This is a genomic window from Pseudoflavonifractor sp. BSD2780061688st1 E11 (assembly GCF_005844125.1).
GTDB classification, from domain to species: domain Bacteria; phylum Bacillota; class Clostridia; order Lachnospirales; family Lachnospiraceae; genus Sellimonas; species Sellimonas catena.
The window spans coordinates 8,159-65,829 of record NZ_SPHM01000017.1 but is presented as its reverse complement, the minus strand read 5'-3'; the positions used below and the strand labels follow the sequence as shown (position 1 = coordinate 65,829).

General features: G+C 47.4%; 54 protein-coding genes, 3 pseudogenes and 1 other annotated feature. Of the genes and pseudogenes, 9 read left to right on the top strand and 48 right to left on the bottom strand.

The window, feature by feature from the left end; translation table 11 throughout:
- Positions 1-184: 184 nt before the first annotated feature.
- On the top strand, positions 185-1,063 hold the full coding sequence (locus FGQ85_RS09540; RefSeq protein WP_138373327.1) for a YitT family protein: 879 nt from the start codon (positions 185-187) through the stop codon (positions 1,061-1,063).
- Positions 1,064-1,127: 64 nt separating this feature from the next.
- Here FGQ85_RS09540 and FGQ85_RS09535 read toward each other — a convergent pair whose 3' ends face one another.
- Together FGQ85_RS09535 and ald are read right to left on the bottom strand one after the other, a co-directional pair.
- Complete coding sequence (locus FGQ85_RS09535) at positions 1,128-1,514, bottom strand: hypothetical protein (RefSeq protein WP_138373326.1); 387 nt, start codon at positions 1,512-1,514, stop codon at positions 1,128-1,130.
- 136 nt (positions 1,515-1,650) lie between these two features.
- Positions 1,651-2,763 (bottom strand): alanine dehydrogenase, encoded by a 1,113-nt coding sequence (gene ald / locus FGQ85_RS09530; protein ID WP_087167702.1) that lies wholly within the window; start codon positions 2,761-2,763, stop codon positions 1,651-1,653.
- Between the two features lie 214 nt (positions 2,764-2,977).
- Here ald and FGQ85_RS09525 point away from each other — a divergent pair, with 214 nt between their 5' ends.
- A complete protein-coding gene (locus tag FGQ85_RS09525) occupies positions 2,978-3,841 on the top strand; it encodes a MurR/RpiR family transcriptional regulator (protein WP_087167703.1) in 864 nt (287 codons plus the stop codon).
- A gap of 20 nt (positions 3,842-3,861) precedes the next feature.
- Here the strand turns inward: FGQ85_RS09525 and FGQ85_RS09520 are convergent, their stop codons facing one another.
- The 3 genes from FGQ85_RS09520 to FGQ85_RS09510 form a co-directional block, all read right to left on the bottom strand.
- On the bottom strand, positions 3,862-5,991 hold the full coding sequence (locus FGQ85_RS09520) for a DNA topoisomerase III (RefSeq protein ID WP_087167704.1): 2,130 nt from the start codon (positions 5,989-5,991) through the stop codon (positions 3,862-3,864).
- A 9-nt stretch (positions 5,992-6,000) separates the two neighbouring features.
- Positions 6,001-6,696 (bottom strand): GTP pyrophosphokinase family protein, encoded by a 696-nt coding sequence (locus FGQ85_RS09515; RefSeq protein ID WP_118636813.1) that lies wholly within the window; start codon positions 6,694-6,696, stop codon positions 6,001-6,003.
- A 124-nt stretch (positions 6,697-6,820) separates the two neighbouring features.
- Complete coding sequence (locus FGQ85_RS09510) at positions 6,821-7,336, bottom strand: isochorismatase family cysteine hydrolase (protein ID WP_087167706.1); 516 nt, start codon at positions 7,334-7,336, stop codon at positions 6,821-6,823.
- Positions 7,337-7,466: 130 nt separating this feature from the next.
- Here FGQ85_RS09510 and FGQ85_RS09505 point away from each other — a divergent pair, with 130 nt between their 5' ends.
- A complete protein-coding gene (locus tag FGQ85_RS09505; RefSeq protein WP_087167707.1) occupies positions 7,467-7,733 on the top strand; it encodes a hypothetical protein in 267 nt (88 codons plus the stop codon).
- A 38-nt stretch (positions 7,734-7,771) separates the two neighbouring features.
- On the opposite strand, the gene FGQ85_RS09500 is transcribed toward FGQ85_RS09505, so the two are convergent.
- The 17 genes from FGQ85_RS09500 to FGQ85_RS09425 all read right to left on the bottom strand — a co-directional run bounded on the left by FGQ85_RS09500 (position 7,772) and on the right by FGQ85_RS09425 (position 23,047).
- The gene (locus FGQ85_RS09500) at positions 7,772-8,128 is read right to left on the bottom strand and encodes a SpoVA/SpoVAEb family sporulation membrane protein (RefSeq protein ID WP_087253435.1); all 357 of its coding nucleotides are present in this window, start codon (positions 8,126-8,128) and stop codon (positions 7,772-7,774) included.
- A 16-nt stretch (positions 8,129-8,144) separates the two neighbouring features.
- A complete protein-coding gene (locus tag FGQ85_RS09495; protein ID WP_330616766.1) occupies positions 8,145-9,170 on the bottom strand; it encodes a stage V sporulation protein AD in 1,026 nt (341 codons plus the stop codon).
- Between the two features lie 18 nt (positions 9,171-9,188).
- On the bottom strand, positions 9,189-9,668 hold the full coding sequence (locus tag FGQ85_RS09490) for a SpoVA/SpoVAEb family sporulation membrane protein (protein WP_243273014.1): 480 nt from the start codon (positions 9,666-9,668) through the stop codon (positions 9,189-9,191).
- Between the two features lie 12 nt (positions 9,669-9,680).
- Complete coding sequence (locus FGQ85_RS09485; protein WP_087167709.1) at positions 9,681-10,103, bottom strand: stage V sporulation protein AB; 423 nt, start codon at positions 10,101-10,103, stop codon at positions 9,681-9,683.
- Complete coding sequence (locus FGQ85_RS09480; RefSeq protein ID WP_087167710.1) at positions 10,093-10,722, bottom strand: stage V sporulation protein AA; 630 nt, start codon at positions 10,720-10,722, stop codon at positions 10,093-10,095. The genes FGQ85_RS09485 and FGQ85_RS09480 overlap by 11 nt, the downstream gene beginning before the upstream one ends.
- Positions 10,676-10,879, bottom strand: a complete 204-nt coding sequence (locus FGQ85_RS09475) for a hypothetical protein (protein WP_087167711.1) — start codon at positions 10,877-10,879, stop codon at positions 10,676-10,678. The genes FGQ85_RS09480 and FGQ85_RS09475 overlap by 47 nt, the downstream gene beginning before the upstream one ends.
- 78 nt (positions 10,880-10,957) lie before the next feature.
- Entirely contained in the window at positions 10,958-11,683 is a 726-nt protein-coding gene (locus FGQ85_RS09470) for a SigF/SigG family RNA polymerase sporulation sigma factor (RefSeq protein ID WP_087167712.1), read from the bottom strand.
- Complete coding sequence (gene spoIIAB / locus FGQ85_RS09465; protein ID WP_138373325.1) at positions 11,662-12,120, bottom strand: anti-sigma F factor; 459 nt, start codon at positions 12,118-12,120, stop codon at positions 11,662-11,664. The genes FGQ85_RS09470 and spoIIAB overlap by 22 nt, the downstream gene beginning before the upstream one ends.
- Complete coding sequence (locus tag FGQ85_RS09460) at positions 12,117-12,431, bottom strand: anti-sigma factor antagonist (protein ID WP_087167746.1); 315 nt, start codon at positions 12,429-12,431, stop codon at positions 12,117-12,119. Before FGQ85_RS09460 ends, spoIIAB begins: the two co-directional genes overlap by 4 nt.
- 137 nt (positions 12,432-12,568) lie before the next feature.
- Positions 12,569-13,912, bottom strand: coding sequence for a tetratricopeptide repeat protein (locus FGQ85_RS09455; protein WP_118636817.1), 1,344 nt, complete (start codon positions 13,910-13,912; stop codon positions 12,569-12,571).
- Positions 13,913-13,930: 18 nt separating this feature from the next.
- Entirely contained in the window at positions 13,931-14,065 is a 135-nt protein-coding gene (locus tag FGQ85_RS19020) for a hypothetical protein (RefSeq protein ID WP_255396431.1), read from the bottom strand.
- Positions 14,059-15,366, bottom strand: a complete 1,308-nt coding sequence (locus tag FGQ85_RS09450; protein WP_347563083.1) for a folylpolyglutamate synthase/dihydrofolate synthase family protein — start codon at positions 15,364-15,366, stop codon at positions 14,059-14,061. Before FGQ85_RS09450 ends, FGQ85_RS19020 begins: the two co-directional genes overlap by 7 nt.
- A 1-nt stretch (position 15,367) precedes the next feature.
- Positions 15,368-17,590, bottom strand: a complete 2,223-nt coding sequence (locus tag FGQ85_RS09445; RefSeq protein WP_138373324.1) for an LTA synthase family protein — start codon at positions 17,588-17,590, stop codon at positions 15,368-15,370.
- A gap of 16 nt (positions 17,591-17,606) precedes the next feature.
- The gene (locus FGQ85_RS09440; protein WP_138373323.1) at positions 17,607-20,258 is read right to left on the bottom strand and encodes a valine--tRNA ligase; all 2,652 of its coding nucleotides are present in this window, start codon (positions 20,256-20,258) and stop codon (positions 17,607-17,609) included.
- A gap of 54 nt (positions 20,259-20,312) precedes the next feature.
- Positions 20,313-20,558: a binding site (T-box leader), on the bottom strand.
- A gap of 79 nt (positions 20,559-20,637) precedes the next feature.
- Positions 20,638-21,303, bottom strand: coding sequence for an HAD hydrolase-like protein (locus FGQ85_RS09435; protein ID WP_138373322.1), 666 nt, complete (start codon positions 21,301-21,303; stop codon positions 20,638-20,640).
- Entirely contained in the window at positions 21,284-22,021 is a 738-nt protein-coding gene (locus tag FGQ85_RS09430; protein ID WP_087253443.1) for a DNA alkylation repair protein, read from the bottom strand. The genes FGQ85_RS09435 and FGQ85_RS09430 overlap by 20 nt, the downstream gene beginning before the upstream one ends.
- Before the next feature lie 6 nt (positions 22,022-22,027).
- A complete protein-coding gene (locus FGQ85_RS09425; RefSeq protein WP_118636821.1) occupies positions 22,028-23,047 on the bottom strand; it encodes an asparaginase in 1,020 nt (339 codons plus the stop codon).
- A 207-nt stretch (positions 23,048-23,254) separates the two neighbouring features.
- Between FGQ85_RS09425 and FGQ85_RS09420 the strand changes: the two genes are divergently transcribed.
- Positions 23,255-24,601: an MATE family efflux transporter gene (locus FGQ85_RS09420; RefSeq protein ID WP_087167720.1), complete on the top strand. Its 1,347-nt coding sequence runs from the start codon at positions 23,255-23,257 to the stop codon at positions 24,599-24,601.
- A 104-nt stretch (positions 24,602-24,705) separates the two neighbouring features.
- Here FGQ85_RS09420 and FGQ85_RS09415 read toward each other — a convergent pair whose 3' ends face one another.
- Complete coding sequence (locus FGQ85_RS09415; protein WP_330616750.1) at positions 24,706-25,251, bottom strand: HD domain-containing protein; 546 nt, start codon at positions 25,249-25,251, stop codon at positions 24,706-24,708.
- Positions 25,252-25,421: 170 nt separating this feature from the next.
- Between FGQ85_RS09415 and FGQ85_RS09410 the strand changes: the two genes are divergently transcribed.
- The gene (locus tag FGQ85_RS09410; RefSeq protein ID WP_138373330.1) at positions 25,422-26,168 is read left to right on the top strand and encodes an SDR family NAD(P)-dependent oxidoreductase; all 747 of its coding nucleotides are present in this window, start codon (positions 25,422-25,424) and stop codon (positions 26,166-26,168) included.
- 157 nt (positions 26,169-26,325) lie between these two features.
- Here FGQ85_RS09410 and FGQ85_RS09405 read toward each other — a convergent pair whose 3' ends face one another.
- From FGQ85_RS09405 to FGQ85_RS09385, 5 genes are read right to left on the bottom strand one after another with little or no spacing between them, the layout of a single operon-like run.
- A complete protein-coding gene (locus tag FGQ85_RS09405; protein ID WP_138373329.1) occupies positions 26,326-28,128 on the bottom strand; it encodes an alpha-amylase family protein in 1,803 nt (600 codons plus the stop codon).
- Positions 28,129-28,175: 47 nt separating this feature from the next.
- Positions 28,176-30,371 carry an alpha-galactosidase gene (locus FGQ85_RS09400; protein ID WP_118636822.1) on the bottom strand — a complete coding sequence of 732 codons (2,196 nt, stop codon included), beginning with the start codon at positions 30,369-30,371 and terminating at the stop codon, positions 28,176-28,178.
- A gap of 25 nt (positions 30,372-30,396) precedes the next feature.
- Positions 30,397-31,239 (bottom strand): carbohydrate ABC transporter permease, encoded by an 843-nt coding sequence (locus FGQ85_RS09395; protein ID WP_138373321.1) that lies wholly within the window; start codon positions 31,237-31,239, stop codon positions 30,397-30,399.
- A complete protein-coding gene (locus FGQ85_RS09390; protein WP_347563085.1) occupies positions 31,239-32,102 on the bottom strand; it encodes a sugar ABC transporter permease in 864 nt (287 codons plus the stop codon). The genes FGQ85_RS09395 and FGQ85_RS09390 overlap by 1 nt, the downstream gene beginning before the upstream one ends.
- Before the next feature lie 32 nt (positions 32,103-32,134).
- On the bottom strand, positions 32,135-33,421 hold the full coding sequence (locus FGQ85_RS09385; RefSeq protein ID WP_138373319.1) for an extracellular solute-binding protein: 1,287 nt from the start codon (positions 33,419-33,421) through the stop codon (positions 32,135-32,137).
- A gap of 174 nt (positions 33,422-33,595) precedes the next feature.
- On the opposite strand from FGQ85_RS09385, the gene FGQ85_RS09380 reads away from it, so the two are divergent.
- On the top strand, positions 33,596-34,480 hold the full coding sequence (locus FGQ85_RS09380) for an AraC family transcriptional regulator (RefSeq protein WP_087167726.1): 885 nt from the start codon (positions 33,596-33,598) through the stop codon (positions 34,478-34,480).
- A gap of 54 nt (positions 34,481-34,534) precedes the next feature.
- Here the strand turns inward: FGQ85_RS09380 and glmM are convergent, their stop codons facing one another.
- A complete protein-coding gene (glmM, locus tag FGQ85_RS09375; RefSeq protein ID WP_118636825.1) occupies positions 34,535-35,881 on the bottom strand; it encodes a phosphoglucosamine mutase in 1,347 nt (448 codons plus the stop codon).
- A gap of 350 nt (positions 35,882-36,231) precedes the next feature.
- On the opposite strand from glmM, the gene FGQ85_RS09370 reads away from it, so the two are divergent.
- Together FGQ85_RS09370 and FGQ85_RS09365 are read left to right on the top strand one after the other, a co-directional pair.
- Positions 36,232-36,792 (top strand): DUF3793 family protein, encoded by a 561-nt coding sequence (locus tag FGQ85_RS09370; RefSeq protein WP_138373318.1) that lies wholly within the window; start codon positions 36,232-36,234, stop codon positions 36,790-36,792.
- A 56-nt stretch (positions 36,793-36,848) separates the two neighbouring features.
- Positions 36,849-37,271 carry a flavodoxin gene (locus FGQ85_RS09365; protein WP_048620440.1) on the top strand — a complete coding sequence of 141 codons (423 nt, stop codon included), beginning with the start codon at positions 36,849-36,851 and terminating at the stop codon, positions 37,269-37,271.
- Between the two features lie 124 nt (positions 37,272-37,395).
- Here FGQ85_RS09365 and FGQ85_RS09360 read toward each other — a convergent pair whose 3' ends face one another.
- The 8 genes and pseudogenes from FGQ85_RS09360 to FGQ85_RS09330 form a co-directional block, all read right to left on the bottom strand.
- Complete coding sequence (locus tag FGQ85_RS09360; protein WP_087167729.1) at positions 37,396-39,084, bottom strand: M3 family oligoendopeptidase; 1,689 nt, start codon at positions 39,082-39,084, stop codon at positions 37,396-37,398.
- Between the two features lie 14 nt (positions 39,085-39,098).
- A complete protein-coding gene (locus FGQ85_RS09355) occupies positions 39,099-39,308 on the bottom strand; it encodes a hypothetical protein (RefSeq protein ID WP_024733399.1) in 210 nt (69 codons plus the stop codon).
- A gap of 24 nt (positions 39,309-39,332) precedes the next feature.
- Positions 39,333-40,100, bottom strand: a pseudogene (locus FGQ85_RS18830) (oligopeptide/dipeptide ABC transporter ATP-binding protein); the annotation flags it as partial.
- 450 nt (positions 40,101-40,550) lie between these two features.
- Positions 40,551-40,805, bottom strand: a pseudogene (locus FGQ85_RS18825) (ATP-binding cassette domain-containing protein); the annotation flags it as partial.
- Positions 40,792-41,790 carry an ABC transporter ATP-binding protein gene (locus FGQ85_RS09345; protein ID WP_024733401.1) on the bottom strand — a complete coding sequence of 333 codons (999 nt, stop codon included), beginning with the start codon at positions 41,788-41,790 and terminating at the stop codon, positions 40,792-40,794. The pseudogene FGQ85_RS18825 and the gene FGQ85_RS09345, both read right to left, overlap by 14 nt.
- 8 nt (positions 41,791-41,798) lie before the next feature.
- Positions 41,799-43,556 carry an ABC transporter permease subunit gene (locus FGQ85_RS09340; RefSeq protein ID WP_138373317.1) on the bottom strand — a complete coding sequence of 586 codons (1,758 nt, stop codon included), beginning with the start codon at positions 43,554-43,556 and terminating at the stop codon, positions 41,799-41,801.
- Between the two features lie 12 nt (positions 43,557-43,568).
- Entirely contained in the window at positions 43,569-44,552 is a 984-nt protein-coding gene (locus tag FGQ85_RS09335) for an ABC transporter permease (RefSeq protein ID WP_024733403.1), read from the bottom strand.
- Positions 44,553-44,631: 79 nt separating this feature from the next.
- Entirely contained in the window at positions 44,632-46,554 is a 1,923-nt protein-coding gene (locus tag FGQ85_RS09330; RefSeq protein ID WP_087167730.1) for an ABC transporter substrate-binding protein, read from the bottom strand.
- A gap of 462 nt (positions 46,555-47,016) precedes the next feature.
- Between FGQ85_RS09330 and FGQ85_RS09325 the strand changes: the two genes are divergently transcribed.
- Positions 47,017-47,484: an HAD family hydrolase gene (locus FGQ85_RS09325; RefSeq protein WP_048620444.1), complete on the top strand. Its 468-nt coding sequence runs from the start codon at positions 47,017-47,019 to the stop codon at positions 47,482-47,484.
- Between the two features lie 63 nt (positions 47,485-47,547).
- On the opposite strand, the gene FGQ85_RS09320 is transcribed toward FGQ85_RS09325, so the two are convergent.
- The 11 genes and pseudogenes from FGQ85_RS09320 to pfkB form a co-directional block, all read right to left on the bottom strand.
- Positions 47,548-48,726: a phosphoribosylaminoimidazolecarboxamide formyltransferase gene (locus tag FGQ85_RS09320; protein ID WP_118636835.1), complete on the bottom strand. Its 1,179-nt coding sequence runs from the start codon at positions 48,724-48,726 to the stop codon at positions 47,548-47,550.
- 13 nt (positions 48,727-48,739) lie between these two features.
- Positions 48,740-49,453 carry an IMP cyclohydrolase gene (locus FGQ85_RS09315; protein ID WP_138373316.1) on the bottom strand — a complete coding sequence of 238 codons (714 nt, stop codon included), beginning with the start codon at positions 49,451-49,453 and terminating at the stop codon, positions 48,740-48,742.
- 197 nt (positions 49,454-49,650) lie between these two features.
- Positions 49,651-50,079: a hypothetical protein gene (locus tag FGQ85_RS09310; protein WP_138373315.1), complete on the bottom strand. Its 429-nt coding sequence runs from the start codon at positions 50,077-50,079 to the stop codon at positions 49,651-49,653.
- Between the two features lie 253 nt (positions 50,080-50,332).
- Positions 50,333-50,836 (bottom strand): transcription elongation factor GreA, encoded by a 504-nt coding sequence (greA, locus tag FGQ85_RS09305; protein WP_138373314.1) that lies wholly within the window; start codon positions 50,834-50,836, stop codon positions 50,333-50,335.
- A 17-nt stretch (positions 50,837-50,853) separates the two neighbouring features.
- The gene (locus FGQ85_RS09300; RefSeq protein ID WP_138373313.1) at positions 50,854-51,204 is read right to left on the bottom strand and encodes an arsenate reductase family protein; all 351 of its coding nucleotides are present in this window, start codon (positions 51,202-51,204) and stop codon (positions 50,854-50,856) included.
- 15 nt (positions 51,205-51,219) lie between these two features.
- Positions 51,220-52,236 carry an alpha-hydroxy-acid oxidizing protein gene (locus FGQ85_RS09295; RefSeq protein WP_138373312.1) on the bottom strand — a complete coding sequence of 339 codons (1,017 nt, stop codon included), beginning with the start codon at positions 52,234-52,236 and terminating at the stop codon, positions 51,220-51,222.
- Positions 52,237-52,365: 129 nt separating this feature from the next.
- Positions 52,366-53,073: a PTS sugar transporter subunit IIA gene (locus FGQ85_RS19015; protein ID WP_279233658.1), complete on the bottom strand. Its 708-nt coding sequence runs from the start codon at positions 53,071-53,073 to the stop codon at positions 52,366-52,368.
- A gap of 395 nt (positions 53,074-53,468) precedes the next feature.
- Positions 53,469-54,179: pseudogene (locus FGQ85_RS19010) on the bottom strand (PTS transporter subunit EIIC); the annotation flags it as partial.
- Positions 54,180-54,293: 114 nt separating this feature from the next.
- Entirely contained in the window at positions 54,294-55,055 is a 762-nt protein-coding gene (locus tag FGQ85_RS09285) for a DeoR/GlpR family DNA-binding transcription regulator (protein ID WP_087169607.1), read from the bottom strand.
- A 51-nt stretch (positions 55,056-55,106) separates the two neighbouring features.
- Entirely contained in the window at positions 55,107-56,375 is a 1,269-nt protein-coding gene (locus tag FGQ85_RS09280; RefSeq protein WP_087169606.1) for a zinc-binding dehydrogenase, read from the bottom strand.
- Positions 56,376-56,448: 73 nt separating this feature from the next.
- Positions 56,449-57,381 (bottom strand): 1-phosphofructokinase, encoded by a 933-nt coding sequence (gene pfkB, locus FGQ85_RS09275; protein WP_087253467.1) that lies wholly within the window; start codon positions 57,379-57,381, stop codon positions 56,449-56,451.
- Positions 57,382-57,671: the final 290 nt, after the last annotated feature.

The following is a 57,671-nucleotide window of genomic DNA, read 5'->3' as shown; positions in this document are numbered from 1 at the left end:
TATATGAAGAAATTGTAAAATCATTTTTCTTCCATCCGAGAATTTTACATGAATTTTATTGTTATATTTCAAACAATACTTGCCACTCCGATTACAGAATGATAGAATGAGTGCAAAATGTACTGAACCATTTCTTTATTATAGAAGGAATGTGGATTTTATATCAGTAGGAAGGGGAAAAGAAATGTCAGTAAAATCAGATCAGAAAAAACAGATCACAGGCCTGCTTTACTCCGTATGCGGCGGGGTGCTTTTCGCAGCCGGTGTCAATCTGTTTATTACACCGCTTGACTTGTACAACGGCGGTTTCATGGGAATTGCTCAGTTGATTCGTACCTTTTTAACTTCGGCTCTGCATCTTTCTTTCGGCCAGACCGATATCGCAGGTATCATTTATTTTATCGTAAACCTGCCTCTTCTGTATCTGGCGTGGAGCAAAATGGGACGCGGATTCTTTTTCCGTACCGTTGTCACCGTCATTGTAGAAACCGCAGCCCTTACTTTTATCCCGGTTCCGGAACGCTCTCTCATCGATGACCGTCTGACTTCCTGTGTCATCGGAGGTCTGGTGGCCGGATTTGGAACCGGGCTGGTACTGCGCGGCGGCAGTTCCGGCGGCGGCCAGGACATCCTTGGCCTTTATTTTACAAAGAAGTTTCGCAATTTCAGTGTCGGCAAGATGGCAACTATTATCAATGTCTTTGTGTACGGGATCTGTCTTCTGATGTTCAATCTGGAAACCGTGATCTATTCCCTGATCTACGGAGTCATTTCTTCCGTAGCATGTGACCGGATCCATATCCAGAACATCAATATGAGCGTCATGATCTTCACGAAAAAGCTTGGGATTTCCAAGGCGATCATGGAAGAGACGGGCCGCGGCGTCACCAACTGGGAGGGGGCCGGTGCCTACACGAACGAAACATCCTATATTCTCTTCGTCATGATTTCCAAGTACGAAGTGAACCAGATCCGCCGGATTGTCCATAGCATTGACCCGAACGCCTTTATGATCTTTACCGAAGGCTGCTCGGTGGAAGGAAACTTCGAAAAACGGTTATAAAAGGACACAAAAAACGAGCTCCGAAAAATTATTAACATTTTTCAGAGCTCTTTTTCTTTCTATCTTACGCCGGACATTCCTCCGCAAACAGCTTTTCTATTTCGTGATGAAGCCAGGATCTTTTCTGAATCTCTATGCCGCCGATCTCAATGGATCCGTCGCTTCTCTGTACCGCTTTCCCGACTTCAGGAATCCAGCATGAGAGCACTCCTGTCCTTTCAATTCGGACTCTTCTTTTTCGTCCTTTTGTATCCAGGGCTTCCTGAACCAGTTCTTTAATCTGCTCTTTATTATAGTAGGAATCGTTCACGATAACGCCGTCCCCTGTCACAATAATCATATCTATTTCATCCTGATCACGCCCGTTCGGATCCTGATAAAGGTGTCTGTGCAGTTTATCCAGTAATGCTCCAATCCCAAAACCGGCCTTCGTTCCCAGAGTTCTTTTCATAAATATCCCTCCTTCGTTCTGGTATGAGGTAATTTTAGCACTGTCCTCATATCTCTTCAACGAAAGATATTCTTTAGAAACTGAAGATATTCTGAAGGTCCGAAAGCCGGCATTCATTCTTTTTTAATATTTCCTTTTACAGAAGACTTTGCAGATCAGTATATTCCATCTGGAAGCTTTCTGCCACATTTTTACAGGTCAGTTTTCCATCATAGGTATTGACGCCGGAGATCATGACAGGATTCTTCCTGCACGCTTCTTCCAGTCCGTGCTCCGCAATGGCAAGTCCATAGCGCAGTGTTGCATTGGTCAGAGCGATGGTAGATGTTCTCGGTACCGCTCCCGGCATATTTCCGACACAGTAATGGATGATTCCGTCCACTTCATAGATCGGATCGTCATGGTATGTAACCTTCGTCGTTTCGCAGCATCCGCCCTGGTCTACCGCAACGTCCACAATCACGCTGCCCGGCTTCATCTCTTTTAAGTAGGCTTTCTTCATCAGCTTCGGCGCCGCTTTTCCCGGGATCAGTACGCTTCCGATCACGAGATCCGCTTCCTTGACTGCATTTTCAATATTGGTGTCCGTGCTTACCAGTGTCTGGATCCTTGCGCCGAAAATATCATCCAGGTACGCAAGTCTTGGAAGGCTGATATCAAGAATCGTCACATTGGCGCCCATTCCGACCGCAATCTTGCAGGCGTTGGTTCCCACGGATCCGCCTCCGATAATGACGATATTGGCCTTTGGTGTTCCAGGAACACCGGATAAAAGAACTCCGGATCCTCCGAATGTCTTTTCCAGGTACTTTGCTCCCTCCTGGATGCTGAGTCTTCCGGCAATCTGGCTCATCGGCGCCAGAAGCGGAATACTTCCGTCCCGTTCGATCAGGGTCTCATAGGCAAATCCTTTCATGCCGGATGCAAGCATCGCATCAGTCAGTGGTTTGTCTGCCGCCAGATGGAGATAGGTGAATAAAACGAGATCTTTTCTGAAATAGCCGTACTCTTCCGGAAGAGGCTCTTTGACCTTAACCATCATATCCACGCCGTCCCATACTTCTTTTGCTGTATCTACAAGCTTTGCTCCGGCTTTTTCATATTCCGCATCCGTAAAACCGGATCCAAGTCCTGCTCCTTTTTCAATCCATACTTCATGTCCTGCGTTTACATAGCTTTTTGCATTGTCCGGAATAAGTCCTACACGGTACTCTCTGTTCTTGATTTCCTTCACACATCCGATTTTCATCGTTTGCCCTCCTTCATTTCATTTTGTAGAATCGCCTAATTTTTCGATTCTCTTTGTATCGTTTTCTACATTTCTCTAAATTCATGATACAACATCGGAATTGCATTTGCAATAATTGTTAATTTTTAAATTATTGCATATTTCTGCCTCAGGCTTGCCTTTTGCAGATATTTGTGATTAAATCAAGCTATATCAAACAGAAAAGAGGATCTCTATGAAAGCAATCCAGAATTTCATTCAAAACCAAAAATTAACGCGGGTGCAGTCGGCCCTTGCATCATTCGTATTAGACCATGCAGTAGAGGTCTGTTTTATGAGTTCCACCAAGCTGGCGGAAAAACTTGGCATCAGTGAGCCTTCTGTGATCCGGTTCTGCCGGGCTCTTGGCTTTTCCGGCTACACCGATTTTCAAAACGCGCTGCGGAAAGAATACCACGGTGATCTCTTCCGGATCTCGGACCGGCTCCCTGTCCCTTCCGACCGTGCCGCCGCCCTTTCCCGGCTTGATCTTCCGTCCGATATTCTTGCAAATGAATATCAGAATACATTAGGCAATCTGGAGCAGGCCCTTGCCTCCAACCGTCCGGAGACGCTGGATGCAGCTGCGGATCTGATTCTTGCTTCCGGCCGGAAATACATTGTTGCTTCCCGCGGGAATGCCTGTCTTGGCGTCTATCTGAATCTGTATCTTCACCACATGACCGATCACGTCATCCATACCGCCTCCGCATCGGTCAGTCCTTTTGACCTGATGGCGGACATTTCGTCCGACGACTGCGTGATCGTTTTCAGTTTCCCGCGCTACTCCTCCATAGACGAACTGGCCCTGAAACTTGCTAAATCCGCAGGCGCAAAAGTGATTCTCTTTACCGACAAGCCAAGCGCCCTGTTAAGTGAATATGCCGACATTCTGTTTACCATTCCGGTCAACAGCACTTCTTTCTTTAATTCTCTAAGTGCCGCCCAGTTTCTGACAGAGGTGCTTTTAAATACCATCAGCAGGAAATGCAAAGGCCGATCCATCGAGCGCAAGCTCAAAAAGATCGACCTCTATCTGGACGAGTTCGGTACTTACTGAAACGTCCGTTCCTGTTCGGTTTATTCTATCTTCATCTTTGCCAGAGCTTCCGCAAACGCGTTGTTCAGCGGCTGCTCTGCTTCTTTTTGCTGCTGTTTCATGTAACGTCTGACATCCTGTCTGCTGACATCTTTTCCTTCCCGCTTTCTTCTTGCCTCAAAGGCCGCCATCTTTTCTTTATGGCCGCAGGCACAGACAAAAGTCTGGTCCTCTCCTTTTCCGACAAGCTCCATCCGTTTATGGCAGACCGGACATCTGGCATTGGTTGTCCGCGAAACCGTCTCACGATATCCGCACTCCCTGTCCTGGCAGACGAGCAGTTTACTGTTCTTTCCATTGACTGCCAGCATCCGTTTTCCGCACCGCGGACATTTCCGGTTTGTCAGATTGTCATGCCGGAAGGTCGCTTCGCTTGTACGGATGTCCTGCATCACATTGTTGGTATACTGCTCAATCTCTTTCATGAACGTCTTCTCTTTTTGCCTGCCGTCCGAAATTTTCTGCAGTTCCTTCTCCCATCTGGCTGTCAGCTCCGGCTTTTTCAGATCTGACGGAACAAGTTCCAGAAGCTGACGGCCCTTGGAGGTAATCAGAAGATCGTTCCCTTTTTTCTCCATATAAAAAGTATTGAACAGCTTTTCAATGATATCCGCCCTTGTGGCAACGGTTCCAAGCCCGCCTTTTTCCATGGAGGTAAGAAGAGTTGCCTCGGTATAGTGTGCCGGAGGTTTTGTCTTTCCTTCCGTCACTTCCAGCTTTTTGACAGGCAGGCTCTGCCCTTTCTTCAGTTCCGGCAGAATCTGATTTTTCAGACTGTCATCTTCGTCTTCTTCTTCGATATCACTGTCATATACGGCTCTCCATCCGGCTTCCCGGATCGTCTCGCCTTTTGCCGCAAAGTGTTCTCCTTTGACCGATGCCTTGACGCTGATCTGCTCAAATTCAGCCGGCGGATAGAGCACCGCCAGAAATCTGCGTACGACAAGATCATAGATCTTACGCTCCTCCGAAGTCATATGAGTCAGATCCACGTACTGTTCTGTCGGGATAATCGCGTGATGGTCACTGACTTTGCTGTCATCCACAAACCGCTTGTCCGCTGTAAACTGCTTTCCATGAAGAGCACGTGCCAGCGCCCGGTACGGCCCGGTCTGGCATGCCTCGATCCGTTCTTTTAAGGTCGGTACGATGTCTGAACTCAGATATCTGGAGTCTGTCCGCGGATAGGTCAGCACTTTGTGATGTTCATATAATCTCTGCATAATATTGAGAGTCTCTTTGGCAGAATATCCGAAACGACGGTTCGCCTCTCTTTGAAGCTCCGTCAGATCATAAAGTCCCGGTGCATACGTCTTTCTGGATTTTTTCTCCACGCTGTCCAGCACCAGCCGTTCTCCCCGGATCTCTTCGGAAATCCGACGGATCCGCTCCGGATCAAAGGATCTCGTACTGCCGGACTTTCCATCCTGCCAGGTAAAGCAGATCCCGTCCGCATAAACTTTCAGTCCATAATACGGCTTCGGCCGGAAAGAACGAATCTCATCCTCCCTGTTTGCGATCAGCGCAAGGGTCGGTGTCTGCACCCGCCCGCAGGTCAGCTTTGCGTTATATTTGCATGTCAGCGCCCGGGTCGCATTGATTCCTACAAGCCAGTCCGCCTTTGCGCGGGACCGGGCAGCATCATAGAGATTCTGATAGTCTCTTCCGTCACGGAGACGTCCAAATCCTTCCCGGATGGCCCGGTCCGTCACGGAGGAAATCCAGAGCCGCTTCACCGGTTTCTGATTTCCTGCCTTTTCAAGAATCCATCTTGCCACCAGCTCTCCTTCCCTTCCTGCGTCCGTGGCAATAATGATCTCTCCGACATCCTTTCTGTGTATCTGGCTCTTTACCGCATTGTACTGCTTTGCTGTCTGGCGGATCACGGAAAGCTTCCATGTCTTCGGCATCATCGGAAGCACATCCATCTTCCACTCTTTCCATTCCGGCTTATATTCTTCCGGATCAGCAAGTGTCACAAGATGGCCAAGCCCCCAGGTGACAATATACCGTTCTCCCTCGATGGTTCCCTGTCCGTTTTTCTTACATTTCAGCACCCTGGCAATGTCTCTTGCCACAGATGGCTTTTCTGCGATTACTAATGATTTCATAGTGTTCCTCTATTCATTCAAAATCGGATTCCCGTCCCGATCCGTTAAAAGTTCAAGCTGCCTGCTTTCCTCTTCCGCCTGCTCGAGACATTTCAGAATCGCTTCATTCAGCGAGAGCATTTTATCGTCCAGTTCTGATACCATTTTTGCACATTCTTTCAGCTCTCTGCTGATATACTCCGGCGCATTTCCTTCAAACTTATAGTAAATCTTGTGCTCCAGACTGGCCCAGAAGTCCATGGCAATCGTCCGGATCTGGATCTCTACCTTCGTGTCTACCACACTGTCCGTCAGGAAAATCGGAACCGAGATCAGCATATGATAACTTTTGTATCCGCTTTCCTTCGGATGCTTGATATAATCCTTGATGGAAAGCACTTTCAGATCACTCTGATTGCCGATCATCTCAGCCAGACGATAGATGTCCGAAGTGAACGAGCAGATCAGTCTGACTCCTGCAATGTCATTGATATACTTTACCATATTTTCAATGGAACTTTCATGTCCCTGTCTCTTCAGCTTCTTGACGATGCTCTCCGGTGTCTTGATTCTCTTTTTGATATGTTCAATCGGATTGTACCGATGTACATGCTGGAACTCATCATTTAAAATTTCCAGCTTTGTGCCTACTTCTTTTAATGCCGCGTTATATAGAAACATCACGGTTTTCCAGCTGTCTACATCTTCATAGTTTTTTACATTCATCCTTTTCCACCTTTCACGAAAAAGACTGCATTTTTATGCTTACCGCATTTACGCGCCATTTTATAGTATAACATATTTTTATATGTTTGTCATTTATTTCACATTTTCTATATTATTTTCTCTACTATATTAAAATCTGGCACATCTTCATTGTGCATAATGCCGATTCATGGCTTTCGGGTGTAACACCTGCGCAGCAGGCCGGATCAACCCGGACCGGCAGCTCCGGCACATACGCTTTTGCCAGGAGGGCATTGGACACAACACAGATATCTGTGCAAAGACCGATCATCTCCACGGCATCAAATCCACCGTCCCGGATATACTCTGCAAGCGGAACGCTTCCGAATGTCGTCTTGTCAAAGACACTGCGGCCTTCCGAATACGGACGGATCTCCGGAATCAGCTCCCATCCTTTGTTTCCTTTGATACAGTGTTCCACCGGCAGGAGACGTCCCTCCTGAGTTTCCGGATACTGCTCTGTATGTGTATCTCTTGTAAAGACAATCTCCTGCCCTTTCTTTACATATTCCTCAATCTTGTTTTTGACATTGTCCACAATCCCGCAGGCCTCTTTCGTCCCAAGGCTTCCCGTCACAAAGTCATTCTGCATATCAATCACGACCAGAAGTTCTTTCATTTTCTTCCTCCTCCCTGCATGTTTTCTGTATTGTAACACGATTTCCAAAGTGCGTAAAGGAACCCTGGACAGACTTTACATTTCTTTAATAGAATGGTATGATGATCAAACAGAGAAAGGAGTTTTCAGGATGTTTCGATTGTGGGCAAAGACATGGAAGAACAACCGCATGCTGTCAGATACGGTGATCTGTGACGACTCATCCGACACAAGAACACATAAAGTATTCCGGGCTTTGGAAGAGATCTGTTATCAGTTTGATTTAAGCCAGCCGATCTGGCTTGACAGCAATATCAATGAGTTCCGGCGTCATGCCAAAGCGCGGTTTTACCAGGACAGTTTTATTGACAGTATTGACTTTGACTTTCTGGAAATCCAGGTCATCGAAGAAGATTAAGAGCGGCTGCATTATGTAAAACGGAGGGCTTCCCTCCGTTATTTTTTCATTTTCGGTTCAAAAATCCAGGATGCAAGATATCCGAAGACCAGTGCCGCCGAGATTCCTGCCGCGCTTGCGGTAAATCCTCCTTCAAAGATCCCGATGAATCCGTCTTTCAGGACGGCCTCTTTGACTCCCTGGAACAGAGTGTTTCCAAATCCAAGAAGCGGAACGCTTGCCCCGCAGCCGACCATTTCGATCAGGGGATCATATACGCCCAGAAATCCCAGCACAGTTCCGGATGTTACAAGAAGCACCATGACTCTTCCCGGCATCAGTTTTGTCCTGTCCAGAAGGATCTGTACAAGCGCGCAGATCAGGCCTCCTGCCCAGAACGCGTTAAAATATTCCATCGTTTCTCCTCCTTTGTCAACATGCACGTTCCAGCACAATGCCATGGGCAATGCCCGGAATGCTCTCGCCTTCATTGAAGCTGACCGTTGACATCAATGCACCGGTCGGGACAAAGAGTACTTTCTTCCACTCACCTTTTATGATTTTCGGAAGAACATAAGATCCCAGTGTCACTGCCGCGCACCCACAGCCGCTGCCTCCGGCATGGGTATCCTGTGTCTTCTGATCGAAAATTTTCATCCCGCAGTCCATGTGTCTTTCCTCAATGTCCACTCCGTTTTTCTTCAGAAGTTCCAACAGGATCGTGCTTCCAATATATCCGAGATCTCCGGTGACGATCTGATCATACTCTTCCATCTCCCTGCCAAAATCTTTTCTGTTTGCCAGAATGGTGTCACATGCTGCCGGAGCCATGCATCCTCCCATATTCTGGGAATCTTTCAGCCCGTAGTCTACGATTTTCCCAACTGTCACTCCGGATATCCGCACCTTCGATTTTTCCTTTCCGATGACAAAGGCTCCGCTTCCGGTTACCGTCCACTGTGCCGAGAGGGGCCTCTGGGAAGCGTATCCAAGCGGAAACCGGAATTCCTTTTCCGCGCTTCCAAAGTGGCTGGATGTGACCGCAAGAACGTAGTCCGCATATCCGGCTGCCACGCTCATCGCCCCAAGGGCAATGGCCTCCCCTGATGTGGAACATGCTCCAAACAGTCCGAATAAAGGAATCTGGAGGCTTTCAATTCCAAGGGAGGTGGCCGTTCCCTGCCTTAACAGGTCGCCGCCGAACAGAAAGCGGATCTTCTCCTGCGGAATCTGCGCCTTTTGTATGGCACGCAGGCAGGCCCGTTTCTGCATTTCGCTTTCTGCCTCCTCCCATGTTTCTTTCCCGAAAAGATTTTCCTTGTCTTCTCCATGCTCGTCGAACAGTTTTCCAAGCGGCCCCTGGCTTTCTTTCTGCCCGACAATCGTTCCCGCGCTCAGCAGGAAGGGCGCCTCTGCAAATCCAAGACTCTGCGCTCCTTTTGCCATTCCGCTTTTCATCTGCAATCCCACCTTTCTCTACCAGCTGATTCCCGCTTTCAGCAGGAAATAGTAAATCAGTCCAAACAGCCAGCTCGTGACGATTCCGTACAAAATGACCGGTCCGGCAATAGTAAAAATCTTACATCCGATTCCGAACACCTGGCCTTCTTTTTTATATTCGATTGCAGGCGCCGCCACAGAATTGGCAAATCCGGTGATCGGGACAAGCGCTCCTGCCCCGCCCCATTTCGCGATTTTTGGATACAGTCCCAGTCCTGTCAAAACGACACTTAACAGAACAAGAATCATGGATGTATAACAGCTTGTCATCTCCTTGTCCATGCCGGTGCCGGACACATAATTGGAAATGATCTGGCCAATCGTACAGATCGTTCCTCCTGTGATAAATGAGCGGAACATGTTTTTCCAGACATTATGCACCGGTGTCTTCTGCTTTACATATTCTTCGTAGCTTTTCTGCTTTTTCGCCTGTTGTCTGTTAATCGGTTCTTTCAAACAGATCCCTCCTTACACGCCCCATCTTCCCAGAAAATAAACAAGCGCTCCCGCTGTTTTCCCAAGAGACAGGCCGATGATAATATATGGTATGGTTTTAATGATTTTCAGCCTCCGGATAAAGATCGGAAATACATTGAGAATATCTGCAAGCGCCATGGCCCAACAGCCCACAAAGATTCCGGAAAACAGACCGAACAGCGCCAGAAGGAAGCTGCCTGCCGGTATCTTTATCTGATAGATAAAGAACAGATTGAACAGAATTCCGCCGAGGGCAATAGCATTTTCATACATCAAAATGTGTTTCCCGGTATGGGTCCTGTCCGCAAACACTGAAATCAGCCCAAGCCCGATAAGAAAAGAAAACATTCCCCCTGCAATGACCGCGCCGGATGAAAATCCGATGATTCCAAGAACGATCTGCTCAGCCCACATCTTTTTCTTCCTTCTTCCGTGAGTATTCATCGATCAGTGTCATCTCGATTTCCTCCTCGTACGTCCGCATTTCCACTTCCATCGGCGTCGGATCCACAGTAAAACGTCTTTTCCCAAAGTGGTTGAAAAACAGCAGAATTCCCACGCTCATCCCGATACAGTATGTCAGTTCCAGAATTCCAAAGCCGTCCGACCGGTTTCCTGTCACAAGGAAATAGATCTGATTAAACAGTTTTGGTACATCCACGTCATTGTTAAACGACATGATGGAAAACCCGGCACCGATAAAGGTTACAAGAAGTACAAACACACTTTTCAGAAACGGAATCACTTTCCCGTTCTTTTTCTGATCTTCGATGGTAATAATCAGATCTGTCTCGCCCATATTTTCCACGGTGAGATTCGGATAAATCTCATGGATTCTGGAGATGACTTCCAGAATGGATACGACATACCGTTTCTTTAAAGAGCCTCGGAGAAGTTTCACTGTCTTTAACCGGCTGACAACAGTCTGATCGGTACATTCCATCGAAAGCACATCCCCAAGAAGCACTTCTGTTTTTGCCAGTTCCTTATTTTTCTCCCCTTTGATATAGAGTGTATGTCCGGATGTTCCCATCGTTTCCTCCTTCTTCCATGCTGACACTGACAAGCGTTCCGTTTTCTTCCGATACGGGCCGTTGCTGTGACATTACATAATACAGAATTCCCAGGATAACAGCTGATGTGACAACGCAGATCAGGCATATCCGGATTCTTCTTTTTGCCTGTTCCATTCTCCTTCACCTTTCCTTTCTTTCAAAGGTAGTATGTCTGTTCTGGCTTTTTTTATACCGGATATGCCTGATTCTTTTTTACGCCGGCGGACTGCCGTATTCTTTCATCCGTTTCAGGATCTTCTTTTCCAGCCGCGAGACCTGCACCTGCGACATGCCAAGCATTTTCCCGGTCTCGGACTGGGTTTTGTTTTCAAAATATCTGAGATAAATCAGCTGCCGTTCCTCTTTTCCCAGCTTTTCCAGAAGGGAATATAGAAACATCTGGTCAATAATCTTTTCTTCTGTTTTTTCCTCCTTTTCCAGTTTTTCCAGAAGCTCCACCTCGCTTCCGTCTTTCTTGTAGACCGGCCGGTGCAAAGACTCCACTTCGGCAGATGCTTCCATAGCCTCTACCAGTTCTTCCTTTCCGATTCCGGAAATCTCCGACAGTTCCCGGATTGTCGGTTCCCGGTTGTACTTTTTCGTAAATTCTTCTTTCGCCTGACATGCTTTACAGGAAATTTCCTTGAGAGAACGGCTGACTTTGAGCATTCCGTCATCCCGGAGAAACCGTCTGATTTCCCCGGATATCATTGGTACCGCGTAGGTCGAAAAACGAACGTCGTATGTCAGATCAAACTTGTCAATCGCCTTTAACAGACCGATACTCCCGATCTGGAACAGGTCCTCTGCCTCGGTTCCCCGTCCACTGTATCTTCGAACAATGCACCAGACAAGCCCGACGTTTTCTTCTACAAGAAGTGCTCTTGCATCCGCGTCACCCTGATGTGCCTTTTCAATCAGCTCTGCGGTATGATCCATCCGTCACGTCCTTTGCCGATGATTTTCTTCATACGGACGGTTGTCCCGCATCCGGGACTTGATTCCACCGCCAGCTCATCCATAAAGGCCTCCATAAAGGCAAATCCCATCCCGGAACGGTCCAGTTCCGGCCGTGTCGTAAACATCGGCTGCATTGCTTCTTCAATATTTTCAATTCCTTTTCCTTCGTCCCGTACTTCGATTTCCAGCGCATGTCCTGCTGTCACACATCGGATGTAGATTTTATGTATTTCCTGATTGTAGCCATGAATCACCGCATTGGTGACCGCCTCGGAGACAGCGGTCTTGACATCCGCCACTTCCTCCAGTGTTGGATTGAGCTGTGTCATGAACGATGCCACTGCCACCCTGGCAAATCCTTCGTTTTCCGAGCAGCTGTCAAATATAATCTCCATTTCATTCGTATCCTGTTTCATTGTCTTTCCTCCTCGTAAATTCGAATAATCTTTGCAGCTCCTGACATTTTCAGGATCTTTTTCATCCGGTCATTCAGATTCGCCGCCCAGACTTCTCCTCCGGTCAGGCTCAGTTTTCTGTATCTTCCCATCATCACCCCGATTCCGGAGCTGTCCATAAAGCTTGTCTCCCCAAAATCAAAAATCACATATTTCACATGATTTCTTTCAATCTGCCGGTCTGCCTCCCTGCGGATTTCTTCCGTCTGATGATGGTCCAGCTCCTTTGGCAGAAAGATTGTCAGACAGTTTTCTTCTATCTGATATTTCATGCGGTCTCTCCCCTTTCCGTTGTTTCCTTTCCGGTTTTTCACGACACCGCCTTCCCGGGGTGTCCGCCGGAACAAAAAGAGGATGATGCACACTGTGCACCATCCTCTTTTGTAGTATCGGATCTTTTATCCGGCTGTTATTCTCCTGTATTTCCCGAACCGGCTGCATTCAGGCTCTCAAGAGCCGACTGCGCCTCCTCCGCCAGAGATGTACCGGAGAACTGCTCCGTTACTTTCTGATAATAGTTCTTTGCATTTTCCGTGTCGCCTGTCTCCTCATAAGCCTGAGCAAGAAGATACATGGCGTTTCCATCGTCATAAGTCTCGTCCATCCTGACAACTTTCGACAGATTCTCGATTGCCGCCTCGTAGTTTTCCACATCCGAGTTGGCCACTCCCCGGTTGTACTGTCTCCGGCAGGCTGACGGGTAAATGCTCTCTGTCAGTTCTGTAAACTGTTCTTTTCCCAGATCTCCAAGAGAATCCTGATTGATGGCCAGAAGCTCATCCGCCAGGTTTTCATTCGACTCCGAGCCGTTGCGGTATTTGGTCTGAATATCCATCAAAGACTCGTAGCTGCTCTTTGTAGACTCCGCGGTCTCTTTTGCCGTCTGTGCCTCATCACTCTGGGTCCGGTAGCTTTCCAGCTCCTTTTCCAGGGCGCTGATCTCAGACTCCTGGGAAGCGATCTGGTCGCTTGCCTCCACAATGCTTTCATTCATCTGTCTTGCCTGAGACTCATTGACCGCCGGCATAATCAGAAACCACATCACTGCCGCTCCGACCACAAGGCCGATGACAATATTGGCAATCGTAAACGCCATTCCTTTTTCCCGTTCTTTTGTTTCCACCGGCTGGATGATTGTTTCATTGCCGAGTTTATAGCTTACGGTCTGCTGTTCCTTCACATCCTTCTGTCCGGACGTACGTTTTCTGTGCATCCGGTTCAGCTCGTAAATATAGTTCAGCGTGATCGGATCTGTCGTATCCAGCTTCTGTGCCTTTCTGAGCACCTGTCTCGCCTTAGCATACTGCTCCGTGTGCAGATACAACAGTGCCAGAAGCTGATATGCTTTCAGAAAATCAGGGTGTTCGGTTACGATCTTTTTCAGCTGGATGACAGCCAGATCTTCCCCTCCCTGTCTGCAGTACTGCAGGCACTGGTTGTACTTCTTCGCAGTCTGATCGACTGCTTCCAGATCCCCCCTGGAAGATTTGAATTCATCGATATAGTCGGATGCGATATTGTCAGCAGGAACCAGCTTCAGGCTCACTGTCCAGACAACAAGCGCACGCGTCACATCTCCTCTGCCATAATAGACAAGTCCCAGAAGATTCCTTGCATCCTTATTATATTTATCAAATTGAATACTTTTTTTCAGTGAGTTTTCTGCTCCTGTCAGGTCCCGTATTTTCGCTTTTCTCAATCCATCATTATACCAGTACAGGGACCGGTACCTCAGTTCTCCTCTGATATCCATTTATATCTCCCCGTTCTGTTATCTCGTTGTTTCCAAGATATCTTTTAAAAGATCCGACAGATCCGTCAGATCCTCACTCAAGGCCTCTTCTTCGATCTCATCTACTTCCAGGCTTGGCTGAAATTTCTTCAGTTCTTCTTCAAAATTTAACATCTGGCTGCCTCCCTTAGTAATGTTTCCATTTCTCCTACAAGGTACAGGGAACCAAAACAGTATACCTGATCCTGTTCCCGTTTGCAGGCAGTGACATAGCTGCACGCCTCTTTTACCGTATCTTTGACTACCACGCGGCTGTCCGTCCATTGAGCAAAATCCTTCTGAAGCTCTCCGGGATTTACTCCCCGCTCATCCGGAATCTTTGTTACAACAATCAAATCTGCCGGAATTTCACGGCAGACAAAACGGATCATTTCATGATAGTCCTTTTCCTTCACCGCAGAAAACAATACGATCAGCTTTCCATCCGGACTGCGAAATTTCTCCTGCATCCGGATACTTTTCGCAAGCGCTCTGACAGCCGGCATATTGTGTGCACCGTCCAGTACGATCCCCGGAAGCGCTTCCTCCATCCTTCCCTTCCAGGACGTCGTCTCCAGAATCTTCCTCCACGATGCCGTCGGCTCTTTGACCAGACGCTTCATTGCCTCCAGCGCGAGCACTGCATTCATCGGCTGATACGATGCTGTCGTCGGCAGTTTCCACATTGCAGTATCATCATACCGATTTGACGTTGAAAATTCAAGATCCTTTCCCGTAATTTTCATGATTTTGAACGCATTTTCCGAGATTTCTCTACATTCCGCGCCGGCATTTTCCGCCGTTTTTTTCAGGACACCAAGTGCCTTTTCCTCTGTCGCGTCGCAGATCAGCGGCACACCCGGTTTGATGATTCCCGCTTTTTCCGCAGCAATCTTTTTGATCGTATCTCCCAGAATCTCCGTATGATCCATTCCGATGGACGTGATCACGGTCAGGACCGGATGTTCAATGCTGTTTGTCGCATCCAGTCTTCCTCCGAGACCGGTCTCCAGAATGATATATTCCGCCTCTTCTTCGTCAAAGAATTTCATCGCCATTCCGAATAAAAACTCAAAATAAGTCGGGTGGCCAAGTCCTTCTTTTTCCATCTCTCCGGCGGCTTTTCGAACTTCCTCAAATATCCGGACAAATTGTTCTTCGGATATCATTTCTTCGCCGATACGGATCCGCTCCCGGATCGTAACAAGATGAGGGGAAGTAAACAGTCCCGTCTTCTTCCCCTCTCCGGTCAGAAGCGCCTGCAGATATCTGCACACGCTTCCTTTCCCGTTGGTCCCTGCCACATGGATGATCTTTTTCTCGCGCTGGGGCATACCCAGATACGATAAAAATACTCTCGTATGGTCCAGGGAATGTTTTTTTGCAAACATCTGAAGCCTGTCAATATAGTTTACCGCTTCTTCATAATTCATCATATTATTCCTCATCGCTTGTGCCTTCAAACGCTTCCACCCAGTTCTTTGCCGGCTCATCCTGCTCCTCTTCCGGAGCCAGGGTGAGCGTTCCGTTCTGGTAGACATATTTCTGAGAGGTGGCAAATACCGTACTGCTGGATCCCATCTGGATCACAGTGATGATATCTCCGTCCTCCAAAGCACAGTCATTTAACACCACATGAGTGTTATTGAGGAACTTGCTTTCCTGCTGTTCCCCATTGACAAAGATCTTACTGTTCCGCGTCATATTTTCTCCGTACAGACTGTAGGAATTTTCCTCTCCAGGCTGCGGCACAATATTATTCAGCGTCACATCCTTGACGCCCATTCTCATATGTCCTTCCGTGATCGGCGGGTTGCCGTCGTACACGTACTGCTCTCCGTAGAGAATGTCATACTGCAGAAGTTCCAGATCTTTCAGATAATCCTCGGTCTGTCTTCTCTGCTGATGGTAATTGAATACCGTTCCCGACTGGATTCCAAGGCGTTCAAACACATCTGCCATAATCTGGTAGGACGGAATGTTTCTGTCCTCTTTCTCAAGTCCGATGTTGTCCCAGATCACGTAATTGGTATTATAGAGATACCTGCTCTTCAGATCCTTCGCTTCCAGTCCCATGGTCGGAAGATGGTCCCCGTAAAATACGATGACGCTCGGCTCATCTCTTTTTTCCACCTCTTCCACAAGGTGCCGGGCGAACTGATCCATTTCATAGATCTGGTTTACATAATATTCCCATGCATTCTGCTTCTCCTGGTCTTCCATTCCGGAAACGGTAATCTCCGGATTCTCAATGACTTTCTCTGTCGGATAATCACCATGTCCCTGCACACTGATAGTAAAGACAAAATCCTGCTGCTCATCCGAATCCAGTGCGTCCATGATGTGTTCCACAAGAATATCATCCTTTGACCAGTTATTCGGTGTAGTCTGAAGGATATTCATAAATTCCTTGCTCGTAAACGTATCAAATCCGGTATTATTGTACACCCGCGCACGGCTGTAGAAATTTCCGCCGTTATTGTGTATTCCGTGAGTTCCGTAACCGAGGGCAGAAAGCGCTGTTGCCGCACTTTCGCAGACTTCCGTCTTTAATTTTGTCTTAAATGGATACTCGCCCGGTCCGAAATACCGCATGTTCATTCCGGTCAATACCTCAAACTCTGTATTTGCAGTTCCCGCACCGACAGACGGTACCTTGAAGTATCCGGTCGAATACTCATTAAACAATGACCTCAGGAACGGAATCGGGTCCTTGGAGAGCTGGTAGAATTCCACCTCCGTCGGATCAAAGAAGGATTCCAGCTGCACAAAAATAATATTTGGCATCTCGCCTTCTTTCAGACTTGTTTCACTCTTTGTCAAAGTTCCGTCCTTGTTAATCTCATCGATCGTCTCTTCACTGTATCCGTTCGGTTTATCAATTCCCGTGTTGAACAGACTGGCAGAAAAGCAGTACGGAAGTCCATAATCTTCATATGCAAAAGCAATATTTCCAAAATAAGTCGATACCACACGATGGTCAACCGCAAGATTTGTCAAAACCACATATGCTCCGCAGCAGATCCCGACACCGGCCAGCGCGAGCCACCTGTGCATCTTCCCCTGATACTGTCCGCCCCGGCGCCACATGGCAATCACCCATATGATCACCGCAACAACACCGACCGCCATAATGATCAGCTCATAGACAGCAAAATAATTGGTAAACAGGGACAGTCCTTCGGTCAGTGCCTTCAGGTCCTGTGCATTAAACGGCGTGACCCTCTTTAAAAGCATCGCTCCGTTTACAACTCCAAGCATCAGCCAGAATACACTGATCAAAATCCGAACAAACACCCTCCGCCGGAACAGATACACAATTGAAAATGTCACAAAAATCATAAACGCATTGTAAAGAAATACAAGCGGCGTTTCCACCATATAGTTCCATGCTGCAAAAACAGAATGGCGTGAAATACTTTCGATGATCAGGTTGATGACCATTGCCCACACCGCGTGAAGCGGAAGGGAAAAAATATTCATCCACTTGTACACCGGCGCCATTTTTCTGGAAAAAGCGCTGTTTTTCCGCTCTTCCAGAATCCTCTGCCGGCGTTCTTTTCTTTTTTTCAAATTGTTCTTAATATCCTCTCTGCTCAGGTGCCGCAGTCTCTCTATCTTTCCTTTGATATCCGGTTTCTTAAAATGGATTTTCTTCATGATTTCCCCTTGTCTGCTACTTCATGATCGATGCAAGACGTTCCTGAACCTGTTCCATCATCTGTGTATATTTTTCCAGCTTGGCCCGCTCTTCATTGACCTTTGCCTCCGGCGCCTTACTCATGAATTTTTCATTGTTCAGCATACCGTTTACACGGGCAAGTTCTTTTTTCAGCTTTTCCTCTTCTTTTAAAAGTCGTTCCTTTTCCTGCTCGAAATCAATCAGATCCTCAAGCGGCATATACACTGCTCCATCCGGAACTACAATAGAAACCGCATCTTCAGAGATTCCCTCTTTTGTTCCCTGAATGATGAGATCGCTTGCATTCATCAATGGTTTCACTGATTCTGTTAATGTTTCAAACCCCTCACAAAGTGTCTCATTCTCACAAACAATAAATACTTTTGCCTTCCGGCTGTTTGGCACGTTCATCTCAGCACGTGCATTTCTCACACCCCTTACAATATCCTTGACATGATCAACGATATTTTCTTCCTCCGGGAAGTTCAGTGCTTCATCGTATTCCGGCCAGTCAGACATCATCAGAGATTCTTCTGACGGAACAAGGGCACTGTAGATTTCTTCTGTCACAAACGGCATGTACGGATGCAGAAGTTTAAGTGCGTCCGCAAGAACCGTTTTCAAGGTCCAAAGCGCTGCATTGGCTGCCTTATAATTTTCATCGGAATGGTAAATACGGTATTTTGCCATCTCGATGTACCAGTCACAGAATTCATCCCAGATAAAGTCGTATACTTTCTGTACTGCAATTCCCAGTTCAAATTTATCCATGTTTTCCGTCACATCTTTGATCAGACGGTTTGCTCTGGAAAGGATCCACCTGTCAGCTGCTGTCAGATCCTGGGCATCCGGACGGCTGATCACTTTATCTTCCATATTCATCAGGATAAACCTGGAAGCGTTCCATACTTTGTTTGCAAAGTTACGGTTTGCTTCTACTTTTTCTTTATAGAAACGCATATCGTTTCCAGGCGCGTTTCCTGTCACCACCGTAAGACGGAGCGCATCAGCACCGTACTCGTCGATGATTTCCAGCGGATCGATCCCGTTTCCAAGCGACTTGCTCATCTTTCTTCCCTGGTCATCCCGGATCAGGCCGTGGAAGAATACCGTGTGGAACGGGCATTTTCCGGTCTGCTCAAATCCTGAGAATACCATACGGATTACCCAGAAGAAGATGATGTCATATCCGGTTACAAGGACATCTGTCGGATAGAAGTAATCCAGCTCCTCTGTCTGATCCGGCCATCCAAGTGTGGAGAACGGCCACAGTGCGGAGGAAAACCAGGTATCCAGTGTATCCTCATCCTGTGTAAAGTGCGTGCATCCGCATTTCGGGCATACGGCCGGAGCTCCACCTCTTTGTACAATCATTTCGCCGCATTCGTCGCAGTAGTATGCCGGAATCCGGTGTCCCCACCAGATCTGTCTGGAAATACACCAGTCACGGATATTGTTCAGCCACTGCAGGTATATTTTGTTCATACGTTCCGGAATCAGCTTTAACTCTCCTGTCTCCAGTGCTTTGATGGCCGGCTTTGCAAGCTCTTCCATCTTGACAAACCACTGCTGCTTGATTAACGGCTCGACCGTCTGCTTACATCTCTCGTGTACACCTACATTATGTGCATAATCTTCCACTTTTACCAGATATCCCTGGTCTTTCAGATCCTGCACGATCGCTTCTCTTGCTTCGTAGCGTCCCATACCTGCGTACTTGCCGCCGTTTTCATTGATCGTCGCATCATCATTCATGATGTTGATCTCTTCCAGGCCGTGTCTCTTTCCGATCTCGAAGTCGTTCGGGTCATGTGCCGGAGTCACTTTCATGGCACCGGTTCCGAATTCCTTGTCTACATAGGCATCCGCAATGATCGGGATTTCCTTATTTACAAGCGGCAGAAGCGCTTTCTTTCCAATAATATCGGTATAACGTTCATCTTCCGGATTTACTACAATCGCAGTATCTCCAAGCATCGTCTCCGGACGTGTCGTCGCGATCACAAGGCTTCTGTCCGCGCCTACGATCGGATAACGGATGTGCCAGAAATGTCCTGCCTGTTCCTCATGCTCTACTTCCGCATCGGAAAGGGATGTCTGGCATACCGGACACCAGTTGATGATCCGGGAACCTTTGTAGATATATCCTTTTTCATAAAGGCGTACGAACACTTCCTCTACAGCCCTGCTGCATCCTTCGTCCATCGTGAACCGCTCTCTGTCCCAGTCACAGGATACGCCAAGTTTCTTTAACTGGGATTCAATCGTCCCTGCATACTCCTCTTTCCACTCCCAGACACGGTCCAGAAAGCCTTCTCTTCCAAGCTCCCTCTTGTCGATGCCCTCTTCTTTTAACTGATTCGTCACCTTAACTTCGGTGGAGATCGCCGCATGGTCCGTACCCGGAATCCAGAGGGCATTGTATCCCTGCATTCTCTTATAACGGATCAGGATATCCTGAAGCGTATTGTCCAGGGCATGTCCCATGTGCAGCTTTCCTGTGATATTCGGCGGCGGCATCACCGTCGTAAACGGCTTTCTGCTCCTGTCTACTTCTGCGTGAAAATACTTATTCTCACACCATTTTTCATAAAGCTTCGGTTCAATCTCCTTCGGATTGTACGTTTTGTCCAACTGTCTGCTCATCATTACCTCCTCATTTCAAGCGTTCCTGTGAATAACAAAACGCCCTTTACATATGTAAAGGGCGTCAAAACGCGGTACCACCTTTTTTATACACCTGTCCTCTCTGACAGATGTATATCTCTTCGTTCTATAACGGGAACTACTCCGGGATCTCCTACTGTCCTTTCTCTCAATCGGACACATTCAGACATCCGGCTCCAAAGCTACCTTCCACAACTCCTTCTTGTAATCACCTTCCAGCCAGCGGGTAATTCTCTCTGTCAAGGGCAGGTGTGTACTCCTCTTTATCAACACCTTTAAATATGAAACTATGATAATCATAGTCATCAGCCCCCGATTTGTCAAGGAGTTCATGGAATTTTCATGGAATCTTAAGGTTCTAGGCCTCTCCCTTCAGAAACTCTTTCAATTCTTCGACCGAGTCAAAAATCATATCCGCTCCGGCCGCCTCCAGCTCCTTCCGGCTTCCGAATCCGTAGAGGACTCCGGCTGAGGCAAGTCCGAATGTCCTGGCGCCAAGGATGTCATGTTCCCTGTCTCCCACCATGATAACCGATGGATCTCCCGGTTTTTTTCCGCACGTTTCCAGCGCATAGGCAATGACATCTTCTTTTGTCAGCCTGCTCTCATCCATGGTCGCCCCGCAGATGTAAGTGAAGTATGACTCAATCCCGGCATCTCCGGCAATGATTCCGGCATAATGTTCCGGCTTGGAGGTGGCCATGACAATGCGGAGGCCTGCTTCTTTGAGCTCCCGCAGCATGGTTTCCACCCCGTCGTACAGACGGTACTCATACACACCTTTTGTTCCGAAATTTTCCCTGTAATATTCCACCGCTTTTCTTGCCTCTGTTTCACTCAGCCCGGTGTATTTCTGGAACGAAGTGAGAAGCGGAGGCCCGATAAACGGAAGCAGTTCCTTTCGTTCCTTTTCAATTCCAAATTTTTTCAGAGCGTAGACTACTGAATTGATTATTCCCGGCTCCGAATCGATGAGCGTTCCGTCCAGATCCAGAAAGACGGTGTCAAATCCTGGTATTCCCATGTTCTTCCTCCTGTTTTCGTTTCAGTGCATTAAGCATTTCCTTGTCCTGAGCGCTGACCCGTCTCGACTCTCTGCATTTCTGGATCGCCTTGTTGTGGGTCCAGATATCCAGCTTCTTTTCTTTCAGAAGTCCAAGTACTTTTTCCGGGTACTTCACATATGCGGTTGCCACGCCCCAGGCGATCCCCATCCGGACATAATAGTCTTCTGACCTGATATCCGCATACCGGCGCAGTACTTCATCTATATACCGGTCATTCAGGAAATGGTCCATCAGTGCGATTACACCAAACCGGAGCTCAAATTCCCGGCTGCTGTTCAGCCATTTTTCCAGATAGGAAAACCAGAATTCCGGATCCTTTTCCATCCATTTATACGTGGAAGTGCTGCAGTCACAGTCCGCCCAGGACAGAACTCCCGGTACCCAGATATCGAGCATGGCCGCATGTTCTTCTCTGGATGCTTTTCTGTATCCGGAAGCCATCCCAAAGAGCATGTGCTCTTCCTGATAGACGCAGCTCCCATGATCCCGGAGCATTTCATCAAGCCATCCGCCCTCCGGCTCTTTTGCCGCTTCTTTTGCAAGTTCCCGAAGCTTCGGTATCCGGATGCCAAGCGTCGGCATGGACGGTGCATTTAAAATCCGGTCGTTGAATTCCTTATAGGCTTCATCGGACAGCGTCTTCAATCTGTCCCGCATTAGTTCCCGTTTTCCCATACTCTTTTACTTATCCTCTCTGAATCCCGCGAACAGGATATCGTGATTAATCATTCTGTAGAATCGTTTTTTGATTTCCTCATAATCTTTTGCCGGCTGCGCCATCAGCCACATGAGTTTTGTAATCGTAGCCTCCAGTGTCATGTCATAGGCTTCCAGAAGATCAAAATCCTGCTTTACCTTTTTTCCGACCTCGTAGACTGTCATATTGCTTCCTTCACTTACAACCTGTGTCGTCATGACAATCAGTTTTCCTTCTTTTTTCCACTTCTTCATTCCCTCATAGACTTCCGCAGTAATGCTGTCCGGAAGTCCGCCTACGCCAAAGCTCTCGATCACGACACAGTCATACTGTTCCAGAATCTGAGTCAGCACGCCGCTTCGCATGCCCGGAACCAGTTTCAGCACATAAACACTATCTTTCATGTCATGGTAAAACCGTACTTCTCCCTTATGCCGTACCGGCGGGATGTACCGGATCACCTGACCGTCCTGAATCACAGCCGGGTACGGGAAATTAATGCTGGAAAATGCATTGTAGCTTTTTGCCCGCTCCTTTTTCGCCCTTGTTCCGATAATGACTTTGCCGTCAAACACGATGCTGACATCTTCGGAATCGTCATCCGCCGCGTAGATAAAGCTGTCCAGCAGATTGGTCTTTGCATCCGTCACGTCCATATTGATCGGCTTCTGTGCTCCGGTCACGACAATCGGCTTTGGGGAATTCTGAATCATATAGGAAAGCGCCGCCGCTGTGTAGGCAAGGGTGTCGGTTCCATGGCAGATCACAAACCCGTCATAGGCATCGTAGTGCTTCTCCACCGCTTCCACCATCAGCTTCCAGTGCTCCGGTGTTACATTGGTGCTGTCGATATTGCACACCTGAAGCGTCTCCACCTCACATACATGTTTCACCTGAGGAATGCAGGCTAGAATGTCATTCGGCGTCAGGCCCGGGGCCAGTCCGTTTTCCGTCTGCTTTGAGGCAATCGTCCCTCCGGTTCCAATCATCAGTATTTTCTTCATTTGGTTTTCCTCTCTTTACATAGTTCGTTCCATCAGTGAAAAGCCCCACCGGATGTCCGGATGGGGATTATTCTATGATTTTAGTATAAGGAAATTCCGGCCGGAAATCAACCGGCTTATAGGATTTTGCATCCTTTTATGATAAAATGTAGATATTCGGCCACAAGGCCTGATTGCAATAAAGCTTTTACAAATGGGGGATTAAAAATGAGACAAAAGATTGATTTACTGAACGGACCGGTTTTCCCGTCACTGACCAGACTTGCTCTCCCGATTATGGCGACATCTCTTGTCCAGATGGCATACAATCTCACCGATATGATCTGGATCGGAAGAATCAGCAGTGACGCGGTCGCATCTGTCGGGGCTGCCGGCATGTACATGTGGTTTGCGAATGGAATCACTGTACTTGCAAAAATGGGCGGACAGGTCAAGGTCGGACATTCTCTTGGCGCCGGCGAACGGACCGAGGCATGCGGCTATGCCCGGAATGCGATCCAGCTTTCCCTGATTCTCGGACTTGCCTACGGCATCATCTGCCTTCTTTTTCAAAAGCCGCTGATCGGATTTTTCCGGCTGAATTCTCCGGCAGTCATTCAGAATGCAGAAATTTATCTTGCCATCACCTGCGGGCTTGTCGTTTTTTCCTTTTTAAATCAGGTTTTTACAGGAATTCTGACTGCCATGGGCAACAGCCGTACTTCCTTTCTCGCAACCGCTGCCGGTCTTATCATCAACATCGTTCTGGATCCGGTTCTGATCTTCGGCATCGGTCCGTTTCCGAAACTTGATGTGGCAGGTGCTGCAATTGCCACAGTATTTGCCCAGGCTGTGGTCACCGTCGTTTTCCTGCTTTCAGTCCGTAAAGAGCCGGATATTTTTATGAATCTTCACTTTTTTACAAAGCCTCAGCTTTCTGTGCTAAAAGAGCTGATCCGTATCGGACTGCCTTCTTCTGTCCAGAGCATGATTTTCACCGGCATTTCCATGGTAATCGCCCGGATTGTTGCCGGATTCGGAGATTCAGCCGTGGCTGTCCAGAAAGTCGGCTCTCAGATCGAGTCTATTTCCTGGATGACGTCGGATGGATTCGCCGCCGCGGTCAATTCTTTTATCGCCCAGAATTTCGGCGCAGGCAATGCTGCAAGGGCAAAGAAAGGCTACCGTTGCTCTATGGTGGTCGTCCTGCTGTGGGGTGTCTTCTGTACGATCGTCCTGATCGTCTTTCCGGCGCCGATTTTCCGGATTTTCATTCCGGAGGCGGACGTCCTCCCGATGGGAGTGGCTTACCTGCAGATCCTAGGTGTCTCACAGCTGTTCATGTGTATGGAAATCACGACCGCCGGAGCATTTTCCGGGCTTGGGCGGACACTTCCTCCGTCTGTCGTCAGCATCACGCTTACGACAGCAAGAATTCCTCTTGCCCTGCTTTTGATCTCTACGCCGCTCGGACTGAACGGAATCTGGTGGAGTATTACGATTTCCAGTATTTTCAAAGGGCTTGTCCTTACGGCAGCCTTTAAAAAGATGGCATTTCGGCCTGCAGCGCAGTAACATAACATATTCAGGGAAGAAAACAGCAGGTGCGGAAGTGAATGTCCTGCCTGGGCATCATACCACTTCTTCACCTGCTGTTTTTTGATCTATCACATTTTCTGTCAGTTCCCGCCAAAATGGCGGTCCACCAGATGGCAGTACTCTTCATACGCCGGCACTCTGGCAAATCTCTCCCGCAGTGCCTCCTGAATTCCCCTGTAATACCAGCCGATTGTTTTTTTATCCTTCATACGGAAACGGTTCCACAAGTCTTCGCCGACCACCGGATAGTCACGGTCAATATCCCGCATATTGGAAAGCTTGTCCGCAAGCCCGATCATCTGCACCTCAAAAGACGCCGTCCGGATCCGCTCGATGGTCGAACCTTTCCTCTCCATCCATGATTTGGATTTGTCCTCGCTCTCCTGGGCAACCAGCGATGCAACACGCTCCGAAAAATTCTCCGCAAGGACCTCCCGCGTCACCCCCTTGCAGTCCTCGATCGTATCGTGCAGAATCGCCGCGCTGATCACCTCTTCATCGGTTGTCATCGTCGAGACGATATCTCCCACTTCAATCGGATGAACGATATAAGGACGCCTGGTCCCTTTTCGAAACTGTCCTTCGTGTGCCTTTGTCGCAAATTCGATTGCCCGGTCTATCATCATATTTGATTTCCTTTCCAACTGTTTGCATTTACACTTTAAGGTTACCACTTTGAAAAATAAAATCAAGTTTTTTCTTTCATACATGTCACTTCTGACGTATACTGGATGATGTCAACATATATGTAATGTCAACATATATGCAAAAAATGTTCAAAAAGGGGATATCTAAGATGAAGCAAAAATCAGGTGTACTGATCACCGGCGCTTCCAGAGGCATCGGACGGGCATGCGCCCTTCTCCTTGCCGGACACGGTTTTCATATTTTCTTAAACAGCGCACATCATATAGAAGCACTGGAGGAAGTCCGCCGGGAAATTCTCTCGATTCCAGGCGGCTCCTGCGAACTCTGCCCGGGGGATGTCGGCAACCCGGACCAGGTCCGTAAAATCTTCGCAACGATTGCCAGTTCCGAACATACAGACGGAGGACTCGACATCCTGATCAACAATGCAGGCATTTCCCACATCGGCCTTCTGAGCGACATGACCGATGAGGAGTGGAGCCGCCTGATCGCCACCAACCTCTCCTCCGCCTTTTACTGCTGCCGGGAAGCCATCCCTCATATGGTGTCCAAAAAATCCGGAAAAATACTCAACGTCTCCTCCATGTGGGGACGAAGCGGCGCATCCTGCGAAGCAGCCTACTCCGCATCCAAAGCCGGCATCCAGGGACTGACCCAGGCCCTCGCCAAAGAACTCGCTCCAAGCAATATCCAGGTCAACGCCATCGCTTTCGGCGTCATTGACACCGACATGAACCGGATGCTCGATGCCGAAGAACGACGCGCCCTCGCAGATGAGATCCCTGCCGGCTACTTCGCCTCCCCCGAAGAAGCAGCCCGGATGATCTGGAACACCCTCAACGCACCCGCCTACATGACCGGACAGATCATCGGGTTCGACGGCGGATTCCTGTAACCCGGACAACGGTGTGTAACACACAAACACTAAAAAAATTCCATTACGCCCAGACGTAACAGAATCTCAACATTTACAATATTCACTTCATATTTGTCACACTTTTTCCATTGGGGACGTGTTCCGATGCATCGGAACACGTCCCCAAAAATAAAATCTATTGTTTTATGCACCATGTGAATCCGTATTCGGGCAGTGTAATTGTGCCGTTTTCCAGGATTTCGCCTGTGAAGAGTTCGTGGTAGATCCCTTCTTCCGGAAGTGTTAACTGTTTTTTACAATTGTTAAAGTTGAAAAGGCCTGTGAGACTTTTTCCGTTGTGTTTCCGGATGATTCCGAGGACTTCCTGGTCTCCGGTGTCCCAGGTGGTGACTTCTGCTTCCGGTCCGAGGATATCTTCCTGTGCTCTTATTTTTTCCATGTAGGAGAGGGTCTGGAAGATTTGTCCTTCTACGGTGTTCTGGTCATCCCTGTTTTGGGCGAGATCCCATTTGAAGGTGCCTCTGTGGATATACCGGGAGTCCGTTTTTTTCTCTTCGTCTTCTTTATAGGTGTAGTCGTTGACCTGCCCGATTTCGTCTCCGCTGTAGATCATCGGGATGCCGGCCTGCATGAACATGTAGGCGTGGAGCATGAGATCTTTGCGGACGGCTTTTTCCATTTTTTCTTTATCCTGTTCAAACCCGGCGCTTTCGATGCCGCACATGGATGCGGTTGTTCCGCAGAATCTGGCGTCTTTTGTCACGGGGTCATCGTTGTAGAGTTCTCCTCTGCTTTCGCTTCCCGGATACTTTCCGGTGAAGTAATCGTTCAGGTACTGTTTGTGTGGAATTTCCTCCATCTGCCATTGTTTCAGTGTGTCGTAATCCAGCCCCCATCCGATGTCATCGTGGCAGCGGAGATAATTCAGGAATGTATATTCCTTTGGAAGGCGGTTTACAATGTCAAGCTGCTTTTTCAGCAGTCTGATGTCGTGTACGGCCACGGTGTGCCAGGTGGTTGCCATGGTTGTCACATTGTAAAGCATGTGACATTCCGGTTTATCCACGGTTCCGAAGTATGGCACGACTTTTTCCGGTTCCATGACTACTTCTCCCAGAAGTGCCACGGCCGGGCAGACGATCTCTCCGATTATACGCATCATCCGGACAATGGTATGTACCTGTTTTAAATTCCGGCAGGATGTGCCCATCTCTTTCCAGATATATGGAACCGCGTCAATCCGGATGATGTCCATTCCCTGGTTGGCAAAGAAGAGGAAATTATACATCATTTCGTTAAATACCCTTGGATTTCCGTAATTTAAATCCCACTGATATGGATAGAAGGTCGTCATCACATAGTGTCCGATCTCCGGAATCCAGGTGAAGTTCCCCGGCGCAGTGGTCGGGAATACCTGCGGTACAGTCTTTTCAAACTGTTCCGGAATCCATGCATTATCATAGAAGAAATACCGGCTCATGTACTCGCCTTCGCCGTTTCTTGCGCGGACGGCCCATTCATGTTCCTCGGATGTATGGTTCATGACGAAATCCATACACACATCGATTCCCATATTATGGCATTTCGTGGCAAGTCTTGCCAGATCGTCCATGGTTCCCAGATCCGGGCGGACCTTCCGGAAGTCTGCCACCGCATATCCGCCGTCTGATTTTCCTTTTACGGTATCGAGAAACGGCATCAGGTGAATAAAGGAGACATTGCTCTCTTTAATATAATCGAGCTTTTTCTGCACTCCCTTCAGATTACCGGCAAAATTATCGATGTAGAGCATCATGCCAAGCATACCCTTCCTGCGATACCAGTCCGGATGTGCTTCTCTCTCACGATCCCGCTTTTTCAACGCGGCTTTTCTTTCTGTATAGTATTGATACATCTGGCTGCACAGTTCCGCATACATGTCTTCATTCTGATACAGCTCCATATAAAGCCATTTCAGCTCGTCCTGATGCTTCTCCATGCGTGCCTGAAATTCTTTATCACTTTTCTTTGCTCTTCCCAATGTTCTTAAGCCCCTTTATGTTCTACACGTCTTAAATATCTCTGGTAGGCAAGGTACTCTCCGCTCTCAATCGGCACCGGAAGCCCTGCCTGCATCAATGCAGCCCCGCTGTAGATCCGGTCATGTCCTTCAATCTGATAGAATGCATCCGGAATCAGGCCGCGCATTTTTACATAGTTGACAGTCATATTGCCATGCTGTTTTAACATTACGATACTGATGAGCGCCTCACTTTGATCCTCCGATACGAAAGCCCAGGCGCCAAACTCATCCTTCTGCGGACTGGACAGGCGGTAGTAATCTCCTCTCTGGATAAGCGGAGCATATTGTTTGAATTTCTTCACCTGTTCTTTGACTTCTTTCTTTTCTTCCTCGGTTAACAGTCCCAGATTCAGCTCATATCCAAAGGTTCCTGCCATGGCAACGATACCTCTTGTATTGAGAGAAGTGATCCGTCCGGTCTGATGATTTGGAACCGCGGATACATGGGCGCCCACACAGGAAGCCGGATAGATAAAGGATGTTCCGTACTGGATCTCCAGACGGTCGATGGCATCTGTATTGTCGCTGCACCAGATCTGCGGTGTATAATAAAGCATTCCGGCATCAAACCGTCCGCCTCCTCCGCTGCATCCTTCAATCAGAGTATCCGGATAACGTTCGGTAAGGCGTTCCAGGAAATCATATACGCCAAGCATATAATCGTAGAGTACCTTTCCCTGTTCTTTCGTCTCAGACGAATAAATATCAGAAAGGCTCCGGTTCATATCCCATTTGATATATTCTACATTTCCCTGGTCCAGAACCGCGCAGATCTGGTCAAAAACATGATCCCGGATCTCTTTTCTCGAGAAATCAAGCACAAGCTGGTTTCTGCCTCTGACCGGATTCCTTTTTGGAATCTGAAGTGCCCAGTCCGGATGTGTCCGGTACAGATCGCTGTCTTCGGAAACCATCTCCGGTTCAATCCAGAGTCCGAACTTCAGTCCCAGATCATGAATCCGGTCGATCAGTTCTCCCATGGTACATCCCAGCTTCTTTTCATTGACCACCCAGTCTCCAAGGCTGGTATTATCATCATTTCTCTCGCCAAACCATCCGTCATCCAGAACAAGCATTTCGATTCCAAGTTCTGCCGCGTGTTTTCCAAGTCTCAGGAGACTTTCCCCGGTAAAATTAAAGTAATCCGCTTCCCAGCTGTTTACAAGAACAGGGCGGACCTGATCTTTCCATCTGCCTCTGCACAGGTTGTTTCTAAAACAACGGTGCAGATTGTGTGACAGGACGGACAGACCTTCTGCAGAATACGTCATTACCGTCTCCGGGATCACGAAGCTTTCTCCGGTTCCAAGCGGATAGGAAAACATCTCGGAAGCAAGTCCCATCAGCGCTCTCGTCTGGTTGAACTGGTCTTTCTCTGCCTCCGCCTTGAAGCAGCCGCTGTATACAAAAACCATGGCATAGCAGTCTCCTGCTTCCTCTGTCGTATCTTTTCCCGCCAGAATCATGGCCGGATTGTACTGATGGCTGGATGTTCCTCTCCGGCTTCGTAAAATCTGTTTTCCGTGGCTTACCGGTACTCTCTGGAAATTACGCTCCATGGCATGGCGTCCATAGAAGCTGATCAGATCATAGTCTCCTGAAACGAAATCCAGACAAGCGGAAGCCGCCTTACTGATATGAATCGTATCTTCCCCCTGATTGATGATTCTGACACTTCTCGTAATGATGTCGTATTTCGGAAGCACTCCGTACAAAAGCACTGCCTGTACCTTTGTGACAGCATCCTCCATCAGAATTTCCAGCGTCTCCGCCTCGTTCTCAGCCGCATAGACCGCCGGGAGCCCCGGAAGTCCATATTTGCCTTTTGTGATCCGATGGCTTTGATACCGCAGATCGCAGCTGTAAGTACCATCGCTGTTTTTGATCGTAAGAGCCGGACTCCGGAAATCCCCTGTCCCGCTTGTCGGGAACTCCTGCGGCAGAGCGTCCATGGAGTAGGTTCGATCCTGGTCGGCGTCATACGGATTGGCGGAAAATCCTCTGTCGTAGTAGGTCAGAAGATAGTCCATTCCGCCGTAAATCGTCTTTCCATAATACAGGTGAAGCAGAAATCCGTATGCGTCTACCTGAAACTGATATGTTGTATGGTCTGTCTGTAATGTAAAAATTCTGTTCTCTTTCTCAAATCCAATACCCATTTTGCTCTCCTTGTACAGTTTATATTTATTTTACTGCACCGTTCACAACACCATTTAAGATCTGTTTCTGGCAGATTACATAGAAAATCACGATCGGGATCAATGCCAGAAGATAGGATGCAAATGCCAGGTTGTAGTTGGTTCCGAACTGAGTCTGGAAGTTCAGCTGTGCCAACGGCAGTGTATTCTGCCCTGTACCTGCCATGATAACAAGCGGTGTCATCACGTCATTCCATACGGAAAGTGCTGTAATGACAGCTACAGTCGCATGCATCGGCTTCATAATCGGGAAAATGACTTTCCAGTACGTTCTCCATGTGCTCGCGCCGTCCACACGCGCCGCCTCTTCCAGTGCAATCGGAATGTTGGTGAGGTATCCGGAATACAGTAAAACATTCATCGGCATATAGAATACCACATATAAGATAATTACGCCAACCCAATTTCCAAGTCCCATCTCTGCTGTCTGTTTTGCAAGAGGCATCATCAGGATTGCAAACGGAACGAACATACCGCTTACGATAAACAGATAGACAAAATTGTAAAATTTACTGTGTGCTTTATTTCTTCCCACGGCATATCCCATCAGGGAATGAATGATAATGGAAAGTCCCACTGTCAGGACAGAAATAATCAGGCTGTTTTTCAAAGAATTCCAGAAATCCGTTACCCGCATTGCCTCTCTGAAGTTATCCAGGCTCCAGCTTTTCGGTAAAGAAAGAATTCCGGCAATACTGTTCGTCATTTCGCTAGGCTGTTTAAATGCAATAATTATTGTCATATAAAGCGGAAATGCTATCGTAATCAATCCAAGAATTAACAAGACCATCACAGTCCAGTTTGTTCTATATTCTGCTTTTTCTTTCATTATAACTGCTCCTCCTTCCGTGCTGAAAAGCTCATCTGTGCTACTGAGATTGCCACGATCACGATGAAGAAGATAACCGCGTTCGCACTCTGGAATCCGAACTGTCCGCCTGACATACCGTTATTGTAAATCAGGTAGGAGATGGATTCCGTGCTCTGCGCAGGACCTCCCTTTGTCAAAGCCATGATCTGGTCGAACACCATGAGGAAGTTCTTCACACAGAGAACCATATTGATGGTGAAGAACGGAATAATCAGCGGGAATGTCAGATGTTTGAATTTCTTCCATCCCGTTGCTCCGTCCAGGGATCCTGCCTCGTACACATCCTCCGGCACGGTCTGAAGTCCGGAAATATAAATGATGGTGTTCATGGCGATGGACTGCCATGCACAGACAATCACAACCGCGATCCATGCGGTCTTTTCATTGGACAGCATACTGCCGCTCAATGCTTCGCTTCCGATCATCTTTCCAAATTCCGGAAGAATATATGTAAAGAAATAGTTGAAAATGTAGCCGACTACCAGTGCTCCCAGTACGTTTGGAAGGAAGTAGGCAGCTCTGAAAAAGCTTTTCCCCCGGATTTTACTGTTCAGTCCCAGGGCCAGAATCAGGCTGATCACATTTGTGATGATAGTTGCGCAGACTGCAAGCCGGACGGTAAACCAGTAAGATCTTCCCACACGGGAATCGGTAAACAGATCCATGTAGTTTCGAAGTCCTACCATATCATAGTCTCCAAATCCTTTAAAGTTTGTAAAACTGTAGTACACACCTCTGATCAGCGGAACCGTGTTAAAGCAGATAAACAATGCCAGAATCGGTATCGTGATCAACAGAAAGGTACGGTTTCTATCGTTCATTTTTCTCATCTTTTTGCTCTCCTTTCCCCTATCTAGTCATTCCCGTTTTCTTCCTCATACTCCTGTACTTCCCGGATGATATCCCGGTTGTATCTTGTCCAGTCGCTGTCGAACTTCTTCAGGAACGCATCCACATCTTTATTGATCAGGAAAGTCTGGATCTGTGCATCCACTGCCATCTCGGAAGGATAATAGTGATCCTGATAGTCTGTCATATTTCCGGATTCAATGTATTCAGTCATACCGTCCAGCTGGGAAGCAAGTTCAAAGTCTCCCTCCTTGCAAGGAATGGCATTCTGGTCGTCGATATACGCCTGAATATTTTCATCTTCATAGAGGAATTCCAGCACTTCATAGGCCGCTTCCTTGTTTTCACAGGCCTCGGTCACCGCAAACATCAAATCGACACCGGAGTTTAACGTGTTGCCCTCTTTTGTATCGCTTGCCGGAGTCACGAAGGAATCGATATTCATGTCCGGATTCACCTGCTGGATCTGCGGTACTGCATAGCTTCCGATCGGGTACATCGCGGATTCTCCGTTTGCGAACGCCGTACATGCGTCATTGTATCCATACGCAAACGGATCTTCCGGTCCATACTCCAGAAGTTCCAGATATTTCTCTGCCACTTCTCTGTATTCGTCAGTGAAGTTCGCCTCGCCTCTGTTGACCTGCTTACACAGATCTGCCGGTGCCAGCGCAACTGCCATGGAATTCCACGGTGCCAGACAGGTCCATGTGTCTTTAAATCCAAAATAAAACGGAAGAATGCCTTCAGACTGAATATCATTGCAGAGTGTCATCAGTTCATTCCATGTTGTCGGAATCTCCCATCCATGTTCCTCAAACATATCCCGGTTGTAAAGGATTCCTGCCGCATTTGCCACATACGGAATACCGTAGGTGCCGTCGGTCGGAACAATCTCAAGCGCCTCCAGAATATCCTTGTAGGACTGTTTGATATTGCTCATGACATCACTGTCGGAAACATCCGCAAGAATACCCGCATCCACATAATAGGAATAATTGATATCCCCTCCGATACCGATAATATCCGGATAGTCCTCCCGGATAAACCGTGTCCTCATGATAGTCGAAGCATCGTTCGGTGAATCAATGGTCAGATGAATGTCATCATGTGTGGCATTGAATTCTTCTTCCACCTGATCAAAGTAGGTTGCCGCTTCCGGTTTGTACTGCAGGATCTCGATTTCTGTTTTCCCACTGTTTTCATTTCCATCTCCGCACGCAGTGAGAAACATGGACGCTGTCATACATCCTGCCAGGGCAGCACCAATCACTTTTTTCCCCTTTCTCATAATTTTGTCTCCTTTCTTGTCTGTTCTCTATGGTAGAATTATTATAACATAGCAATATGCTTGCAAAAATACCAGTATTATCCTGCTTTTATACCCATATGCTTGAATTATGAAAATTATTTGAAGTGATCTAGCATTTTGGTATATAATACAAAAAAAGGAGGAAGCGCACCGATGGACAACTACCTGTTTTCCGTATTTCCAAACGAAAATTTCATTGACCTTGCACTCTATCAATATGGCTGGGAGCAGTGTGCTCCCGCCCATACATTTGGTCCGGTTGCCAAAGATCATTATCTCTTTCACTATGTCATTTCCGGCACCGGAGTGCTGTCCGCTCAGAATAAAAATGGGAAATCTCATGAATACCATATCAAAAGCGGGGAAGGCTTCATGCTGTTTCCACAGCAGGTCTGCTCCTACTGGGCTGATGTCAATCTTCCGTGGGAATATGTCTGGATCGAATTCGACGGTCTGAGAGTCAAAGAATCCCTGCAGCTGGCAGGTCTTTCTCCTGACCAGCCGGTTTACCACTCCCATTCCAAGGAGCTTCGGATGAATATGATGGAAGAAATGCTCTACATCGTCCACCATTCCAAGGCGTCGCCTCTGCACCTGCTTGGCCACGGGTTTCTCTTTCTGGACTATCTGACCCGCTCCATGGCGCCTTTCCAGGTGGGGAAAAGCGGAAAAATCCAGGATTTTTATATCCGGGAAGCCCTTTCATTTATCGAACAGAACTTTCAAAATGATATTTCTGTGGAGGATATCGCCGCACAGTGCGGGCTCAACCGCAGCTACTTCGGAGCAGTCTTCCGTCAGGCACTCCGTCAGACTCCACAGGAATTCCTCATTCAATACCGCATGGTCAAGGCTACAGAGCTTCTGAAACTGACCCAGCTCTCGATTCAGGACATTGCGAACGCAGTCGGCTACTCGAATCCACTGCATTTTTCCAGAGCCTTCAAAAAAGTGTACGGTCTTTCACCCCGCATCTGGAGAAACGAAAACCAGATTCATACAAATGAAACAAAACCTTCCCGGAAACCGGGCCCATAAAAAATGAGCTGTGAAACTTTCGCTTCACAGCTCGTTTTTTATTACTTCTTAAAATTATGCTACAATCAGTCCTTCTTTTTCCATGACGTCTACGACTTCTTTCACGTATTTTGCGCAGAGTTCATCGGTGGATGCCTCGACCATGACACGGATCACCGGTTCAGTACCGCTTTCTCTTACGAGAATTCTGCCGTCATCTCCAAGAACTTCCGCCACATGTTCGATGGCTTTTACGACTTCCGGATTTTCTCTGGCTGTCTTTTTATCCGCCACACGCACGTTCTGAAGAAGCTGCGGATAAATCTTGACTTCCTCCGCAAGTTTTCCGAGTGTCATCTTCTTTTCGAGGATAACTTCCATCAGCATGAGAGATGTAAGGATTCCGTCTCCGGTCTTTGCGTATTTGCTGAAGATGATGTGTCCCGACTGTTCTCCTCCCAGAACATAGTTGTTGTTCATCATATTTTCAAAGACATACTTGTCTCCGACCGCGGTCTTTTCGTATTTCATTCCGATCTTGTCGCATGCTTTATAAAGTCCGAGGTTGGACATGATAGTTGTCACAATCGTATTGCCATTTAAGCGTCCCTGTTCCATCAGATATTTGCCGCAGATATAGAGAATCAGGTCTCCATCGATCAGATTTCCGTTTTCATCCACCGCAAGGCAGCGGTCTGCATCTCCGTCAAAGGCAAATCCCACATCCAGATGTTTCTCTCTGACGTGTGCCTGGAGTCCTTCGATATGGGTGGAACCGCATGCGGTATTAATGTTTGTTCCATCCGGATTGTTATTGATCACATAGGTCTTTGCACCAAGAGCATCGAAGACACTCTTCGCAATAGCAAAGGCACTTCCGTTTGCACAGTCCAGTCCGATCTTCATATCTTTAAAGGATCTTGTCGCTACGGAAATCAGGTGTCCGATGTAACGGTTACGTCCTGCCGCATAATCAATGGTTCGCCCGATATCATCCCGTGTAGCAAGCGGAAGCTCCGGAATCTCTCCGTCAATGTAGGCTTCGATCTTGTTCTCCACCTCTGCCTCCATCTTGTATCCTTTTCCGTTGATAATCTTGATTCCGTTATCATAAAATGGATTGTGGCTTGCGGAGATCATGATACCACAGTCAAAATCTTCAGTACTTGTCACGTAAGAAACACTTGGCGTCGTCGTTACATGAAGCAGGTAGGCGTCCGCTCCGGAAGCTGTCAGTCCTGCGGCAAGCGCGTACTCAAACATGTAACTGCTTCTTCTCGTATCTTTTCCGATCACGATGCGGGCCTTGTGTTCCTGCCCGTAGTACCATCCAAGATATCTTCCCACCTTGAACGCATGCTCTACTGTAAGGCCTACATTTGCTTCTCCCCTGAATCCATCTGTTCCAAAATATTTACCCATATTCGATACTCCTTTATTAAATTTGCTTTATCTGCCGATTTTTTTGCACAATTGTGCCGCCTTTTTTATTATATCCGGCTCTGCATGGTTTTGCAACTATTTTATGATATCCACACCGAAACTTATTACTTCTATGAAAATGCATGTTCTATTTGTCATTCATCGCAGTTAATCCACTCTAACTTTTTTTATTTTTTTCAAAAAAACTGTTGACAACTTCCCTTTGAGATGTTATCCTGACATCAGTTAGTTAATGCTAACCAAAACAAACGGGTAGTTATACCTAATCCGTTTCTTTTTTTCTTCCTTAGTTAGCTTTTACTAACTCCCGCTGAAAGGAGGTATCTGGATTGTTTGATAAAAAATTAGTCGAACATTGTTCCGCTGTCCTGGCTGGTTTAAAGACAGCGAACCTGTTTTCCTATACGGTTTGTCCGGATGACGACATCCAGCAGATGGTCATTGACTGGAACCGGACATTAAATCCAAAGGGAATTACTCTTTTCATTCTCAAAAAAACGAATCAAAACGCGCTTATTTATGTCTGCCGCACCGGCAGACTCCAGGCTGACTTGAAGCGGGAGTGTGTAAAAAGCTTTTTAAAAGACTATGGTTATAAAGAGTTTACTGCCGAGGCGGCAATCCATACATTAAAACAAAGACTTCAGGATTCGGATGGTTTTCCGCACGAGATCGGTCTTTTCCTCGGATATCCTTTCTGCGATGTGAAAGGATTTATCGAAAACAAAGGGAAAAACTGCCGCGCCTGCGGTTTCTGGAAAGTATATGACAATGAAAAAGAAACACTCAGACTTTTCCAGAAATTCATCAAATGCCGGGAAGTCTACACAAGATTATTTCATTACAGACAACGTTCTATCTGGCAGCTTACTGTTGCTGCCTGTGAATAGAAAACATTCATGCAAAAAGTATTATGTAACTGATTTCTAACAGGAGGTAAACACACATGAGTCATATTGCTGTAGTATACTGGAGCGGTACCGGACATACCGAAGCCATGGCGCAGAAAGTCGCTGAGGGCATCATTTCTGCCGGCGGAGAAGCCACGGTACTGACTGCCTCTGAATTTAACGTTTCCATGATGGATTCCTACGACGCTGTCGCTTTTGGATGTCCGTCCATGGGTGCCGAGCAGCTTGAGGAATCGGAATTTGAACCGATGTTCCAGGAGTGTACATCCAAACTGAACGGCAAAAAAATCGCCCTCTTCGGCTCCTACGGATGGGGAGACGGTGAATGGATGCGTACTTGGGAAGAGGACTGTAAAGGCTATGGAGCCATTCTCTCTTCTGATCCCGTGATCTGTAATGAAGATCCGGATGCAGACGCCCAAAACGCCTGCATAGAACTTGGAAAAACTCTTGTATAAGATTTTATATAAAAGTTTTTTAATTAATGTGTATCTCTCAAAATGTTTCCTAAACAGAACGAAGGAACCGGCAGACAACCGGTTCCTTTTTCTGTGCGCTTTGCATCAGTTCACTTTGTGTTATTTAAGCTTCTTTCTCTTTCAACCATGCTGAGGCATACTCCGCAATCTGACGAATACACCCGTCTTCCATCGGGGAAGTCAGCCCCGCTCCTTCCACCAGCCCGAGGAAGGTATCTGTGCCGCCCCGCTTTACAAAGTGTTTGTATTTCTCCCACGCCTTCTTCCAGTCTTTCTCGAGTTCCAGCCAGAACTGAAGTGCCACTGTCTGTGCGAGACAGTAGTCAATATAATAAAATGGGGTGGCGAAGATATGGTTCTGTCTCTGCCATCCTGCTCCTCTTTCATAGAATGGGATGCCTTCCAGGTGCAGATAAGGACGGTACATCTTCTCAAGCTTCAGCCATGCTTCATTTCTCTCCTGCGGAGTCATTTCCGGGTGCTCATATACAACCTGCTGGAAATGATCGACCAAACAGCCATATGGGATAAAATTCAGTGTTCCTTCAAGATGGGACACTTCATACTTCTTCGTCTGGTGTTTGAAAAACAGCCCATACCACGGCGTCGCGAAAAACTCCATAGACATGGAATGAGTCTCTGCCGCTTCCATAGACGGGAGATGTGTAGCAATCAGGTCGATATTCTTCTCCGCCATATACGCCGCGAATGCATGTCCTGCTTCATGGGTTAATACGTCCACATCTCCTGCCGTTCCGTTGAAATTGGAGAATATAAACGGACATCCGTAGCCTGGGATATCGCAACAGTATCCTCCTGTCGCCTTTCCCGGCTTTGCCACCACATCAAAGAGCTCCCGGTCAAACATCATCTTAATGAAATCCGCTGTCTCCGGAGACATTTCCGTATACATCTTTCGTCCGGCTTCCATGATTTCTTCGTATGATCCCTGCGGTACCGCATTCCCGTCCGGATACCGGAAGGAATCATCATAGATATGCAGTTTCTCCACACCAATACACTCTGCCTGGTGCTTCTTAATTTCACATACGACCGGCACCAGATCTCTTACCACCTGTTCCCGGAATCCGGCGATTGCTTCCGGTGCGTAACAGTTTCTCTGGCGGCGCACATAGCCAAGCTCCACAAAGCTCTTCATACCAAGGCGGTGTGCCTGCTCGGTACGGTTTTTGACAAGCTTATCGAAGATCTCGTCAAGTTCTCCCTGATTGTCATCGAAAAATTTGCCGGACGCCTCATAGGCCGCTCTTCTTACTTCCTGGTTCGTACTCTGCATATATGGTCCGAGCTGGGAAAGATTGTACGTCTTTCCCTGAAATTCGATCTGCGCCCCGGCAAGCAGAGTCTGATACTGGGTCTGTAACCGGCTCTCTTCCTGGAGAAGTTCTGTGATCTCCGGGGAAAACCCTTTCATGGCAAGCTCCAGATTGAGAAAGAGTACCTTGCCAAATTTCTCCTCCAGTTCCCTGCGGAACCTCGACTGCAAAAGCACTTCATTGTATTTCTGGAACTCCTCTTCCAGCATCGGGGAGATCCGGTCATTGTACTCCCGTTCTTTTGCATAGAATTCGTTTTTTGTGTTGATCGTATAGCGGATGTAGACAAGGGAGTCCGCTGTGGAAATCTCCTTTTCCACCTCGTTCATCTTATATACCGCCTGAATCTGCTCCTCCAGTGAAGACGCGTGTTTTAGCTCCTCGGTGATCTCCCGGATCCGGTTTCTCACCTCGTCCACATCCGTCCTTTTGTACACAAACTCACTAAACTTCATATTCCTCTCCTTCCTTACCTGAAAAAGAAGAGTACAACGCACAGTACCACACCGGCGACGATGGCAAGTACTGGCCACAGCGCCCAGAACGCACCGAGAACCATCGCCAGATAGTCATTTCTCTCAAGCGGGACTTCCTGGATCTCTTCTTTGAAGCGTCTGAGCTTTTCCTCCTGTTCCCTGCGCCTTTTCGCTCTTTTGCTGTTCTTACCAAATCCAAACATTGTACTCGTTTCCTTTCCTGCTGATTATACTTCTTCCTGCTTTTTCTCCAGTGGGAAATGACATGCCACATAATGTCCTTCCTCAAGCTCTCTTAATTCCGGCGTCACATGTTTGCAGATTTCCTGACAGTATTTGCATCTCGTATGGAATTTACATCCTTCCGGCGGGTGTACCGGGCTTGGAATATCTCCTTCCAGCGGCACGATTTCCTTCTTGTGATCCGGGTCTGTGGTCGGGATTGCGGAGAGCAGCGCTTCTGTGTACGGATGCATCGGATGATCGAACATTCCTTTGGACGTCGCAAGCTCCACAATATTTCCAAGATACATGACACCGATCCGGTCACTAATATATTTTACCACACTCAGACCGTGAGAGATAAACAGATATGCCAGATTTTCCTTTCCCCCCAGATCTTTTAAAAGGTTGACAATCTGTGATTGGATGGAAACGTCCAGGGCGGATACAGCCTCGTCGCACACAACGAACTTCGGTTTCAGCGCCAGTGACCGGGCGATCCCGATACGCTGTCTTTGACCACCTGAGAACTGATGCGGATAACGGTGGATCATATACGGCGCAAGACCACATTCTTCCATGATCTTCATGACATAATCCTGCATCTTGTCGTCATTCTTCTCAAAGAATCCATGAGCCAGCAGTCCTTCCCCAATGATCTGTCCGACCGTCATACGTGGATTCAGCGAGGAATACGGATCCTGGAAAATCATCTGCATGTCTTTTCTGAGGACGCGCATCTCGTTGGCTTTGAGTCTTGCCAGATCCACGCCGTCATCACGGTATTCTTCATACTTCTGGAACGCATCATCCTTGCTGTATGCTTTTCTGAGCGTATCCATTTTTTCCATGGCGTCCCTTAGTTGTCTCTCCTTTTCCCCAATCTCTTTCTCCCTGCCCTTTTTCTCGTGATCCTCTTTTAATTCCCGGAGCTCTTTTGCAATTTTGAATTGATTCAGGATCATGTGCTCCGCTTCCTGAGTAGACTCAATCGCGTAGAATCCACCGATGATCTGTACCAAATCCAGGAATTCCCGGTTACACTCTTTGCGTACTTTCTCGCAGGTTTCCTGCTTCTTGAACTTCTCTGCTCCATCCGCCATCTTCTCGTATTCTGCTCTCATCTCCCTGGTCTTCTGCTCCAGTTCCCGGATCTTTTTCTTTCTGGAGACAATATTTTTCACCGTGTGTTCCACATAGTCCGGGGCCATCTCCCAAAGAGTCCGGCCATAATACATCGTTTTTCCTTCCGTCTGTGGATAAAGCTGAAGCAGTGTCCTTCCAAATGTCGATTTTCCGCATCCGGATTCTCCTACCAGGCCCACCGTCTCCCCCTCATAGATATCAAGGGTAATACCGTCGTTAGCCCGCACATAGAGCTGTTCTTTCTGGAACAGTTTCGTTTTCTTAATCGGAAACCACTGTTTCAGATCGGTAATTTTAAGCAGTACTTTTTTGCTTTGATTATTTTGTTGCATGGCGCCCCTCCTTCTCCGGATAAAAGCATCTTACAGAATGATTTCCCTCTACCTCTTCCAGCTTTGGCTCTTCTTCCATACATTTTGCCGTCGCATATTTGCAGCGCGGCGCAAACTTGCATCCCTTCGGAAGATCCAAAGGATGGGGAACGGAACCTGGAATCGCATCCAGCCTTGTTCCCACCGGCGTATCCAAACGCGGAATGGATGTCATCAGTCCTTCCGTGTACGGATGGGAGTACTCATTATCCCTTGCAAAGATCGTATGGGCGTCGCACATCTCCACAACCTGTCCGCAGTACATGACCGCCACACTGTCTGCCATCTCGTTGATAACTCCCAGATCATGGGTGATAAAAAGGATGGATGTTCCTTTTTCCCGTTTCAGCTCATTCATCAAATGCAGGATCTGTGCCTGGATCGTTACATCCAGCGCCGTCGTCGGCTCATCCGCAATCAAAAGGCTTGGCTCACAGGCAAGCGCCATGGCGATCATAACCCTCTGCCTCATTCCTCCGGAAAGCTGGTGAGGATACTGCTTCATAATGGACTTTGCATTCGGAATCTTCACCGCGTTCAGCATCTCCAGTGATTTCTTACTTGCCTCTTCCTTGGAGATCTTCTGATGAGTCAGGTATACTTCGTTAAGCTGCTTTTCAATGGTGTACACCGGGTTTAAGCTCGTCATCGGCTCCTGAAAGATGACGGAGATTTCATTTCCACGAATCTGGTACATATCATTCTGGGAACACTCTACCAGATTTCTTCCTTTGAATTTGATTTCACCGCTGTCAATATAGCCGTTGCCATCCAGAAGCTTTAAGATACTCATAGCTGACACGCTCTTCCCACTTCCGGATTCTCCGACAATTCCGAGTGTCTTTCCGGCTTCCACTCGGTAGGAAACGCCGTTTACCGCCTTTACAGTTCCTTTTTTCGTTTTAAAATATGTATGTAGATCGTCTATTTCTAATAAGTAATCCATGACACACCCTACCTTTCACTGGATTTTGGATCGACTGCTTTACGCAGGCCGTCACCAAAAAGGTTGATACTGATGGTACACAGAGCAAGTGCAATGGACGGGAATATCCATCTCCACCAGAACTGGGAGATGACTTCCGAGGATCGGCAGTCATTCAGCATATTTCCCCAGGACGGAATCGGTTCGCTGACGCCAAATCCCAGGAAAGAAAGTCCGGACTCTGTGAGCATACAGGTTGCAAAAGAAAGGGTCGCGTTTACAATGATAATTGTCATAACATTCGGCACAATATGACGGAAAATAATATTCCGCGCACGTACGCCGAGCGCTTTCGCCGCAGTGACGAATTCCTTCTGGCGTTCCGCAAGTACCTGGGCACGTACCATGTAAGCCACACCAGGCCAGCTTAAAATACCGAGGATCACCATAATCATAATAATTCGCCCGACCTCCGAGACCTTGTTCCCTATGAGAGCCGATAAAATCAGTGCCAGAGGAATGAACGGCAGAGATCCTACAACTTCTGCCACACGCATAAGAAGAATATCTACCTTGCCTGCATAATATCCGGCTATACCTCCGACAATGATACCAATAATTAGGGAAATGATAACGGAAACAAAGCCGACAGTCATCGTCATCTGTCCTCCCTTGAGCATACGAAGAGCAACGCTTCTTCCCATGTTATCTGTACCAAAGAGGTACCCTTTCAGTCCCCACGTTGTCACATTTCCGTCTTCGTCAATGGCATAGTTCTGATAGTATCTGCTGGATACCCTCTGGATATTTTTCACTCCGGAAGGAACCTTGCACTGCTTATTATTGTTTCCGCCCCAGGATGCCACTGTTCCGTCGTCCAGAAGAGCCGTCACATGATTTCTTCCTGCGGAAATACTCACTACGTGGCCGTCCACACCTTCCGGAATCTTCTGGATATTGTAATCATTGCCGCCCCAGGATGCCAATGTACCATCATCCAGAAGAGCAAACACAGTCTTATCTGTCATAGCAAAATCCTGTATTCTTCCCTGAATTTCGTCTGGTACCGCGTCAAACGCTGTCTCTCTCTTTGCAAGAGGGATCAGTCTTCCATCTTCTGTCAATGCAAGTCCGGTAGAGATGTTTGTTCGTACCAGTTTGACATTCTCATCTTTTGCCTTGGACGCCACGATATCTACCGCATTTTCATTTCCCCAGGTCACAAGGCTTCCATCCTCCAGTACGACGATGGACACCTGATATCCTGCCGCGATGGATTTCACTTTCTTACCCTGGACTTCCGAAGGAATCCGGTTCAGGTTCATCCGGTTGTAACCCCATGTAAAGAGTTCCCCTTCTTCGTTCATGGCCAGTACATGGTCCTGTCCGACCGCAATATCTACTACTTTTCCCATGTCAGCAGGAATTTGTTTCAACCGGTCTGTAAGAGTTCCCCACTCGTACACAACCCCATCGTTGTCAATCCCAATGCCGAATGTCGGACCCGCTTCAATCTCCTTTGCGTTATTTTTCAGTTCCTTCGGAACACTCAGGAAAGAAAATCCCGGTGCGATATTCTTCTGCGTCGGATCCTGGAAGTTCAGGTCCTGCTTCATCCAGATTGGCAGAATAAAGCACATCAGAAAGATTACAATGAAGATAATGGCGGATCCCATGGCAACTTTATTTTCACAAAGATGCTGGATAATTGTCCGGAAAGGACTTTGCATCTGTTCTTCTTCAAGAATAGACTTTGGTTTTGTGTCTTTTTTGCCTTTTCTTAACATGTTTTTCCTCCATTACTCTAATTTGATTCTCGGATCTACGAGGCAGTAACACAAATCGGTAATCAGATTTGCCGCCAGCGCCAGAAGAATATAGAACATCTGCATAGCCAGCGCAACCGTGTAATCCTGTTGGTTCAAAGAATCAATCAAAAGCTTTCCTACTCCTTTCCAGGAGAACAGTGTTTCAATAATAATGGAACCGCCGAAAATCGCCACGATGGATCCAACCACATATCCGGTGATCGGGATCAGCGCATTCCGAAAGGCATGTTTGTAGATCACCGTCTTCTCTCTAAGTCCCTTAGCTCTTGCCGTACGCACATAGTCCATAGAGAGCGCATCCAGAAGAGCACCCCGCACATATCTTGTCAGACCTCCAAGTCCCGCAAAGACCATAACGATCACCGGCAGGCACAGATGATAAAGATAATCGATGACCGCCCTCAGTCCTGTGTACCCGGCTCCGGTCGTCACCATACCACTGATCGGAAAGATCGGGAGAGTAATGGCGAAAAGGAAGATGAATATCAGGGCCGTGATAAAGGACGGGATACTGATTCCGATAATCGTTGTCACCTGAACAGTTGTGTCAAACGGTGAGTTCTGCTTCACGGCCGCCTTAATTCCAAGCGGAATCGTGATGAGGAAAAGGATCACATAATATACCAGGTTCAGGCAGACGGTATTACGCATTGGCGGCCCTACCAAATCCAGTACCGGAATCCGGTACACCGAGGAGTAGCCAAAGTCGCCTCTGAGCATGTTGCCAAACCAGCTAAAATACTGGATCACCAGAGGCTTATCAAGTCCCAGACGGGCTCTCGCCTCCTGGTAGAGCATCTCATATTTCTCAGGTGATACACTCATTTTCTGTCCTTCTACCATCATACGTGCCGGATCACCCGGAACCATCTTAAACAGGCAGAACAGTAAGACGGACAAAATCAGGAAGACAATCACCATGTAGGCAAGTCTTTTTAAAATGTATTTTACCATACCTAATTAACCCCACTTTTTCTACAAAAAGGAGACAGAAGAAGCCTGTCTCCTTTTTGCTTGTATTACATTCCGATACTTACTCTTCGATATATGCATCCAGAATGAAGAACCACCAGTTGTCGTAGGAACGTGGAACGAAATTCTTTAACTTCGGATTGTAAAACCAGTACTGGGTACCCGTGGAAAGAACCACCCCCGGCATCTTCTTGTTGATTTCTTTTTCAAATTCTACAAAAAGCTCACGGTATTTTTCTGTGTCGCCCGGTTCTACTTTCTGCATGGAAGCTGTGATGCTCTTCAGTTCCGGATCGCTGATACGGTAGTAGTTCCAAAGTCCCATTCTCTCCGGTGCGTCGTCGAAGAAATACCACCAGGAGCTGAACTCCGGCAAAACAACGCCGCAGGAAAATACGTTGTATGTGGCGTCAACGCCTTCTCTGTTCAGATGATTGACCATCTGTGCGAAGTCCATCTTTGTTCCCTCAAATTTCATACCGATCTTCTCAGCTTCCGGCGGAATGATCGTGTTGCAAAGATCTGTAAGGTCATCTTCAGAATAAGCCCATTTCAGTTCCAGAGGCATCAGTTTCCCGTCCACTTCTTTGTAACGTACTTTATCAGTACCTTCTTTAAATTCTTCACCCTTTTCATTGAGTGTCCAGCCGCCATCAATGAGTTCCTGTTTTGCCTTATCGATGTCGTATGTATAATGTGTCAGTTCCCCTTCCAGCTCGTCCTTTGTTTCCTGGTAGTCTTCCATCGCTTCTGTAGCAAGGCAGTCTACAACGCTTGCGTATCCGCCGGAAATCTGCTTGTTCACTTCATCACGGTCAATAATGTAAGCAAAAGCACGGCGTACTTCCGGGAACTGGCTTGCTCCGAAATCACATGCGAAACGGAACTCGCTTACACTGTCCTGCGGTACAATACCGTAGTTAGCTTTGATCTCTCCGTCTTCTACTTTTGTCAAAGTGGAGTCGATGGTCTCACCCTTGGAAGAATAGAAGTAATCTACCGTTCCTTTTTCAAACTCATCTCTCCATGTTTCGGTAGCGATCGGTTTCGAAATGATCGTCTCAACATGAGGTTTGGTTCCATCATATCTACCCAGATACTCTTTGTTGATCTCAAGTTCCACCGTCTCGGATCCGATATCCACATTCTTTAACTGATAAGGTCCGCAGACAACCGGTCTCTTATAACGGAATCCTGTGTTCGGATCCAGAAGCGTCTCTCTTAAGACTTCTGCTGTATACTGATCATTAAAGTAGCATCCGTTTCCATCGTCCAGGACATCTGTTCCAGGAGCAATAGCTGCCATCGGTTCCGGTGAAAATCCGATGTCGCCAAGTACATAGTAGTTTGGCAGGTTTTCAGCATCAACTGTAATAGAGAACTTGTAGTCTCCAAGCAGTCTTAGGCCGGTGAACTCTTTCTTCTCGCCATTACGGAACTCATTGTATCCGACCAATACACTTCCTGTCGTCGCATCGCCTTCACACTCCGCAAATTCCTGGGAAGAACGGTACATGATGCCAAAAAGATAATCCTTTGCCGTAATACCGGATCCGTCGTTCCATTTCAGGTTATCATTAATCTCCACAGTAAATGTTGTGGACCCGTCCTCATTTTCCGTTTCTTCATGGGACTTGACTACAACCGGATCCCAGTCAATGGTTCTGTCTCTGGTCGTATCCGTCAGATAGTAACCATTCATCAACCTGATAAATCCGGTGTTAGTAGCGTTTGCAGACCATCCATCCATCATATCCGGTGAGAGGGTACCCGGTGTGATCTGAACGACAAACTTTCCTCCAACCGGCGCGTCTTCCGGAGGCGCCTGGGGCTTTGCTGTCTGCTCTACGCCGACTTCGGTATCAGCGCTGCTTTTTCCGCTGTCTTTGGAAGCGTCATTGCTGCTGACCCCACCGCCGCTGCAAGCCGCAAGCGATACGGTCATAATCCCTGCAAGCAGACAGGAAATTACTTTCTTTCTCATAGTTCGTTTCTCCTTTCTCCTGTTCCGAAACAAAAAGAGCGAAAAGTTCTCCCACTCCGTCTCACCCTCCGCATAACAGACGGCACAAAAAAAGTCAGTCTGATCTTCCTTATGATATGACCTGATTGATGATAAACGACCCTACATGACTATGGTTTTCTCTCTTTCTATTTCTATGTCTTTTCTAACGCTTCTATTTTACTCCCCCCGTAATATTTTGTCAAGTTTTATTATAAAAAACTTGTATTTTTTATATTTTTTGTATGTTTTGACTTATTCTTTATGAAATTTTTGACAGTATTTACAGTGTTGGCCAGAAAATCCCAAATCCAGGTATGACAAAAAGAGTCTGATAGCGTGACTTTCACCGAACGCTGCCGCTTCTTTTCATATCTATCGTATTGGTTTTATTGTATAATAGAAAGAGACTTGACCCAGTCAGGGACCTAAGGAGGTTTAGAAATGCAAATTGAAATACCAGGTTATCAGACCCTTACCATCAACCATCTGCTTTTGGACTATAATGGCACCATTGCTGAAGACGGCAGGATCCGAGATCGTGTAAGGGAACTTCTTATCCAACTCTCTGAATCCTTGACCATCCACGTCCTGACCGCCGACACCCATGGAACCGCTGCCGCAGAATGCCAGAGCATCCCCCTTCTTCTGGACACCTTCCCAACGTCTGATGCTGCTTCCTATAAACTTCAGAAACTCCAAGAAACCGGAGCGTCCTGCTGTGCCTGTATCGGGAACGGACGCAATGACCTTTTCATGCTGAAAGAAGCCGCCCTTTCCATCGCGGTCATAGACCGGGAGGGTATGTATCCGCCCCTCCTGCCTTACTGCGATCTGTGTGTGCACTCCTCCGAGGAAGCGCTGGAGCTCTTTCTTCATCCGAAACGGATCATCGCAGGACTACGTGGATAAGACAACCTCGGGGATAGGACCAAAAGTCCTATCCCCGTTTTCTTTTCTGTATTTAGCTGATTCTTAGTGGTGGAACAGACGGAGTCCGGTAAAGGACATTACCATTCCATATTTATTGCATGTCTCAATGACATTATCATCTCTTACAGATCCACCCGGCTGCGCAATATATTTCACACCGCTCTTGTGGGCACGTTCGATATTGTCTCCAAACGGGAAGAATGCGTCGGATCCAAGGGTTACATCGGTCATCTGATCCAGCCATGCTCTCTTTTCCTCAGCTGTGAAGACTTCCGGTTTTACCTTGAATGTCTTTTCCCATACGCCGTCCGCGAGGACATCCATGTATTCATCCCCGATATAAAGGTCGATGGCATTGTCTCTGTCCGCACGTCCGATGCCGTCCACAAACTGAAGTCCGAGTACCTTCGGAGACTGACGTAAGAACCAGTTGTCTGCCTTGTTTCCTGCAAGTCTTGTACAGTGGATACGTGACTGCTGTCCTGCACCGATTCCGATGGCCTGTCCGTCTTTGACATAGCATACGGAATTGGACTGTGTATATTTCAATGTAATCATGGAGATTGCCATATCGATCTTCGCCTGATCAGTCAGCTCTTTATTTTCTGTTACCACATTGGAGAAAAAGTCGTCATCAATCTTTAACTCATTGCGTCCCTGCTCAAAAGTAATACCGAACACATCCTTGTGCTCGATCGGAGCCGGCACATATTCCGGATCAATCTCGATGATGTTGTAGTTTCCTTTCTTTTTCTGCTTCAGGATCTCAAGCGCTTCCGGTTCATATCCAGGAGCAATGATTCCATCGGATACTTCTCTTTTGATAATCTTTGCAGTAGCTACGTCACACACATCGGAAAGAGAGATGAAATCACCGAAAGAAGACATTCTGTCCGCTCCTCTTGCTCTTGCGTATGCACATGCAAGCGGGGAAAGCTCTCCTAAATCATCCACCCAGTAAATCTTCTTTAATGTATCGGAAAGCGGAAGTCCTACCGCTGCTCCTGCCGGTGATACGTGCTTAAAAGAAGTTGCCGCCGGAAGTCCGGTCGCCTCTTTTAACTCCTTTACCAGCTGCCATCCGTTGAACGCATCCAGAAAGTTGATATATCCCGGTCTGCCACTCAGTACTTTGATCGGGAGCTCTTTTTCGTCTTTCATGAAGATTTTAGCCGGTTTCTGATTCGGGTTACATCCGTATTTTAATTCTAATTCTTTCATTCTCGATCCGCTCCTATTTGTTCTTATTTACGATCTTTGTCTCATAGTTTCCTGTTTCAACATCAATATAACGTACAAAAAGAGATACTTTGTTCTCCTCGTTGAGGCTCTCCCAGAGAAGATTTGTGAAACTTTCGATGTCATCCGGAACAGCAATCCGTTTCGGCTCTCCCTCAAAACTCGGAAGCGGATTTCCGTCACATTTATATGTATGGATAAAGTGTCCCTCTCCGGCTGCCGGGTTATTGTATGCAAACGTAAATCTCTGGCAGCTCTCCGGTCTTCCGTTATCGCTCTTTAAGATTGACATCGCATAATTGTAGTTTCCGTTTTCAATGTGCATGATTCCGGAAATACGAGGGGTGTAGTTCGGAGCGTCCGGCTCAAACTCTCTGCTTCTTAAAGACTGCTCAAATGTAAGCTGCCTGTCCATTCCCTCATAAATCGTATCGGTCTGATCTCCGTTTGTCACAATAGTCTTATTTCCAAGCACACGCACCGGTGCATAGATAATCAGGCTTGGGTCTGTAAGCTTTGATTCATCAAAAGCCTGGGTGCGGATTCCCTGTCCATCTTCTACAAAGATCCGGTTGCGGCTGTTTTCGCTGCGTCCCATAATAAAATAGGCTGTCACTGCCTTTTTGCCGTCCGGTGTCTTACCAATGATAATTCCACGTCCCGGATAAGAATTTCCCTTCAGTTCCTGTTCGATTGATAACATTTCCATGAATTTTCTCCTTTGCCGTTTGTTTTTCATCGTTCCTATTCATTATAACGCAAACTGCCTTTGTTATTCCAGTGTAATCGCCCATCTTTATGTAAGTATTTCTAATGAACATTATGCGCTTTCTCTTATCAACAGCTGTTTTTCACAAAACAAAACACCCTGCCGTCCGTATAGCAGAGTGTTGTTTTCCTCTTTTTCTACAAGAATGCCTTGTAGGTTTCCACATTTTTCTCTTCAAATTTGTAAAGTTTCCGCATGAGGCGAAGAATTTCCGTGTCCGCATCTTCATACTTCCTCAGATCCTGCAAGGCATTGGTCACTCCCATGCTACTTCCCTCAATCAGCATCTGAGCCATGTGGGAGGCGGATTTGTCATTCATCGTCTGAAGGTTGATCATCAGATACGTTTTCAGCCTGTCAAACATGCCGATGGATTTTTCGTTATGTCCCCGCTCTTCCAGAAGCCTTCTGGCCTCTTTGTTGAATTCCCTGTACTTTTCCAGTTGCTTCTCCATACATTCTTTAAACTCCTCATCATCGGAAAGTTCAATCAGCTGGCTCAATGTCTCAATCCCCATCTGGGAATTCTGATACACAAAATTTAAAAGCTCGGTATTTCCACTCATTTGGCGCACTCCTTTTTTTGCTTTCTAGTATCTTCTCTTTCCGTGATTTTATGCAGTTTTTTGAAAAAGTTCCAAAGAATAAAGAGTTCCGCTCGCGGAACTCTCGCGCCGAGCGCGGTCGCTTTAGCGACAAATTTCTGCTTTGCGCGAGTGCGCATCCCGCGGAGCGTTTTGTTTAACAGGGAACGAAGTTTCCTGTTAAACAAAAACGGCGGAATCTCCGGTATCTTCCGGGACTTCCGCCGCCTGCGTTTTAATAGCTTCTGATTTTGTCATCCTCGTCGTCCGTTGTCTTTTGAATGGAACGGATCTCAACCTCGTAGCTGTAGTCGTCGCTTACTTTCACTCTCACGCGGTCTCCTGCATGCTTTTTCAGGATCGCCTTTCCAAGCGGCGATTCGATGCTGATCTTGCCGTCCAGAGAATTGCCGCGGATGGAAGTGACCAGTTTAAAGGTGCTTGTCTCATCATCTTCCGGAAAGTAGACTTCCACCAGATTATTAAGCCCTACTTCATCCGACGCGGACGTATCCTTTACAATCTTCGCCGTCTTCAGCATTCTTTCCAGATAACGGATTCTGCTTTCGTTTCGGTTTTTGTCTTTCTTTGCCGCATGATACTCAAAGTTTTCGCTCAGGTCGCCGTGTGCCCTTGCCTCTTTGACCGCTTCGATCGCCTCTTTGCGGACAACCAGTTTCCGGTACTCGATCTCCTCCTGAATCTTCTTTACATCATGCTCTGTCAGCTGTTCCCGCATTGTCTTTTACGCTTCCTTTACCCGATTTTTTCTGCCCATTCTTTTTCCTTGAATCCCGGAATCACAAAATCCTCTCCTACAAGGAGCGGGCGCTTTACAAGCATCCCGTCTGTTGCCAGAAGTTCATACTGCTCGTCCTCGCTCATCTCCTTCAAACGGTCTTTTAATTCCAGTTCCCGGTATTTCATGCCGCTTGTGTTAAAAAACCGCTTGAGCGGAAGCCCGCTTTTCTGATGCCAGGCTTTCAGCTCCTCTTTGGTCGGATTGTTCTCTACAATATTTCTTCTTTCAAACTCGGCTCCCTGCGCTTCCAGCCATTTACCGGCTCTCTGACAGGTACTGCATTTTGGATATTCAATAAACAGCATGTTGCTTCCTCCTGATTAAATGCGGACCATATCTCTTGTAATCTCTTTGATGGAGGCTGCTCCGCACATTCCCATCGTATCCGCAAGCTCACTTCCGATCTTCTCAATATAAGTACGCACGCCTTCTTCTCCTGCTCCAAAGACTGCTGTCACAAACGGACGGCAGATAAAGACTCCATCTGCACCAAGCGCCAGCGCCTTGAATACATCTGTACCGGAACGGATTCCGCCGTCCACGAAAATCTTCATCTTTCCTTTGACTGCATCCACAATCTCCGGAAGTACCTCTGCTGTAGACGGACACTGATCCAGCACACGTCCTCCATGGTTGGACACAACGATTGCGTCAGCTCCTGCCGCCTCAGCCTTCAGCGCACCGCGCACCGTCATGATACCTTTTACGATAAACGGCACATCACTCATGCTGACAATCTCATGCAGCTCTTCCACGGTCTTGCTTCCTGCCGGAGGTGTCATGTTTTTCAGGAACGGAAGTCCGGCCGCATCGATATCCATGGCAACCGCAAATGCCTTTGCCTGCTTTGCGAGCTCCATCTTTTCTTTCACTGTTTCCAGATTCCACGGCTTGATTGTCGGAATTCCAAGTCCTCCTTCTTTCTGAATCGCCTCACACGCAAACTTCATCACATTTGCATCCACACCGTCTCCGGTCACTGCTGCGATCCCTGCCTTTGCACAGGCAGATACAAGAACATCATTGTAAGTCTGGTCATTGTACTTCTCACCATAATGCAGATTCACTGCTCCTACCGGGCCTGCAAAAAACGGGTACTTAAATGTCTTTCCGAACAGCTCCACTGAGGTATCCGCAGCTCCCCCTGCACAGATCGTATCCATGTTTACACGGATCTCCTGCCATTTATCATAGTTGCGGATAGCTGTATCACCCACGCCCTTGGCTCCCGGACCCGGTATCTGATTTCTGCATGCCTTACCATTGCAGACCGGACATGCTTTGCAGTACTGGCCGATACAGGTACGTGCTTCTTTTAATATCTCTTCATATGTCATATCTCTTTCCTCCGTTTCTTTTTCCACTTTCTTTATTGTAGCAAACTTCACAGGAAGCCGCAAGAGTACACACATAACATCGGGGACGTGTTCCTGTGCATCGGAACACGTCCCCGAAAATAAATGATATTATGATAACTGTTCCAGTACCCAGTCTACATCGTCTGTTGTCTTTAATGTTTCCAGAAGTGCCGGGTCTTCCAGAAGGGTACAGAGTTTTCCGAGAAGATCGAGATGTTCGTCTCCGATTCCGGCGATACCGAACACAAGCTGTGCTTTTTCCGCACCGAAATCGACGCCTTCCGGATACTGCAAAAATACAATTCCTGTTTTCTTTACTGTTCCTTTTGCCTGGGTCGTTCCATGCGGGATGGCAACGCCCATGCCCATGTAGGTAGATACCAGTCTTTCCCGTTCCTGCATTGCTTCTACATAAGATTCGTCCACGTATCCGAGTTTTACGAGAAGTTCTCCGGCTGCCTGAATGGCCTCCTCTTTTGTTACCGGTTTTTGTCCCAGACGGATTCCGTCCGCAACGATCACCTGTTTTTTGATCGGTGTGTCCGGAATAAGAATGTCCGTATTTTCTCCCGCAGGTGCTGCCGGAGCATCACCGGTTGTCAGCTGTACATACAAGGCATCCAGCGCCGGATCCGCAAGGAAATTTCCTATTGTAATCAGCTGTGCCTGCGGCGCTGCTTTTTTCGCGCGGGCAGCAAGTGTTGTCTGTACGACTGCGATATCACAGTCTGCCGGTATTGTATCGACCGATGTATTGGATACCGTAATATCCGGGCGGTCATTTTTGATCCTGTTGCGGAATTTGGTTGCTCCCATCGCGGAAGATCCCATACCTGCATCGCATGCGAAGATGATTTTTTCACTTCTTCGGAACGTTCAATCGTTCCCGGTACTGTTGTTTCCCCTTTTGCAGCCTGCTTCATGCTTGCCATTTCGTTTTGAGCTTCCTCAAGGCTTCTTCCTCCTGCCATTTTGACAATTGGAGAGGCAACCACGAAGGAAATTCCGGCCGCAATCACGACACCGATCAGTACTTTGACAAGATCAGATCCCGGCGATACCATCAGGTAGGCAATGATGGAACCTGGTGACGCCGGTCCGACCAGGCCGCAGTCGGTAATGGTGTACCAAAGAATAGCTGCCATATTTCCAAGAATCGGCGCAACAATCACAACCGGATTCATCAGAATATACGGGAAATAAATCTCATGAATACCTCCCAGAAGGTGAATGATCACTGCACCCGGTGCAGAATCTTTTGTCACCTTGTCTTTGCAGAAGAACATATAAGCAAGCAGAACACCAAGTCCCGGTCCCGGATTGGTCTCCAGCATGTACATGATGGATTTTCCTGCTTCTGCTGCCTGTTCCGTTGCAATCGGTGTAAAAATACCGTGGTTCAGCGCATTATTGAGGAAGAGAACTTTCGCCGGTTCCACAAACACTGACACAAGTGGAAGCACACTGTGTTCCACAAGGAAATTGACGCCTGCTGATAAAATCATCAGAATCGCGCTCATGAATGGTCCGATTGCTACGTATCCAAGCATAGCCAGAACCATACCGATGATGCCGACCGAGAAGTTGTTGATCAGCATCTCGAATCCTGCCGGCATATGTCCGTCCATCGCTTCGTCAAACTTCTTGACACAGAATCCTGCCAGAGGACCCATTACCATGGCCGCCATGAGCATTGTAATTTCCGTATTGCTCATAATCGCACCAATTACTGCAATGGCGCCCGCCACACGTCCGCGGTCCCCGCCGATCATACGTCCTCCGGTTGAGGCGATCAAAATCGGGATAAGGTATGTCAGCATCGGACTGACCATGCTGTTGAATCCTTTATTCGGGATCCATCCGGTGTCGATAAAAAGCGCGGCAAGAAAGCCAAAGGCAATCAATGCACCGATATTCGGCATTACCATTGCCGATAAAAATTTACCAAAACGCTGTATGTTATTTTTCACAAATCCGTCCTCCATTCACTCTCAAATCTTCAATGGAGAATGGGTTCAGCTATATCATTTTCCTGTTTACAGGACCTGTACGCCGTATTTCCGGCATTCCTCCAAAAATTCTTCCGGCAGTTTCCCGTCAGAGACAATAATGTCAATATCGGCAAGTCCGCAAAAACTGAAACTGCATTTAACATCAATTTTGGAAGAATCCATCAGGGCGATCACCTGATCGGACTGTCGGATCGCGGTCTGCTTTAATAACGCCTCATCGCTGATGCCGCAGGAGAAACCTACCGACGGATGAAATCCTGTGACCCCTAAAAACGCCTGGTCAAAATTCACCCGCTCAAGCTCTTTGATGGCGGAAATTCCGAACACGCTCTGGCTGTAGCGGTTCAGCCTCCCTCCCGGAAGCATTACCGTTGGTTTCGTAAGTCCGGCCAGCTTCGTTGCGCAGCTCAGTCCTGTTGTATAAATCAAATAAGAGTCATCCGGAATCTGTTCCGCAAATGCCGTAGCTGTACTTCCCGAATCCAGAAACACTGTTGTGTCTGGTTTCAGCAACGCAAGTGCCTTCCTTGCAATCTCCTTTTTTTCCGAAATGTTGTATACAGATTTACGGTTCAGAAATCCATCTGTTCCTACGATGACCTGCACGGATTTCGCCCCTCCGTGTACACGCAGGATCTTTTTTTCCTCATCCAGTGCTTTCAGATCTGTACGCAGTGTCATCTCCGACACATTTGGAAACTTCTTTTTTATCTGAGCAAAACTGACCGTCTCTTTTTCATTGATCAGCTGAACAATCGCATTTCTGCGCATTTCCATTGAATCCATATATTCCTCCTGTCCATGCCGGGACAACACAGACAGGCTGTCCTGACACAATTATTCCTGAATAAAGTTTTTAAGAAGATACTCCTCCGCTTCCGGACACCACAGTCCATTGTGAGCATCTACAATATCCGCCAGATCAACCAGACGCTGATCCTTTGTTTCCTCTCCTTTTGCACGCAGATCAGAAAGTGCGGTAAGAGGCATGGAAAGATGTGTGTAAATCAACTTCTTTCCTCCAGGGATCTTTGGCAGATTCAGAGTTGTTTCTGCTGCAGAATCCAGTCCTCCGATATGGGTAACCATGACTGCCGGATCAATTCTTCCTTCCGCTGTCAGCTCCAGAGACTCGATCATATCAGCTGTGTTTCCGCCTGTTGTTCCCATTACATGAGTAGAATTATAATGTACATCATAGAAGTTCATAGTTGCACTGAATTCTTTGTCTGTAGGACCTGCGAAGAAATTCAGACAGCCGTCTCTTCCGAGAATCGCGCTGGACTGTGTAACAACCTGTGCAACCGGAGCATAGCAGAGTACATCGTCATATCCTGTGCCTCCTGAAATTTTCAGAAGCTCTGCAACCGGATCTTCCAGTTTTCCAGTATTTACAAAATGAAGCTCAATGCCGTCCTTTTCAGCCTCTTCCGGCGGGAAGAGAGATGCTGCTCTGTCCAGACGCTCCTGATTCAGATCTGTCACGACAATCATGGACGGACGGATGTCTCTGTGAAGTGCGTAGGTCAGTGCACCAAGTCCCATCGGGCCTGCTCCTGCCATAATCGCAAGCTTTCCGCCCTCTTTGATTCCCATCTGGTGTGTATATACGCCCATCTTCGTATGATAAGCAGCATTAAATGCTCCGATACTGCAGGACATCGGCTCTGCCAGAGATGCTTCATAGTAGGCACGTCCCTTGTATTCCAGAAGGCATCCCAGCTCCATTACCTCAGACGGAATGATACAGTATGTTGCATCTCCTCCGAAGAATTCGTAAGAATATCCCGGGCTCCACATTGTTCCCTTATAGTTCAGAGCCGGCTGAAGAGTAAATTTCATTCCCGGTTTGAACTTGTCCTGATGGTTCTTTCCTACCTTTACGATATCTCCCGCGAACTCATGTCCCATGATTGCCGGATGCTCTGCTACATCCTCATGCACACGTTTGTGTTCGGTTCCAAGAATAGCACATTTGTATGTAGACATACAGATACTGTCTGAAACCACCTTTACTAAAATCTCATCATCCGTAATTTCCGGAAGTTCAAATTCCTCCAGACGTAAATCATTTGCCGCATGAAGCCGTACTCCTTTTGCTTTCATAATAAAACTCCTTTCTTTATTTTAAATAAATATTTTTCTCTTTGCAACCGCTATCATCTTTTCAAAGCAGTTCTCAGATCGTCCTGAATACCACTTTCGGGAGCAGTGTTTCCACTACTTCATATTCCGCCGCCTGTGTGCCGCTGCACATCACGTTTGCCGCTCCCACTGCCGTGGAAAGTCTTACTGTCTCCTCCAGAGTCTTTCCTTCTTCTTCCGATACTGCAAGTGCTGCAACCACACTGTCTCCAGCGCCCACGGTGCTTCCTACCGGTACCTTCAGTCCTTCCGCGTAGATCGTTTTGTCCTTTGTCACATAGACAGCTCCGTCTCCTCCCATGGAAACAACAACCTTCCCGATCCCGTACTCTTTCATCAGTTCCGCAGCCGTTTCAGCTATCTCCTCCGGTGTCTCAAGAGCCCGTCCTGTCAAAGCACCAAGTTCATGATTATTCGGCTTGATCAGGTACGGGGAGGCTTTCAGTCCTGCTTTCAGAAGATCCCCGTCCGCATCCAGAATTACTTTCGCACCCTTTTCACGGAATGCTTTTGTCCAGGTGTAATAAGTATCTTTCGGAGATCCTTTTGGCATGCTGCCGGATATGACAACAATATCCTCTTTCGTTACTTTTGCCAGAAGTTCTTCTAAAAGCTTCTCCAGAATTTCTTCCGACACGGTCACTCCCGGTTCATTGATATCCGTATTCGTATGATTGTCCGGATCAATGATTTTCATGTTGGTACGCGTTTCACCCTCCACAAAGTGAAAGAGGGTCGTAAGTCCCATCTCCGTAAGGGCCGAAAGGATCGCTCTTCCGGTATCCCCGCCCAGAATTCCTGCGGCAACGCTCGCTCCTCCAAGCTTTTGAATCACCTTTGAGACGTTGATCCCTTTTCCTCCTGGATCAGTCCTCATAGATGTTATCCGGTTGACAGCATCAACGGTCAGAGACGGAATTTCCACCGTTTTGTCCAGTGCCGGATTCAACGTTACTGTGTAAATCATAATACCCTCCTTTTGTTTCAACAGTTTATTTTCATTGAAACAACAGTTTCTATATACAGAATAACACTTTTTACGATAATGTCAACTGTTTTTTCAACAATTTTTATATTTTCAAAAGTCGCATACTTTTATTTCAACAGTTTTCATTGCCATGTCACATCCTTTTATATGATCCGTTCCTGTTTTGCTAGAACAAAGAGTTCCGCAAACGGAACTCTCGCGCCGAGCGCGGTCGCTTTAGCGACAAATTTCTGCTTTGCGCGAGTGCGCATCCCGCGGAGCGTTTTTTT

Excerpts from the sequence above, each read along its gene's own strand:
- FGQ85_RS09310 (WP_138373315.1), bottom strand. The coding sequence starts at position 50,079 with ATGAGTGGAAATACCGAGCTTTTAAATTTTGTGTATCAGAATTCCCAG.
- FGQ85_RS09425 (WP_118636821.1), bottom strand. The coding sequence starts at position 23,047 with ATGAAGAAAATACTGATGATTGGAACCGGAGGGACGATTGCCTCAAAG.
- FGQ85_RS09315 (WP_138373316.1), bottom strand. The coding sequence starts at position 49,453 with ATGGAAATGTTATCAATCGAACAGGAACTGAAGGGAAATTCTTATCCG.
- FGQ85_RS09525 (WP_087167703.1), top strand. The coding sequence starts at position 2,978 with ATGAAAGCAATCCAGAATTTCATTCAAAACCAAAAATTAACGCGGGTG.
- FGQ85_RS09395 (WP_138373321.1), bottom strand. The coding sequence starts at position 31,239 with ATGAAAGAAAAAGCAGAATATAGAACAAACTGGACTGTGATGGTCTTG.
- FGQ85_RS09475 (WP_087167711.1), bottom strand. The coding sequence starts at position 10,879 with ATGGAACAGGCAAAAAGAAGAATCCGGATATGCCTGATCTGCGTTGTC.
- FGQ85_RS09455 (WP_118636817.1), bottom strand. The coding sequence starts at position 13,912 with ATGGATATCAGAGGAGAACTGAGGTACCGGTCCCTGTACTGGTATAAT.
- FGQ85_RS09410 (WP_138373330.1), top strand. The coding sequence starts at position 25,422 with ATGAAGCAAAAATCAGGTGTACTGATCACCGGCGCTTCCAGAGGCATC.
- ald (WP_087167702.1), bottom strand. The coding sequence starts at position 2,763 with ATGAAAATCGGATGTGTGAAGGAAATCAAGAACAGAGAGTACCGTGTA.
- FGQ85_RS19020 (WP_255396431.1), bottom strand. The coding sequence starts at position 14,065 with ATGTTAAATTTTGAAGAAGAACTGAAGAAATTTCAGCCAAGCCTGGAA.
- FGQ85_RS09480 (WP_087167710.1), bottom strand. The coding sequence starts at position 10,722 with ATGGGAACATCCGGACATACACTCTATATCAAAGGGGAGAAAAATAAG.
- FGQ85_RS09535 (WP_138373326.1), bottom strand. The coding sequence starts at position 1,514 with ATGAAAAGAACTCTGGGAACGAAGGCCGGTTTTGGGATTGGAGCATTA.
- FGQ85_RS09440 (WP_138373323.1), bottom strand. The coding sequence starts at position 20,258 with ATGAGCAGACAGTTGGACAAAACGTACAATCCGAAGGAGATTGAACCG.
- FGQ85_RS09340 (WP_138373317.1), bottom strand. The coding sequence starts at position 43,556 with ATGTTAAGAAAAGGCAAAAAAGACACAAAACCAAAGTCTATTCTTGAA.
- FGQ85_RS09355 (WP_024733399.1), bottom strand. The coding sequence starts at position 39,308 with ATGTTTGGATTTGGTAAGAACAGCAAAAGAGCGAAAAGGCGCAGGGAA.
- FGQ85_RS09415 (WP_330616750.1), bottom strand. The coding sequence starts at position 25,251 with ATGATGATAGACCGGGCAATCGAATTTGCGACAAAGGCACACGAAGGA.
- FGQ85_RS09320 (WP_118636835.1), bottom strand. The coding sequence starts at position 48,726 with ATGAAAGAATTAGAATTAAAATACGGATGTAACCCGAATCAGAAACCG.
- FGQ85_RS09280 (WP_087169606.1), bottom strand. The coding sequence starts at position 56,375 with ATGAAAGCAAAAGGAGTACGGCTTCATGCGGCAAATGATTTACGTCTG.
- FGQ85_RS09430 (WP_087253443.1), bottom strand. The coding sequence starts at position 22,021 with ATGGGAAAACGGGAACTAATGCGGGACAGATTGAAGACGCTGTCCGAT.
- FGQ85_RS09460 (WP_087167746.1), bottom strand. The coding sequence starts at position 12,431 with ATGAAATATCAGATAGAAGAAAACTGTCTGACAATCTTTCTGCCAAAG.
- FGQ85_RS09390 (WP_347563085.1), bottom strand. The coding sequence starts at position 32,102 with ATGAACGATAGAAACCGTACCTTTCTGTTGATCACGATACCGATTCTG.
- FGQ85_RS09360 (WP_087167729.1), bottom strand. The coding sequence starts at position 39,084 with ATGAAGTTTAGTGAGTTTGTGTACAAAAGGACGGATGTGGACGAGGTG.
- FGQ85_RS09435 (WP_138373322.1), bottom strand. The coding sequence starts at position 21,303 with ATGGGAATACCAGGATTTGACACCGTCTTTCTGGATCTGGACGGAACG.
- FGQ85_RS09495 (WP_330616766.1), bottom strand. The coding sequence starts at position 9,170 with ATGAAAAGCGGAATGGCAAAAGGAGCGCAGAGTCTTGGATTTGCAGAG.
- greA (WP_138373314.1), bottom strand. The coding sequence starts at position 50,836 with ATGCGGGAACAGCTGACAGAGCATGATGTAAAGAAGATTCAGGAGGAG.
- FGQ85_RS09450 (WP_347563083.1), bottom strand. The coding sequence starts at position 15,366 with ATGATGAATTATGAAGAAGCGGTAAACTATATTGACAGGCTTCAGATG.
- FGQ85_RS09405 (WP_138373329.1), bottom strand. The coding sequence starts at position 28,128 with ATGGAGAAGCATCAGGACGAGCTGAAATGGCTTTATATGGAGCTGTAT.
- FGQ85_RS09330 (WP_087167730.1), bottom strand. The coding sequence starts at position 46,554 with ATGAGAAAGAAAGTAATTTCCTGTCTGCTTGCAGGGATTATGACCGTA.
- FGQ85_RS09400 (WP_118636822.1), bottom strand. The coding sequence starts at position 30,371 with ATGGGTATTGGATTTGAGAAAGAGAACAGAATTTTTACATTACAGACA.
- FGQ85_RS09445 (WP_138373324.1), bottom strand. The coding sequence starts at position 17,590 with ATGAAGAAAATCCATTTTAAGAAACCGGATATCAAAGGAAAGATAGAG.
- FGQ85_RS09470 (WP_087167712.1), bottom strand. The coding sequence starts at position 11,683 with ATGGATCATACCGCAGAGCTGATTGAAAAGGCACATCAGGGTGACGCG.
- FGQ85_RS09285 (WP_087169607.1), bottom strand. The coding sequence starts at position 55,055 with ATGGATTCAATGGAAATGCGCAGAAATGCGATTGTTCAGCTGATCAAT.
- FGQ85_RS09540 (WP_138373327.1), top strand. The coding sequence starts at position 185 with ATGTCAGTAAAATCAGATCAGAAAAAACAGATCACAGGCCTGCTTTAC.
- FGQ85_RS09515 (WP_118636813.1), bottom strand. The coding sequence starts at position 6,696 with ATGAATGTAAAAAACTATGAAGATGTAGACAGCTGGAAAACCGTGATG.
- FGQ85_RS09300 (WP_138373313.1), bottom strand. The coding sequence starts at position 51,204 with ATGCTGTTTATTGAATATCCAAAATGCAGTACCTGTCAGAGAGCCGGT.
- glmM (WP_118636825.1), bottom strand. The coding sequence starts at position 35,881 with ATGGGTAAATATTTTGGAACAGATGGATTCAGGGGAGAAGCAAATGTA.
- FGQ85_RS09295 (WP_138373312.1), bottom strand. The coding sequence starts at position 52,236 with ATGACATATGAAGAGATATTAAAAGAAGCACGTACCTGTATCGGCCAG.
- FGQ85_RS09500 (WP_087253435.1), bottom strand. The coding sequence starts at position 8,128 with ATGGAATATTTTAACGCGTTCTGGGCAGGAGGCCTGATCTGCGCGCTT.
- pfkB (WP_087253467.1), bottom strand. The coding sequence starts at position 57,381 with ATGATTTACACAGTAACGTTGAATCCGGCACTGGACAAAACGGTGGAA.
- spoIIAB (WP_138373325.1), bottom strand. The coding sequence starts at position 12,120 with ATGAAACAGGATACGAATGAAATGGAGATTATATTTGACAGCTGCTCG.
- FGQ85_RS09385 (WP_138373319.1), bottom strand. The coding sequence starts at position 33,421 with ATGAGAAAGGGGAAAAAAGTGATTGGTGCTGCCCTGGCAGGATGTATG.
- FGQ85_RS19015 (WP_279233658.1), bottom strand. The coding sequence starts at position 53,073 with ATGGGAGCAACCAAATTCCGCAACAGGATCAAAAATGACCGCCCGGAT.
- FGQ85_RS09505 (WP_087167707.1), top strand. The coding sequence starts at position 7,467 with ATGTTTCGATTGTGGGCAAAGACATGGAAGAACAACCGCATGCTGTCA.
- FGQ85_RS09335 (WP_024733403.1), bottom strand. The coding sequence starts at position 44,552 with ATGGTAAAATACATTTTAAAAAGACTTGCCTACATGGTGATTGTCTTC.
- FGQ85_RS09365 (WP_048620440.1), top strand. The coding sequence starts at position 36,849 with ATGAGTCATATTGCTGTAGTATACTGGAGCGGTACCGGACATACCGAA.
- FGQ85_RS09420 (WP_087167720.1), top strand. The coding sequence starts at position 23,255 with ATGAGACAAAAGATTGATTTACTGAACGGACCGGTTTTCCCGTCACTG.
- FGQ85_RS09380 (WP_087167726.1), top strand. The coding sequence starts at position 33,596 with ATGGACAACTACCTGTTTTCCGTATTTCCAAACGAAAATTTCATTGAC.
- FGQ85_RS09520 (WP_087167704.1), bottom strand. The coding sequence starts at position 5,991 with ATGAAATCATTAGTAATCGCAGAAAAGCCATCTGTGGCAAGAGACATT.
- FGQ85_RS09485 (WP_087167709.1), bottom strand. The coding sequence starts at position 10,103 with ATGTGGGCTGAGCAGATCGTTCTTGGAATCATCGGATTTTCATCCGGC.
- FGQ85_RS09325 (WP_048620444.1), top strand. The coding sequence starts at position 47,017 with ATGCAAATTGAAATACCAGGTTATCAGACCCTTACCATCAACCATCTG.
- FGQ85_RS09510 (WP_087167706.1), bottom strand. The coding sequence starts at position 7,336 with ATGAAAGAACTTCTGGTCGTGATTGATATGCAGAATGACTTTGTGACG.
- FGQ85_RS09345 (WP_024733401.1), bottom strand. The coding sequence starts at position 41,790 with ATGGATTACTTATTAGAAATAGACGATCTACATACATATTTTAAAACG.